The sequence below is a fragment of the Sphingopyxis granuli NBRC 100800 genome, assembly GCF_001591045.1.
Classification (GTDB): Bacteria; Pseudomonadota; Alphaproteobacteria; order Sphingomonadales; family Sphingomonadaceae; genus Sphingopyxis; species Sphingopyxis granuli.
In genome coordinates this window covers 1-57,229 of the sequence record NZ_BCUA01000014.1, presented here as the reverse complement: position 1 = coordinate 57,229, position 57,229 = coordinate 1, and the positions used below count along the sequence as shown (strand labels likewise).

At 67.3% G+C, this 57,229-nt stretch carries 49 protein-coding genes (1 of these 49 cut by a window edge); 28 read left to right on the top strand and 21 right to left on the bottom strand.

Annotated features, from left to right (window positions below):
• On the top strand, positions 1 to 530 hold the 3' portion of the coding sequence (gene tatC / locus SGR02S_RS05565; protein WP_067106496.1) for a twin-arginine translocase subunit TatC. The gene continues 280 nt to the left of window position 1, outside the view; 530 of the gene's 810 nt are visible here — the last part of the coding sequence; the start codon falls outside the window, past its left edge; it ends in the stop codon at positions 528 to 530.
• A 19-nt stretch (positions 531 to 549) separates the two neighbouring features.
• On the opposite strand, the gene SGR02S_RS05560 is transcribed toward tatC, so the two are convergent.
• Entirely contained in the window at positions 550 to 681 is a 132-nt protein-coding gene (locus tag SGR02S_RS05560; protein WP_067106494.1) for an entericidin A/B family lipoprotein, read from the bottom strand.
• Between the two features lie 275 nt (positions 682 to 956).
• Positions 957 to 2,420 carry a magnesium transporter gene (mgtE, locus tag SGR02S_RS05555; protein WP_082796976.1) on the bottom strand — a complete coding sequence of 488 codons (1,464 nt, stop codon included), beginning with the start codon at positions 2,418 to 2,420 and terminating at the stop codon, positions 957 to 959.
• A gap of 180 nt (positions 2,421 to 2,600) precedes the next feature.
• Here mgtE and SGR02S_RS05550 point away from each other — a divergent pair, with 180 nt between their 5' ends.
• The 4 genes from SGR02S_RS05550 to SGR02S_RS05535 all read left to right on the top strand — a co-directional run bounded on the left by SGR02S_RS05550 (position 2,601) and on the right by SGR02S_RS05535 (position 5,021).
• Entirely contained in the window at positions 2,601 to 3,050 is a 450-nt protein-coding gene (locus SGR02S_RS05550) for a peptidylprolyl isomerase (protein ID WP_067106493.1), read from the top strand.
• Positions 3,051 to 3,146: 96 nt separating this feature from the next.
• The gene (nadC, locus tag SGR02S_RS05545; RefSeq protein ID WP_067106492.1) at positions 3,147 to 3,995 is read left to right on the top strand and encodes a carboxylating nicotinate-nucleotide diphosphorylase; all 849 of its coding nucleotides are present in this window, start codon (positions 3,147 to 3,149) and stop codon (positions 3,993 to 3,995) included.
• Positions 3,982 to 4,698 carry a ribonuclease T2 family protein gene (locus SGR02S_RS05540; RefSeq protein ID WP_067106491.1) on the top strand — a complete coding sequence of 239 codons (717 nt, stop codon included), beginning with the start codon at positions 3,982 to 3,984 and terminating at the stop codon, positions 4,696 to 4,698. The genes nadC and SGR02S_RS05540 overlap by 14 nt, the downstream gene beginning before the upstream one ends.
• 86 nt (positions 4,699 to 4,784) lie before the next feature.
• A complete protein-coding gene (locus tag SGR02S_RS05535) occupies positions 4,785 to 5,021 on the top strand; it encodes a hypothetical protein (RefSeq protein WP_067106490.1) in 237 nt (78 codons plus the stop codon).
• Here SGR02S_RS05535 and SGR02S_RS05530 read toward each other — a convergent pair.
• Entirely contained in the window at positions 5,018 to 6,289 is a 1,272-nt protein-coding gene (locus SGR02S_RS05530; protein ID WP_067106488.1) for an MFS transporter, read from the bottom strand. The genes SGR02S_RS05535 and SGR02S_RS05530 overlap by 4 nt on opposite strands.
• A 147-nt stretch (positions 6,290 to 6,436) precedes the next feature.
• Between SGR02S_RS05530 and pgsA the strand changes: the two genes are divergently transcribed.
• Entirely contained in the window at positions 6,437 to 7,012 is a 576-nt protein-coding gene (pgsA, locus tag SGR02S_RS05525; RefSeq protein ID WP_067106486.1) for a CDP-diacylglycerol--glycerol-3-phosphate 3-phosphatidyltransferase, read from the top strand.
• A 17-nt stretch (positions 7,013 to 7,029) separates the two neighbouring features.
• Here the strand turns inward: pgsA and SGR02S_RS05520 are convergent, their stop codons facing one another.
• Positions 7,030 to 7,935, bottom strand: coding sequence for a hydrogen peroxide-inducible genes activator (locus SGR02S_RS05520; protein WP_067106484.1), 906 nt, complete (start codon positions 7,933 to 7,935; stop codon positions 7,030 to 7,032).
• 277 nt (positions 7,936 to 8,212) lie between these two features.
• Between SGR02S_RS05520 and SGR02S_RS05515 the strand changes: the two genes are divergently transcribed.
• On the top strand, positions 8,213 to 8,674 hold the full coding sequence (locus SGR02S_RS05515; RefSeq protein WP_067106531.1) for an EF-hand domain-containing protein: 462 nt from the start codon (positions 8,213 to 8,215) through the stop codon (positions 8,672 to 8,674).
• 344 nt (positions 8,675 to 9,018) lie between these two features.
• On the opposite strand, the gene trmFO is transcribed toward SGR02S_RS05515, so the two are convergent.
• Positions 9,019 to 10,371, bottom strand: a complete 1,353-nt coding sequence (gene trmFO, locus SGR02S_RS05510; protein WP_067106482.1) for a methylenetetrahydrofolate--tRNA-(uracil(54)-C(5))-methyltransferase (FADH(2)-oxidizing) TrmFO — start codon at positions 10,369 to 10,371, stop codon at positions 9,019 to 9,021.
• A 109-nt stretch (positions 10,372 to 10,480) separates the two neighbouring features.
• Here trmFO and SGR02S_RS05505 point away from each other — a divergent pair, with 109 nt between their 5' ends.
• Positions 10,481 to 11,155, top strand: coding sequence for a lysoplasmalogenase family protein (locus SGR02S_RS05505; protein WP_067106480.1), 675 nt, complete (start codon positions 10,481 to 10,483; stop codon positions 11,153 to 11,155).
• A 47-nt stretch (positions 11,156 to 11,202) separates the two neighbouring features.
• Here the strand turns inward: SGR02S_RS05505 and SGR02S_RS05500 are convergent, their stop codons facing one another.
• The 4 genes from SGR02S_RS05500 to gyrA form a co-directional block, all read right to left on the bottom strand.
• Positions 11,203 to 11,664, bottom strand: coding sequence for a host attachment family protein (locus tag SGR02S_RS05500; RefSeq protein ID WP_067106478.1), 462 nt, complete (start codon positions 11,662 to 11,664; stop codon positions 11,203 to 11,205).
• A 50-nt stretch (positions 11,665 to 11,714) separates the two neighbouring features.
• Positions 11,715 to 12,557: a TauD/TfdA dioxygenase family protein gene (locus SGR02S_RS05495; RefSeq protein WP_067106530.1), complete on the bottom strand. Its 843-nt coding sequence runs from the start codon at positions 12,555 to 12,557 to the stop codon at positions 11,715 to 11,717.
• A 125-nt stretch (positions 12,558 to 12,682) separates the two neighbouring features.
• Complete coding sequence (locus tag SGR02S_RS05490; RefSeq protein WP_067106476.1) at positions 12,683 to 12,991, bottom strand: DUF952 domain-containing protein; 309 nt, start codon at positions 12,989 to 12,991, stop codon at positions 12,683 to 12,685.
• Positions 12,988 to 15,732 (bottom strand): DNA gyrase subunit A, encoded by a 2,745-nt coding sequence (gene gyrA / locus SGR02S_RS05485; RefSeq protein ID WP_067106475.1) that lies wholly within the window; start codon positions 15,730 to 15,732, stop codon positions 12,988 to 12,990. Before gyrA ends, SGR02S_RS05490 begins: the two co-directional genes overlap by 4 nt.
• A gap of 538 nt (positions 15,733 to 16,270) precedes the next feature.
• Here gyrA and SGR02S_RS05480 point away from each other — a divergent pair.
• From SGR02S_RS05480 to SGR02S_RS05470, 3 genes are read left to right on the top strand one after another with little or no spacing between them, the layout of a single operon-like run.
• Positions 16,271 to 17,485, top strand: coding sequence for a hypothetical protein (locus SGR02S_RS05480; RefSeq protein WP_067106474.1), 1,215 nt, complete (start codon positions 16,271 to 16,273; stop codon positions 17,483 to 17,485).
• 58 nt (positions 17,486 to 17,543) lie between these two features.
• The gene (locus SGR02S_RS05475; RefSeq protein ID WP_067106473.1) at positions 17,544 to 18,458 is read left to right on the top strand and encodes a hypothetical protein; all 915 of its coding nucleotides are present in this window, start codon (positions 17,544 to 17,546) and stop codon (positions 18,456 to 18,458) included.
• A complete protein-coding gene (locus SGR02S_RS05470) occupies positions 18,455 to 19,822 on the top strand; it encodes a sensor histidine kinase (protein WP_067106472.1) in 1,368 nt (455 codons plus the stop codon). Before SGR02S_RS05475 ends, SGR02S_RS05470 begins: the two co-directional genes overlap by 4 nt.
• A gap of 81 nt (positions 19,823 to 19,903) precedes the next feature.
• On the opposite strand, the gene SGR02S_RS05465 is transcribed toward SGR02S_RS05470, so the two are convergent.
• Both SGR02S_RS05465 and gltX read right to left on the bottom strand, forming a co-directional pair.
• Positions 19,904 to 21,187 (bottom strand): citrate synthase, encoded by a 1,284-nt coding sequence (locus SGR02S_RS05465; RefSeq protein WP_067106471.1) that lies wholly within the window; start codon positions 21,185 to 21,187, stop codon positions 19,904 to 19,906.
• A gap of 39 nt (positions 21,188 to 21,226) precedes the next feature.
• Positions 21,227 to 22,696 carry a glutamate--tRNA ligase gene (gene gltX / locus SGR02S_RS05460; RefSeq protein WP_067106470.1) on the bottom strand — a complete coding sequence of 490 codons (1,470 nt, stop codon included), beginning with the start codon at positions 22,694 to 22,696 and terminating at the stop codon, positions 21,227 to 21,229.
• 119 nt (positions 22,697 to 22,815) lie between these two features.
• On the opposite strand from gltX, the gene SGR02S_RS05455 reads away from it, so the two are divergent.
• Complete coding sequence (locus SGR02S_RS05455) at positions 22,816 to 24,924, top strand: ComEC/Rec2 family competence protein (protein ID WP_255211395.1); 2,109 nt, start codon at positions 22,816 to 22,818, stop codon at positions 24,922 to 24,924.
• Here the strand turns inward: SGR02S_RS05455 and lexA are convergent.
• From lexA to SGR02S_RS05420, 7 genes are all read right to left on the bottom strand, one after another.
• The gene (gene lexA / locus SGR02S_RS05450; RefSeq protein ID WP_067106468.1) at positions 24,878 to 25,552 is read right to left on the bottom strand and encodes a transcriptional repressor LexA; all 675 of its coding nucleotides are present in this window, start codon (positions 25,550 to 25,552) and stop codon (positions 24,878 to 24,880) included. The two genes, SGR02S_RS05455 and lexA, sit on opposite strands and share 47 nt — an antisense overlap.
• Positions 25,553 to 25,651: 99 nt before the next feature.
• The gene (gene trpC / locus SGR02S_RS05445) at positions 25,652 to 26,437 is read right to left on the bottom strand and encodes an indole-3-glycerol phosphate synthase TrpC (protein ID WP_067106467.1); all 786 of its coding nucleotides are present in this window, start codon (positions 26,435 to 26,437) and stop codon (positions 25,652 to 25,654) included.
• 31 nt (positions 26,438 to 26,468) lie between these two features.
• Complete coding sequence (trpD, locus tag SGR02S_RS05440) at positions 26,469 to 27,467, bottom strand: anthranilate phosphoribosyltransferase (RefSeq protein WP_067106466.1); 999 nt, start codon at positions 27,465 to 27,467, stop codon at positions 26,469 to 26,471.
• Positions 27,464 to 28,054 (bottom strand): anthranilate synthase component II, encoded by a 591-nt coding sequence (locus tag SGR02S_RS05435; protein WP_067106465.1) that lies wholly within the window; start codon positions 28,052 to 28,054, stop codon positions 27,464 to 27,466. Before SGR02S_RS05435 ends, trpD begins: the two co-directional genes overlap by 4 nt.
• A gap of 62 nt (positions 28,055 to 28,116) precedes the next feature.
• Positions 28,117 to 29,181 (bottom strand): alpha/beta fold hydrolase, encoded by a 1,065-nt coding sequence (locus tag SGR02S_RS05430; RefSeq protein WP_067106464.1) that lies wholly within the window; start codon positions 29,179 to 29,181, stop codon positions 28,117 to 28,119.
• 57 nt (positions 29,182 to 29,238) lie between these two features.
• Positions 29,239 to 30,756 carry an anthranilate synthase component I gene (trpE, locus tag SGR02S_RS05425; RefSeq protein WP_067106463.1) on the bottom strand — a complete coding sequence of 506 codons (1,518 nt, stop codon included), beginning with the start codon at positions 30,754 to 30,756 and terminating at the stop codon, positions 29,239 to 29,241.
• A gap of 4 nt (positions 30,757 to 30,760) precedes the next feature.
• Positions 30,761 to 32,704 (bottom strand): peptidylprolyl isomerase, encoded by a 1,944-nt coding sequence (locus SGR02S_RS05420; RefSeq protein ID WP_067106461.1) that lies wholly within the window; start codon positions 32,702 to 32,704, stop codon positions 30,761 to 30,763.
• Positions 32,705 to 32,906: 202 nt separating this feature from the next.
• Here SGR02S_RS05420 and tpiA point away from each other — a divergent pair, with 202 nt between their 5' ends.
• From tpiA to SGR02S_RS05375, 9 genes are all read left to right on the top strand, one after another.
• Positions 32,907 to 33,659, top strand: a complete 753-nt coding sequence (tpiA, locus tag SGR02S_RS05415) for a triose-phosphate isomerase (protein ID WP_067106460.1) — start codon at positions 32,907 to 32,909, stop codon at positions 33,657 to 33,659.
• A gap of 120 nt (positions 33,660 to 33,779) precedes the next feature.
• The gene (secG, locus tag SGR02S_RS05410) at positions 33,780 to 34,217 is read left to right on the top strand and encodes a preprotein translocase subunit SecG (protein WP_067106459.1); all 438 of its coding nucleotides are present in this window, start codon (positions 33,780 to 33,782) and stop codon (positions 34,215 to 34,217) included.
• A gap of 102 nt (positions 34,218 to 34,319) precedes the next feature.
• A complete protein-coding gene (pyrG, locus tag SGR02S_RS05405; RefSeq protein WP_067106458.1) occupies positions 34,320 to 35,954 on the top strand; it encodes a CTP synthase in 1,635 nt (544 codons plus the stop codon).
• A 37-nt stretch (positions 35,955 to 35,991) separates the two neighbouring features.
• Entirely contained in the window at positions 35,992 to 36,678 is a 687-nt protein-coding gene (locus tag SGR02S_RS05400) for a Crp/Fnr family transcriptional regulator (RefSeq protein ID WP_067106455.1), read from the top strand.
• 534 nt (positions 36,679 to 37,212) lie between these two features.
• Positions 37,213 to 38,463 carry a lipoprotein-releasing ABC transporter permease subunit gene (locus SGR02S_RS05395; RefSeq protein WP_067106453.1) on the top strand — a complete coding sequence of 417 codons (1,251 nt, stop codon included), beginning with the start codon at positions 37,213 to 37,215 and terminating at the stop codon, positions 38,461 to 38,463.
• Positions 38,456 to 39,133: an ABC transporter ATP-binding protein gene (locus SGR02S_RS05390; protein ID WP_067106451.1), complete on the top strand. Its 678-nt coding sequence runs from the start codon at positions 38,456 to 38,458 to the stop codon at positions 39,131 to 39,133. The genes SGR02S_RS05395 and SGR02S_RS05390 overlap by 8 nt, the downstream gene beginning before the upstream one ends.
• Before the next feature lie 153 nt (positions 39,134 to 39,286).
• Complete coding sequence (locus SGR02S_RS05385; protein ID WP_067106448.1) at positions 39,287 to 39,763, top strand: glutathione peroxidase; 477 nt, start codon at positions 39,287 to 39,289, stop codon at positions 39,761 to 39,763.
• A gap of 766 nt (positions 39,764 to 40,529) precedes the next feature.
• Complete coding sequence (dnaE, locus tag SGR02S_RS05380; RefSeq protein ID WP_067106446.1) at positions 40,530 to 44,018, top strand: DNA polymerase III subunit alpha; 3,489 nt, start codon at positions 40,530 to 40,532, stop codon at positions 44,016 to 44,018.
• A 196-nt stretch (positions 44,019 to 44,214) separates the two neighbouring features.
• Positions 44,215 to 45,819 carry a long-chain fatty acid--CoA ligase gene (locus tag SGR02S_RS05375; RefSeq protein ID WP_067106525.1) on the top strand — a complete coding sequence of 535 codons (1,605 nt, stop codon included), beginning with the start codon at positions 44,215 to 44,217 and terminating at the stop codon, positions 45,817 to 45,819.
• Positions 45,820 to 45,957: 138 nt separating this feature from the next.
• On the opposite strand, the gene SGR02S_RS05370 is transcribed toward SGR02S_RS05375, so the two are convergent.
• The 3 genes from SGR02S_RS05370 to SGR02S_RS05360 all read right to left on the bottom strand — a co-directional run bounded on the left by SGR02S_RS05370 (position 45,958) and on the right by SGR02S_RS05360 (position 49,702).
• A complete protein-coding gene (locus SGR02S_RS05370) occupies positions 45,958 to 47,043 on the bottom strand; it encodes a PA0069 family radical SAM protein (protein ID WP_067106523.1) in 1,086 nt (361 codons plus the stop codon).
• Between the two features lie 94 nt (positions 47,044 to 47,137).
• The gene (locus SGR02S_RS05365; protein ID WP_067106444.1) at positions 47,138 to 48,919 is read right to left on the bottom strand and encodes a lytic transglycosylase domain-containing protein; all 1,782 of its coding nucleotides are present in this window, start codon (positions 48,917 to 48,919) and stop codon (positions 47,138 to 47,140) included.
• A 3-nt stretch (positions 48,920 to 48,922) separates the two neighbouring features.
• The gene (locus SGR02S_RS05360; protein WP_255211394.1) at positions 48,923 to 49,702 is read right to left on the bottom strand and encodes a uracil-DNA glycosylase family protein; all 780 of its coding nucleotides are present in this window, start codon (positions 49,700 to 49,702) and stop codon (positions 48,923 to 48,925) included.
• A gap of 140 nt (positions 49,703 to 49,842) precedes the next feature.
• Between SGR02S_RS05360 and SGR02S_RS05355 the strand changes: the two genes are divergently transcribed.
• The 7 genes from SGR02S_RS05355 to SGR02S_RS20390 form a co-directional block, all read left to right on the top strand.
• Positions 49,843 to 51,498, top strand: a complete 1,656-nt coding sequence (locus SGR02S_RS05355) for an electron transfer flavoprotein-ubiquinone oxidoreductase (RefSeq protein WP_067106520.1) — start codon at positions 49,843 to 49,845, stop codon at positions 51,496 to 51,498.
• A gap of 13 nt (positions 51,499 to 51,511) precedes the next feature.
• The gene (locus SGR02S_RS05350; RefSeq protein ID WP_255211393.1) at positions 51,512 to 53,164 is read left to right on the top strand and encodes a tetratricopeptide repeat protein; all 1,653 of its coding nucleotides are present in this window, start codon (positions 51,512 to 51,514) and stop codon (positions 53,162 to 53,164) included.
• Positions 53,164 to 54,012, top strand: a complete 849-nt coding sequence (locus SGR02S_RS05345; protein ID WP_067106439.1) for a 4-(cytidine 5'-diphospho)-2-C-methyl-D-erythritol kinase — start codon at positions 53,164 to 53,166, stop codon at positions 54,010 to 54,012. Before SGR02S_RS05350 ends, SGR02S_RS05345 begins: the two co-directional genes overlap by 1 nt.
• A complete protein-coding gene (locus SGR02S_RS05340; protein WP_067106437.1) occupies positions 54,009 to 54,779 on the top strand; it encodes an N-formylglutamate amidohydrolase in 771 nt (256 codons plus the stop codon). The genes SGR02S_RS05345 and SGR02S_RS05340 overlap by 4 nt, the downstream gene beginning before the upstream one ends.
• A 20-nt stretch (positions 54,780 to 54,799) precedes the next feature.
• Complete coding sequence (ilvD, locus tag SGR02S_RS05335) at positions 54,800 to 56,656, top strand: dihydroxy-acid dehydratase (RefSeq protein WP_067106433.1); 1,857 nt, start codon at positions 54,800 to 54,802, stop codon at positions 56,654 to 56,656.
• Positions 56,656 to 57,042, top strand: coding sequence for a hypothetical protein (locus SGR02S_RS05330; protein WP_067106430.1), 387 nt, complete (start codon positions 56,656 to 56,658; stop codon positions 57,040 to 57,042). The genes ilvD and SGR02S_RS05330 overlap by 1 nt, the downstream gene beginning before the upstream one ends.
• A 4-nt stretch (positions 57,043 to 57,046) precedes the next feature.
• The coding region (locus SGR02S_RS20390; protein WP_218000108.1) for a hypothetical protein at positions 57,047 to 57,229 on the top strand (183 nt) is incomplete at its 3' end.

Here is a 57,229-nt window from a genome sequence, read left to right as displayed (position 1 = left end):
TCCCGGTGATCGCCAACCAGCTCTGGAAATTCGTCGCGCCCGGCCTCTACCGCAAGGAAAAGCGTGCGCTGCTGCCCTTTCTGTTCGCGACCCCGGTGCTGTTCGCGGTCGGCGCCTGCTTCGCCTATTTCATCACCGTGCCGATCGCGCTCAAATTCCTGCTCGGCTATCAGGGAGAGATCGGCGGCGTGATGCAGGAGGCGCTGCCATCGGTCGGCAATTACCTCAGCTTCATCATGCAGTTCATCATGGCGTTCGGCATCGCTTTCCTGCTGCCGATCCTGCTGATGCTGCTCGAACGGTCGGGGCTGGTGACGCGCGAGCAACTCGTCTCGGCGCGCCGCTACATGATCGTCGCGGCGTTCGCGGTCGCGGCGGTCTTCACGCCGCCCGACATATTGAGCCAGCTGCTGCTCGCGGTACCGCTGGTCTTTCTCTACGAACTGTCGCTGTTCGCGATCTGGTTCACCCAGCGCCGACGCAAGACAGGCGCCGAAACGGCGCCTGTCGAACCTCTCGAAGAGGCATAGGGGGTAAGCTTCCCGCCGATCAGTGGATGGCGTCGCTGCCGGCCTGGCCGACCGACTCGATGTCGCGGCCGACCCCTTTCACCGTATTGCAGGCAGCGACCAGAAAGCTGGCAAGCAGGGCAAGAAGGATAGCACGGTTACGCGTCGTCATTTTCCACCTCTACGGGTCTTGATGCAAAATGGCCCGGCACGCTTCGAGGGGGGGGAGGGAATGCGGGCCGGGCCAATGTTGCTGAGCAGCGCTGCGGGGGGGCGTTGACCGCTGCTCGAAAGGGAAACCCGTGAATGGGGCGGGAGTTCCCGAAAAAAGTGTCGGGATGAAAATTTTTCCGGAAATCCCAGAATCGCGTGGCTTTGCATCGCGCGGCTTCGCATCGCGTGGTTTCGCATCGCGTGGGTTCGCCGCGTGGAGTCCCGATGTCGATGTCAGAGCGTGGTGAGCCCGCTTGCCACCGCGAGCCCCAGGAATGCCAGAAACCCCATCGAATCGGTGGTCATGGTGACGAAGATCGAACTGGCGACCGCCGGGTCCTGATCGAGCCGGTCGAGCAGCAGCGGGATTGCGACCCCGGCGACCCCGGCGACGAAGATGTTGACGATCATCGCCGCGGCGATCACCCCGCCGAGCCCCGGATTGGCGAACCATAATGCCGTGGCGGTCCCGGCGATCAGCGCGATCGTCCCGCCGTTGAGCAGCGCGATCTTGATTTCGCGGAACACCGCGCGCCAGCTGTTCGAATCGGTGAGCTGGTTCATCGCCAGCGCGCGGACGGTGACGGCCAGCGTCTGCGTGCCCGCATTGCCGCCGACCCCGGCGACGATCGGCATCAGCGCCGCGAGCGCGACCATATGTTCGATCGCGCCGCCGAACATCCCGACGATGCTCGATGCGACGAGCGCGGTGCCCAGATTGGCGATCAGCCAGCGCACGCGCGCGCTGTAGGTTTCGCGGATCGGCTCGTTGATGTCGCCGTCGCCGGCGCCTGACAGCCGCAATATGTCCTCGCCCGCTTCTTCCTGGATGATGTGGACGACGTCGTCGACGGTGATCACGCCGACCAGGCGGCCCGCGCGGTCGACGACCGCGGCCGAAATCAGCGCATATTTCTGGAAGCGCAGCGCGACTTCTTCCTGATCCATGTCGACCGGAATCAGCGTCTGCTCGCGCTTCATCACGTCGCCGATCGCGATGTCGCGCGGGGTGCGCATGATCCAGCTGAGCTGACAGGTGCCGACCGGGCGATGCATCGGGTCGACGACGAAGATTTCCCAGAAATCGGTCGGCAGTTCGCGATCCTCGCGCAGCCGGTCGATGACGTCGCCGACGGTGACATGCTCGGCCACCGCGACGAACTCGCGCTGCATCAGGCGCCCGGCGCTCTCCTCGGGATAGGACAGCGCCTCTTCGATCGCGGCCCGGTCCTCGGGCTCCATCGCGTCGAGGACCGCCTGCTGTTCCTCTTCCTCCAGATCCTCGATGATCGCGACCGCGTCGTCGGTGTCGAGTTCGGACGCGATCTCGGCGACCTGTTCGGGCGCGAGCAGGTCGATCAGCCCCTCGCGCACATGCTCGTTCATCTCGGCGAGCACGTCGGGGGACAGCATGTCGCCGAGGACGCGGGCGAGCGACGGCCGATCCTCGTCCGATACTAGCTCGAACAGGTCGGCGATGTCGGCGGGGTGCAGGCGGCCGATGCGCTCGCGCGCCGCCTCATCCTCGCCCGCCTCGACCAGGTCGATGACGTCGCGAACGAATTCGGGCCTCAGCCGGTCGTCCTCGTCGAGCTCGGTCTCGGCTTCGCGCGGCGCGGGATCGCGATCATGCTCGCGGTCGTCGATGGTCGCGGTCGGGGCGTCATGGGGGGGCAGGGATTCTTCGCGTTTGTCCATCGCGGTCCTCCCTGTTGCTTGCGGGCGCTCGTCGCCGGCGGGCCGATCCTCCCCCTAGTCCGCGAACCGGGTAATGGCAACGCCGCGCACGCGCTGCGGCGGGTCCGGACCGCAATTAATGCGTGGCATCGCGGCCGGTGCCCGCTATGGCGCTGGCAAACCACTCACAGGAGCCTCCCTATGTCCGAACAGACCCTTACCCTGTCGCTGTCGACCGGCGATGTCGTCATCCGCCTGCGCCCCGACCTCGCCCCCCAGCATGTCGAGCGCATCACGACGCTCGCGAAAGACGGCTTCTACGACGGCGTCGTCTTTCACCGCGTGATCCCCGGTTTCATGGCGCAGGGCGGCGATCCGACCGGCACCGGCATGGGCGGCAGCACGCTTCCCGACCTGCCGGCCGAATTCAACGCCGAACCGCACGTGCGCGGCGTCTGCTCGATGGCGCGCGCGCAGAATCCGAACAGCGCGAACAGCCAGTTCTTCATCTGTTTCGAGGACGCCCGTTTCCTCGACAACCAGTACACCGTCTGGGGCGAGGTGATCGAGGGCATGGAGAATGTCGACGCCCTGCCCAAGGGTGAACCGCCGCGCGAGCCGGGCAAGATCGTCAAGGCGACGGTGGCCTGAATCGGCGTCCGCTCCCTCCCGCCTGCGGGAGGGAGCTGCGTCCGAAAGATGCAACATCGAGTTGATTTGCCCCGCCCAGCCACTATCGCGGGGGCCATGACCGATTTCACGCTTCCCGGCTTCGACCTCGACGCCTTCGTCCGCGCCACGCTTGCCGAGGATCTCGGCAGCGGCGGCGACATAACTTCGCAGGCGGTGATCCCCGCCGACGCGCGTTTCGATGGCGTGATGAACAGCCGCGACGCGATCGCCGTCGCCGGCCTGCCGATCGCCGAACGCTTCTTCCGCGCACTCGATCCGGCAATGACGATCGAGATACTGGTGGAGGAGGGCGCGCAGGTGGCGCCGGGGACGCCGCTCATGCGCCTGTCGGGCAATGCGCGCGCGATGCTCACCGCAGAGCGTTCGGCGCTGAACAGCGTTCAGCATCTGTCGGGAATCGCGACGATGACCCGCCATTATGTCGATGCGCTCGCCGGGACGGGCGCGGTGCTGCTCGATACGCGCAAGACGATTCCCGGCCTGCGCATCCTCGAAAAATATGCGACGCGCATGGGCGGCGCGACCAATCACCGCATGGGATTGTGGGACGCCGCGATGATCAAGGACAATCATGTCGCGGTCGCCGGGTCGGTCGAGGAAGCGGTGCGCCGTGCCGTCGCGGCCGGGATTGCGACCATCATCGTCGAGGTCGACCGCGTCGATCAGGTCGCCCCCGCGCTCGAAGCGGGCGCGACGCATCTGCTGCTCGACAACATGGCCCCCGGCCAGCTTCGCGAGGCCGTCGCCATCGTCGCGGGGCGCGTCCCGACCGAAGCGTCGGGCGGCGTGACGCTCGACACCATCGGCGCGATCGGCGCGACCGGCGTCACCTATGTCTCGGTCGGCCGGCTGACCCAGTCGGCGCCCGCCGCCGATATCGGGCTCGACTTTGCGCTGGCCTAGCGCCGTCGCGCTGACCCTGGCGCTGTTCCCTGCCGTCGCCCAGGCCCGGGCGCCCGCCTGCACGATTCCCGACCGCATCCCCGTTCCGCGCGTGGAAAAGCCGCCGCGCGGCGAGCCGGTGCGTACGCCGAAGATCGGCGGCTATCTGCTCGCCATGAGCTGGTCGCCGCAGCATTGCGCGCGCGTCCGCGATCCGAAGGGCGCGCGCGACCGCTTCCAATGTTCGGGCGAGGGCGGCCGCTTCGGCTGGGTGCTGCACGGCCTGTGGCCCGAAGCCGACGGGCCCGCCTATCCGCAATGGTGCCGTCCGGCGAAGGTCGTGCCCGCGCCGGTGCTGCGCCGCCATCTGTGCATGACGCCGTCGGCGCAACTCCTCCAGCACGAATGGGCGAAGCACGGCACCTGCATGAGCCCGCACCCCGCCGCCTATTTCCGCGCCGCCGAGATATTGTTCGGCGCGGTGCGCTTTCCCGACATGGCGGCGCTCGCCGCAACGCCACAAACCGCGCAAACCATCCGCCAATCCTTCGCCACCGCCAACAAGGGCATTGCCGCGCCGATGGTCGCGGTGGCGATCGATCGCGACGGCTGGCTCGACGAGGTGCGCCTGTGCCTTGGGCCGCGCATGCGCCCGCAGCGATGCGAGCCGTTTCAAGCGGGCGCCAGCGACCGCCGCTCGGTCCGAATCCGCCCGCCGCGTTGAGGCGGCGGCGTCCCGTCGCGGGACAGCGCGCGCGTTAACGCTCTTTTAACCTTACCCGGCCGTTAGGGATTTCCTAGCGTTGCGGCATGGATCGACTCGACTCCGACGAACGCATCGACATCCGTGGCCGCGTGCGCGCGCACGGCGTGCGTCAGGTCGCGATCGCCCGGCTGGCCGCGCCGAGCGACTGGCAGGGCGAACTGCGTGCCGCGCTAGCCGCGCAGCGCCGGCCGCACTCGATGTTTGATGGCGGAAGCGACCTGCGGCTGTTCCTCGAAAGCTTCGCGATCTTCTTCACCGCGACGATGATGTTCCTGCTTTAGTCGCAGGCTTTGTGGAGCCGCCAGGCCAGGAAGGCGGAGACGAGGCACATCGCCGCGACCATCAGCAACGTGTCGTCGATGGTGAGGCCGATCCCGATCAGTACGCTTAGCAGCAACGTCGCGGCGACCATGAAGCCGGAGTTTACGATGTTGTTTGCGGCGATCGTCCTAGCGGTCTGCGACTTGGCGACCGTCGTGGTCAGGAAGGCATAGAGCGGCACGACGAACATCCCGCCCGCGATCGCGATGCCCAGCAGGTCGAAAATGATGCGGTCGCCCGCCGACAGCGACAGGAACTCGCGCCAGTCCATCAGGCTGCCGTCGCGGTGCGGCCAGCCCTTCACCGACCACCAGAGGTCGAGCACGAACAGCCCCATCACGATCACCGACCCCGGCGAATAGCGGGCCGACACGCGCCCCTTGAGCAGGCGGTTGACGACGATCGAGCCGATCGCGACCCCGACCGAGAAGATGGCGGTGAACATCGTCGCGACGGTCTTGTCGGCCGCCAGCGCATTCTTGACCAGCGGCGGGAACTGCGCGGCGAGAATCGCGCCAATGGCCCAGAAGAAGCTGATCGACACGATGGCGAGAAACAGCCGCGGGATATGCATCGTCGTACTGACAATCTGCCACGACGACCGCAGGACATTGTGATCAATCACCAAATCCCGCGCTTCGGCCTCGGGCGGGGCCGACGGCACGAAGCTGGCGGTGATGCGGCCGATCACCGCGACCGCGACGATGCCGGGAATGGCGATGTGCGGCGGCGTCAGCCCGCCCACGATGGTGCCGCCGAGGATGGCGATATAGGTGCCCGCCTCGACCCACCCGGTACCCGCGAGCACCTCGTCCGCCTCCAGATGCTGGGGCAGGATCGCATATTTGATCGGACCGAAGAAGGTCGAGTGCATCCCCATCGAGAAGAGCGCGAGCAGCATCAGCGGGACATTGTGCAGCCAGATGCCGCACGCGCCGATGACCATGATCAGGATTTCCGCGCTCTTGATGATGCGGATCATCCGGGTCTTGTCGGTGCTGTCGGCAAGCTGTCCGGCGAGCGCCGAAAAGAGGAAGAAGGGCAGGATAAACAACCCGCCCGCCAGCGCGTTGAACCACGCCTCGGTCTCCGGGTCCTTGTAGATGGTGAAGGTGACGAGGATCACCATCGCCATCTTGTAGAAATTGTCGTTGAAGGCGTTCAGGAACTGGGTGGCGAACAGGGGCAGGAACCGGCGTTGCTTCATCAGCGCAAGGGAACCGGTCATGCGAAGCCCACTCTTGTTATCCGAACGCGCGACGAACGCTGCCGCCGCAGGCAATTCGGTTGTCGCTCGGGGGACTTATCGGCTAGGGCAGATCGGGTCAAAGCCCATTTTGGAACAGTCGCGCTTTGCGGGCGGGAATCAGGAACCATGCTCAGCCTTCCGAACCTTCTGACATTGTCGCGGATCCTTGCGGTACCGATCCTCTTGTTCCTGCTGTGGCCCGGCGCGCACGAGGCCGCGCGCCACCAGCCGCTGCCGATCGACTATGCCTTCGCCTTCGGCCTCTACTGCCTGATGGGCATCACCGATTATTTTGACGGTTATGTGGCGCGGGCGCGCGGCACCGTGTCGCGGCTCGGCATCTTCCTCGATCCGATCGCCGACAAGATCATGATCGCGGCGGTGATTCTGCTGCTCGTCTTCACCCGCGACATACAAGGGTGGCACGTCATCGCGGCGCTGGTCATCCTGCTGCGCGAGATCATCGTGTCGGGACTGCGCGAATTCCTCGCGACCCTGCAGGTGTCGATGCCGGTGACGCGGCTCGCCAAATGGAAGACGGCCTTTCAGCTGATCGCTTTCGGTGCGCTGATCCTCGCGGGCGCGCTGCCCGCGATGGCGTGGATCAAGACGGTCGGGCTCGTCTCGCTATGGGGCGCCGCGGTGCTGACGCTGGTCACCGGCTGGGATTATCTGCGCGTCGGCCTCAAGCACATGGATTGACCAAAGCTGCGCAGCGATCAGTTCGCGCGGTGCTTGCGAAAAATGTCGGCGAGCATGCGGAATTCGTCGGCGCGCGGGCTGCCCTTGCGCCAGACGAGCGCGATCGTGCGCCAGTCGTGATCCGACGCGAGCGGGCGGGTATCGATCCCGGTATGGTCGAGGATACCCGCTTCGATCGCCATCTGCGGCAGCATGGTGATGCCGAGGCCGTTGTCGACCATCTGCACCAGCGTGTGGAGCGAGGTGCCCATCATCCGCGCGCCGGCGCGCAGTTCGGGCCGGTTGCACGCGGCAAGCGCGTGATCCTTCAGGCAATGCCCGTCCTCGAGCATCAGCATCTGCGCGGGGTCGAGTTGATCGGCGGTGACGACCGCAGGCAGGTCCTCGGCCTGGTCGCCAGGGAAGGCGACGAACAGCGCGTCGTCGAACAGTGCCTCGCTCTCGACGTCGCCGCAGGCGTATGGCAGCGCCAGCAGCACGCAATCGACCTGTCCGTGATGCAGCGACTCGCAGGCCTGCGCGCTCGGCTCCTCGCGCAGAAAGAGTTTGAGGGCCGGGCGTTCCTTGCGCAACCGGGGCAGCAGGCCGGGCAGCAGGAAGGGCGCGATCGTCGGGATGACGCTCATGCGAAGCTCGCCGACCAGCGGCGCGGCCGCCGCCGCCGCCATGTCGGCCAGTTCCTCGGCCTCGCGCAGCACGCGGTGCGCCTTGTCGACGATGCGGTCGCCGAGCGAGGTGAAGCGGACGACGCGGCGCGTCCGTTCGACGAGCGTCTGGCCGAGCAGCGTTTCCAACTCGCGAACGCCCGCCGACAGTGTCGACTGGGTGACGTTGCAGGCGTCGGCGGCGCGGCCGAAATGCCCATGCTGGTGAAGCGCGACCAGATATTGCATCTGCTTCAGGGACGGGAGGTAGTTCTGCATTGATCGGATATAGCAATGATGCAGTCGATTTTGAACAATTCGCCCGATTGATATTTGCCGCCGACAGGATTGATCATGGTCCCCTTTCGGACAGGTCATCGTTCCCCGGCGAAAGCCGGGGTCCAACCGGCATGGCGCTGCCCCGCGTGGACCCCGGCTTTCGCCGGGGAACGGGTCCTGCCATGTTTCAAGGATATATAGGCCGATAGGACCGCGTTTGTTGCCGCTGCTTGCCGCGCCATGTTAGCACGCGACGGTGAGGAGGGAGGCCATGGCGATGTCCAGATTTCTGATCGGCGGCGTGGCGAGCGCGCTGCTGCTGACCGGCGGATTGTTCGTGTGGAAGGGGTATAGCCAGATCGCCGAGGAAGAGGTGCTGCCGGCGCCCCCGCCGACCTTGCCGGCCATTCCCGTTGCGGGCGCGGGAGCACCGAAGCGCGGCCCGGCGCCGCCGGCATTGCCCGCCGCGAAGGCGGAGTCGCGCGAGGAGCGGCGCTTCAATCGCTACGATCGCGACCGCAACGAACGGATCAGTCGGATCGAGATGATGGCGACGCGCACCGCCGCTTTCCGCAAGCTCGACAAGAATGGCGATAATCTGCTGACCTTCGAGGAATGGGCGGCGGCGACGAGCGACCGTTTCTCCAAGGCCGATGCCGACAAGTCGGGCGACCTGACCCGCGCCGAGTTCGCTACGACGGCGCCGAAGCCGGCGGCCAAGCCCAAATGCAGTTGCTGAGCGGCGCGATGAGATTGAGTGTCTGGTTTCGACCGATAAGCGACGCCAGCAGGATCGTCATTCCGGACTTGATCCGGAATCCATTCTCTCAGCGCTGCGCGAATGGACCCCGGATCAAGTCCGGGGTGACGAAGATAGGAGATGTCTGTTTTCGACCGGAAGCTGCCGTCCATCTCCCCTCCCGCAGGCGGGAGGGGTTGGGGGTGGGCAGCGACGGTGCAAAGGCCCACCCCGCTGCGACTAACGAACAAGTTCGTAAGTCTCGCTGCCCCTCCCGCCTGCGGGAGGGGAAACCAGGGCATGTCTAACGACCGCTTCCCACCCCGAAACCGCCGCAACGATCCCTAGGCGACGACCACGCCGTCTGCCAGCTTCATCCATCCTGCCAGGGCCTGCCCCGCGCGCTGCGTATAGCCGAGTTTGCGGTCCTTTTTGCGCACTTCGTCGGCGAGCGGCGGGAAGAGACCGAAATTGACGTTCATCGGCTGATAGCTCGCGGCGTCTGCGCCGCCGGTGATATGGCTGAGCAGCGCGCCGAGCGCGGTTTCGGGCGGCGGTGGGGGCAGGTGGCGGCACGCCAGTTCGGCAGCGGCGAAACGTGCGGCGATCAGGCCGATCGCTGCGCTTTCGACATAGCCTTCGCAACCGGTAATCTGTCCCGCGAACCGGATATGCGGCGCCGACTTGAGGCGAAGCTGCGGGTCGAGCAGTTCGGGCGAGCGGATGAAGCTGTTGCGGTGCAGGCCGCCGAGCCGCGCGAACTCGGCCTTTTCGAGCCCGGGGATGGTACGGAACAGTTCGACCTGCGCGCCATGCTTGAGCTTGGTCTGAAAGCCGACCATGTTCCACAGCGTGCCGAGCGCATTGTCCTGGCGAAGCTGGACGACCGCATAGGGCCAGCGCCCGGTGCGCGGATTGTCGAGCCCGACCCCCTTCATCGGGCCGAAGCGCAGCGTGTCGGGGCCGCGTTCCGCCATCACCTCGATCGGCATGCAGCCTTCGAAATAGGGGGTGTCGGTCTCCCAATCCTTGAACTCGGTCTTTTCGCCGTCGATCAGACCCTGGACGAAGGCGTAATATTGGTCCCGGTCCATCGGGCAGTTGATATAGTCCTTGCCGTCGCCGATCGGCCCGACCTTGTCCCAGCGGCTCGCCATCCACGCGACATCCATGTCGACGCTGTCGCGATAGACGATCGGCGCGATCGCGTCGAAGAAGGCGAGCGAATCCCTGCCGGTCGCGGCCCCGATGCTTTCTGCGAGACCCGCGGCGGTGAGCGGGCCGGTGGCGACGATCGTCAGGCCCTCGGCGGGCAGCGCGTCGATGCGTTCGCGCACGACGGTTATGTTGGGATGTTCGGCGAGCGCGCGGGTGACGCCGCCCGAAAACAGGTCGCGGTCGACCGCGAGCGCCGAGCCCGCGGGAACTTTCGTCGCGTCGGCCTCGCGCATGATGAGTGAGCCGAGAGCGCGCATCTCGCGGTGCAGCAGGCCGACGGCGTTGCTGTCGCCGTCGTCGCTGCGGAAACTGTTCGAACAGACCATCTCGGCGAGTGCGTCGCCTTGATGCGCGGGTGTCGTGTCGCCGCCCCCGCGCATTTCGGACAGGCGGACGCGGAACCCCGCCTCGGCGAGTTGCCAGGCGGCTTCGGAGCCCGCGAGACCGCCGCCGATGATGTGAATGTCGTGGGTCGCCATATTCTATCCGTTGACTTGAGCGGGGTCTGCCGCGCAGGAGATCGGGGATGGAGCCGATCAATGACGCGATGCTCTAGGCGGTAGACAACGATATGCAAAGGGGCGGACGATGAGCGGAGAACAGAGCTGGGATCGCGCGCGCTGGCTGTGGATCCTCGCGCTGATCGGCGGGATCAGCTTTTTCATCGCGGTGTATCAGCGCTGGGACGGTCCGCCGATCTGGGCGTGGAAGGCGACCGGGGTCGGTTTCCTCGCGCTGTGGGCGGCCGCCAATGCGCGCGGCACGAACGGCTGGCTGATCGCGGCCGCGCTCGGTTTCGGGGCGCTCGGCGACTGGATGCTCGATGCGATCGGCATGCTCGTCGGCGCGGCGGCCTTTGCGGCGGGGCATGGAATAGCGATCGTGCTTTATCTTCGCAATCGGCGGCAGGGCCCGTCGCGGTCGCAGACGCTGCTGGCCGTGCTGGTGGTGCCGCTGGCGCTGCTCATCGCCTGGGGCCTGACGCGCGCCGCGCCCGCGGATCTGATGGGGGCGGCGCTTGCCTATACCGCGATCGTCGCGGCGATGGCGGCCTGCGCGTGGATCAGCCGCTTCCCGCGCTATCGCACGGGGATCGGCGCGATGCTGTTCCTGGTGAGCGACCTGTTCATCTTCGCGGGCGAGGGCGGCGCGCTGCCGAAGGGGGTCACGCTGTGGCTCGTCTGGCCGTTCTATTTCGCCGGACAGGCGTTAATCGCGTGGGGAGTCGTGAAGACGCTGTCGAGCGAAGCGCGGGCGGGGTGACGGCCAACGGATAAGGCCCGTATCCCTCCTTCCGCGCCCTTTGACCGTCAGGCGGGTGGGGCGGGATCGTTCATTAGCAGCGCCTCGATATCGGGGGTCGGGCGGTCGGTCATCTCCTTGACATGCTCGCCGACGATGCGCGCGGCGACCTCCTTGTGCCAGAGCGGCCGCAGCACCCCCATGGTGCGCGCCTGGGCCACGACGACGAGCGCGTCCAATTCGCCCGCCAGCGCCATCGCGTTGATCCTTTCGGTAAGATCGCGCGCGAAGCGGTCCTCTTCCTGCTGGTGGAAATCGGGTTCCTCCATCGTGCCGCCGGGCAGGCCGGTTCCGGCCGGGGCGGGCGACTGGCCGGCGGGCGCGGTCTTGATGTCGCTGTCCTTGCGATCCTCGCGCTCGCGGTGCGTTTCGGTGCGCAGGTCGATCCGCTGCTCGTCGCCATGGTTGCGCAGGATCAGCGCCTTGCGGCCGTCGGCAACGAGAACGAGGGTGTTATGGGCAATCGTCATGATGGCTTCCTTCCTGCCCGACCAACGCCTCGCCTGTCGATCTGGTTTCCCTATCCGTCCCACGCCGCGATCGTCGTGCGGTGAAGCAGCCGGTCGTGACCGTCATAACCGCCGGTCGCGCGGTGGAGGACCGAGCGGTTGTCCCACATCAGCAGCATGTCGGGTTCCCAGGCGTGGCTGTAGCGGAACTCCTCGCGCCCCTGCCATTGCAGCAATTCGTAGAGCAGGGGCTGCGCCTCGGCATCGTCCATCCCCTCGACGCCGATGATATAGCCCGCGCAGCCGAACAGGCCTTCGCGGCCGGTTTCGGGGTGCGCGCGGATGAAGGGGTGACGCTGCGTCGCCATCGCTTCCTCGCCCGAGCGGATGTCCATGCTGCGCCCGGCGTCGCGCGCGCCATACATGCCCGAGGGGGCATAGCCGCCGCGCGCGCTGTGGATCGCATTGCGGCCCTTGATGCGCCGGCGCAGGCCGTCGGGCATGGCGTCGAGCGCGGCATGCTGGTTGGAAAATTCGGTGTTGCCGCCGACCGGTGGGATGGCGATGCCGAACAGGCAGGTGCCCGCGGGCGGCTGCGCCTGGAAACTCCAGTCGCTGTGCCAGTTTTCGGCGAACAGCGGCGCGGTCTCGTCGGCGCGCCGTTTCACCGCGATGATGTGCGCACGGCCGGGGATCGGCTTGATGAAGGGATCGTCGCCGAAGCCGCCGAAAGACGCGGTGAAGCGTTCGAGATCGTCGTCGCTCATCCGCTGGTCGGGGAAGGCGAGGACGTGATGGTCGAGCCATGCGGCGCGGATTTCGGCGACGGTGGCGGGCGCGAGCGGCTGCGTCAGTTCCACGCCCGTCACGCGCGCGCCGCACGCCTGACCGCTGGGGGTGATGGTGAGCGTCATGGCGGGATGCTGCGCCAATCGGGGCGTGGGGTCAATCGAGTGCATCCGGCCCGAGACGGATATTCCAGCCGTCGTCAACCTGAAGCTGTTTCAGGGTCCATTCTCCATCCCGAAGGGATCGCCCGTCAATCGCGCGTCCGTACTCCCACCACCGCGTGCATCGGCAGTTCGGCATAGAGGTGCGGGAAGAGCGCGCCGCCGCGCGATTCCTCCCATCGCACCGCATCGCCGAACCGGGTCAGGTCGATTTCGGCGATGCGCAGGTCGGTCTGGCCGGCGAAATGCTTCGCCAGCGTTTCGTCGAGCTGTTCGGCGGTCGACAGGTGGATATAGCCGTCGGCGATATCGACCGGCGCCCCCCGGAATACATGCTCGCGCTCGAAATCGGCCCATTGCTGTGCGGTCAGCACCTTGAAGGCCGTCGCGGCGCTCATTCCGAGGGCGCCTCCGTCGCGGTTTCGGCTTCGGCGGTTTCGACCGCCTCCTCCTCGTCGCTGTCCTCGATCAGCGCGGCCGAGACGACCTGTTCGCCCTCGGCCACGTCGAACAGGCGCACGCCGGCCGAGCCGCGGCCGATGACGCGCAGGCTGTCGAGGCCCATGCGGATCAGCTTCGCCTGATCGGTGACGAGCATCAGCTGATGCGCCTGCGTCGCGGGGAAGCTCGCGACGACCAGCCCGTTGCGGCGGATGTTGTCGATGTTGGTGATGCCCTGGCCGCCGCGGCCGGTGCGGCGATATTCATAGGCCGACGACAGCTTGCCATAGCCGCCCGCGCAGACGGTCAGGATGAACTGCTCGCGTCCTGCCAGTTCGGCGAAGCGCTCCTCGCTCATCTGGGGCGACCCTTCCTTTTCGGCCTTCCACGGGGCGAAGCGCAGATAATCCTCGCGCTCGTCCTGATCGCGCATTCCGCCGCGATGGAGGATCGACAGCGAGATGACCTCGTCGTCCTTGCCCAGCTTCATGCCGCGCACGCCGGTCGAATTGCGGCTCTGGAAGGCGCGGACCTCGTCGCCGGCGAAGCGGATCGCCTTGCCCTGCCGCGTCGCGAGCAGCACGTCGTCGTTATCGCCCAGCAGCGCGACGCCGATCAGCCGGTCGTCCTCGTCCTCGCCCTCGAACTTCATCGCGATCTTGCCGTTCGACGGCACGTTGGTGAAGGCGTCCATGCTGTTGCGGCGCACGCTGCCCTTCGCGGTCGCGAACATGACGTGCAGCGCGCCCCATTCGGCCTCGTCCTCGGGCAGCGGCAGGACGGTCGAGATCGTCTCGCCCTGCGCCAGCGGCAGCAGGTTGATCATCGGCCGCCCGCGCGTCGCCGGCCCGCCCTCGGGCAGGCGCCACACCTTGAGCCGATAGACCTTGCCGAGTGTCGAGAAGAAGAGCACCGGCGTGTGCGTCGAGGTGACGAACAATTCGGTGACGACATCCTCGTCCTTCGTCGCCATGCCGGCGCGGCCCTTGCCGCCGCGACGCTGGGCGCGGAAGGTGTCGAGCGGGGTGCGCTTGATATAGCCGTCGAGGGTGACGGTGACGACCATCTCCTCGCGCTCGATCAGATCCTCGTCGTCGATACCGTCGGCCGCGGGGGCCATCAGCGTCCGGCGCGGCGTCGCAAACTCCGCGCGCACCTGCACCAGCTCCTCGCGCATCACGCCATAGAGCTTGACGCGGTCGGCGAGGATCGAAAGCAGTTCCTCAATCTCGCTCGCCAGCTCCTTGAGTTCGTTGCCGATCTCGTCGCGGCCGAGCGCGGTCAGCCGGTGCAGGCGCAGGTCGAGGATCGCTTTCACCTGGATTTCCGACAGGCGATAGGTGGCGGTGGCCTCCATCTCGCCCTCGATCGCCTCGACAAGGCGGATATAGGGCGCGATCTCGCCGATCGGCCATTCGCGCAGCAGCAGCGCCTCGCGCGCCGCGGCGGGCGACGGCGAGCCGCGGATGATGCGGACGACCTCGTCGAGATTCGACACCGCGACGACGAGCCCGAGCAAGATGTGCGCCCGGTCGCGCGCTTTGGCGAGCTCGAACTTGCAGCGGCGGGTGATGACCTCTTCGCGGAAGGCGATGAAGGAGGTCAATATGTCCTTCAGCCCCAGCATCTCCGGGCGGCCGCCGCGGATCGCGAGCATGTTGGCGGGGAAGCTCGATTGCGCCGGGGTATGCCGCCAGAGCTGGTTGAGCACCACGTCGGGGGTCGCGTCGCGTTTCAGGTCGATGACGACACGCACGCCGTCGCGGTTCGATTCGTCGCGGATATCGGCGACGCCCTCGATCCGCTTGTCGCGCGCCGCCTCTGCGATCTTCTCGACCAGCCCCGACTTGCCGACCTGAAAGGGGATCGAGGTCAGGACGATCGACCGGCGCCCTTCGCCGCGCCCGCGGCTTTCCTCGATCTCGTGCGTCGCGCGCATCATGATCGAGCCGCGCCCGGTCGCATAGGCGTTGCGCGCGCCGCCCTGACCCAGGATCATCGCGCCGGTCGGGAAATCGGGACCGGGGACGATCTGCATCAGTTCCTCGGTCGACAGCGGCGTCCTGCCCTCAAGCTGGCGGTCGATCATCGCCAGGCAGGCATCGACCACTTCGCCCAGATTGTGCGGCGGGATGTTGGTCGCCATGCCGACCGCGATGCCGCCCGCGCCGTTGACGAGCAGGTTGGGGAAGCGCGCCGGCAGAACCTGCGGCTCCTCGCGGCTCGCGTCATAGTTGGGCTGGAAGTCAACCGTGTCCTTGTCGAGGTCGCCCAGCAGCGACATCGCCGCCTTGGCAAGGCGCGCCTCGGTATAACGCATCGACGCCGGCGGATCGGGGTCCATCGACCCGAAATTGCCCTGGCCGTCGATGAGCGGCACGCGCATCGACCAGTCCTGCGTCATCCGCGCGAGCGCGTCATAGATCGCGCTGTCGCCGTGCGGGTGGTAATTGCCCATCACGTCGCCAACGATCTTCGCCGATTTCTTGTAAGGGCGGCCGGGAATGAAGCCGCCTTCCTGCGCCGCGTAGAGGATGCGGCGATGCACCGGCTTCAGCCCGTCGCGCACGTCGGGCAGCGCGCGGCTGACGATCACGCTCATCGCGTAATCGAGATAGCTGGTCTTCATTTCGTCGACGATATTGATCGGCGAAATGCCGTCCTCGGACGGCGGAACAGGCGTATTTTCTTCGGTCAAGACCCGGCCTTTTTTCTTCTTTCGGGAGGTGGTTCCGGCCTAGCCTATGGAGCCAGAGAATGCCAGCGATTCGGCCCGATTCTGGCTGATTTTTTGGCGAGTATCCGGTTTGCGATCATGCGGGCGATTTCGGGCAAAACGCCACTTCTCCGGCTTCGTCATGCTGAACTCGTTTCAGCATCCATGGCGGAGCCGCTCCTTCTGCGTTGCGCCTGTTTCGAGAGCAGGCCGTGGCCCCTGAACCAAGTTGGCAATTATCCCTTTCGGACAGGTAACCGTTCCCCGGCGAAAGCCGGGGGCCACGCGGGGCAGCGCCATCTGGACCCCGGCTTTCGCCGGGGAACACGCCTTACGTGTCTGAAGGGCGCATATGCCGATCAAGTTCAGGGTGAGAGGCGGAGAGGATCGAAATCGCCCGAAGCCGGCGCCCTTCCGCACCTTTTCGTGGCGTCATGGCGGCGGACAAGCTGCTTGCCAATCGTCTGTCGGCCCCTAAAGGTTCGCGAACGATGGTCTTTTGCCAGCCTGGGGGGTGCCGGTGGCCCTGATCGCGCTCGTCGGCGCCAGCGAAATGCTGCCCGACGGGGGGCTGCGCGCGCTTGTCGCGATCGCGGGCGAGACGCTGATCGAGCGGCAGGCGGCGCGGCTCGCCGATGCCGGGGTCACCCATATCGCGGTGGCGGTGGGCGCGGTGCCCGCCGAACTGCTCGCGACCTGCGACCGCATCCGCCGCCGCGGACTCAAGGTCACACCGGTCCGCGCGGCCGGCGACCTGATGGCGCTCGTCCAGCCCGACGACCGCATCATCCTGGTCGCCGACGGATTGCGCGCGGGCGGGACCCATTATGCCGCGATCGCGCGTCCGGGCGCGCCCGCGATTCTCGTCACCGGCGACACGATGCTGACGCAGGGATTCGAGCGGATCGATGCGACCCGGCGCTGGGGCGGGCTCGCTTGCATCTCGGACGCGATGGTCGCCGATCTCGCCTCAATGCCGGGCGAGTGGGACATGATGCTGACGCTGCTGCGCCTCGCGGTGCAGTCGGGTGCGCGCCGCCTCTATTGCGAACCCGCGCTGTTCGAACAGGGGGAGATCGCGATCGTCGCCGACCGGCCCACCGCGGCGCTGATCGAGCAATCGAGCCTGCAACAGGTCGAATATGGCGGCATGGGGCTCGGGCGCTCGGCGATCATGATGCCGCTGGTGCGGCTGGCCGGGCCGCTGCTGGTGCGTTCGCCTCGCACCGCGCGCTATCTGCCCTATGCAACCGCGCTGCTGTGGGTCGCCGTCGCGCTGCTTGCCGCCGGCGGGCTGGCGGCGGCGGGGGCGCTGGTGGCGATTCTCGGCGGGCTCGGCCTGGCGGCGATGCGTTTCCTTGCCGCCTTTCGCGCCGAAAGCGCGGCGCAGAACCGGGTGCGCGGCGTGATCCGCACCTTCGGCTGGCTGCTGCTGGGCGCCTATCCGTGGCTGGTGTCGCTCGGCGGACCCGATCGTCTGATGCCGCGCTTCGCGGAGGCGGCGCTTGCGCCCTGTCTCGCCGCGACGATCCTGCTCGCGCGCTGGCTCTATGAAGATTCGGGAAAGACGCGCCGCTTCCACTGGCTGCTTCCCGACACCGACGAGGCGTGGATATTGCTGGCGCCCGCACTGATCCTTGGCATCGCGCCGCTGATGTTCGCGATCCTGCCGTTGCTGGCGCTGTTCCAGATCCTGTTGTGGCTGCGCCTCGCGCGCCGGCCGGAACCCCGCTAAACCAAAGCGCTGGAAGGTTTAGGGCGCATTAACGCCATGCTGCTATGGCGACAGGCGCATGAGTGACTCTTCCGCCTTTTCCGGCATCGCCCTGCCGTCGCCGACGCTGTCGGCGCGTCTCGGCGATGTTGCCGCGCATCTGGCGGCGCCGCTGACCGACCGGCTGACCGAGGAACAGCGCGCGCTGACCCTCGGAATCGCGCGCCGGCTCGTCGGTGAGGCGGCCGCAGCGCTCGGTGTGCGAATCGATCCGGCAGCGCTGTGGCATGACTGGCTGGTACAAGGGCTGCCCGGCGCCGAACGGCTCGCCGCGCCCTGTTTCGCGCGCGCGGAAGAGCATCGCTGGCGTGCGCTGCCGGCGCTGCATCGCGACACATCCTCACCGGCCGACGGCGTGAGCGACACGGACGCGGCGGATGCGCCCCCGGCCGCTCCGCAGGCACCGCTTGCGCCGGTTGACAAGGCCTATCTCGACCTGACGATCGCCGACCGGCGCCGCTTCGATGCCTTGGGCAATCCCTGCATCGCGGTTGCGGACCTCGACCCCGAAATCTATCGCGCGCTGTTGGACGACGTCGTGGAGTGGCAGGCACACGCCGGAGTGGATACGAACGCAGTCGCCGAACTCGATGACGCGGCCTGCGCCGCCGCGGCGCGTCAGGCATCCGAAAGCGGGATCGACGCCGCCGCCGCCGCCTATCACACGGCGCTTGTCGCGGAGGGGGCGCTGTCCGATGCCGCCGCCGCCGCGGCGATGCGCCATGACTGGCCCGCGCTGATCGGCCTTGCCGCCGCTGCGCATCGCCGTCCCTATGGAGAGATGGCGCTGGCGCTGGTGAGCGCGGAAGCCGCCGCCCTGCCACCACTGCTCGCGCCGCTGCGTATCGACCGCGGGGCGATCGCCCCGATCGAGGCATCGCTGGCGCGCGTGCCCGCCCGGGCGCTTGCCGGGGCGCCGGAGGGGGAAGGATGAGCGAGCGGATCGTCCGGGGCCGGGTCGACCGGTCGGGCGCGCTGGTCGGCGGCGACGCGCCGCTGCTGCGCCTTCAGCAGCGCGCGGGCGGCGGACTGAACCGGCCGCTGGCGCTGCCGCATCTGGCGCGGCTGGTCGCGCTCGCGCAACGGCTGCAGCGCGACGTCAGCCGCCCGCTCCACGCCGCCGACGATCACAGCGACATTTTTGCGCTCGTCCGCATCCTGCCCGATGCCGACGGTGCGAGCCTCGAAATCAGCGACTGGCGAGCGCGTCCGACCGCCGAACCGCAGGGGCCGGCGATCGCCGATGCGGTCGAGCCGCAAGGGTGGGCGTGGGAGTGCGATCAGCATCTGCGCATGGTCGCCCTGCGTGCAGGTGTCGAAGCCCCGGCGATCCCCGGCGGCTGGGCCGGTCATTCGCTGTCCGAACTGTTCGAGTTGCAGCCCGACGGCGATGGTCGCTTTCCGGTGCTGCGCGCGCTGGCACGGCAGGCGCCGTTCGCCGACCAGCGGGTGCGCGTCGAGGGGGAGGACGGTCCGCTGGCGATGCACTTGTCGGGCGAAGCGCTGTTCGATGCGACCGGGCGTTTCACCGGCTTTCGCGGTATCGCGACGCCTGATGAAGGGGCGGCGGCGGATGCGGCCGCGCCGGCGCGCGTCGATCCTGCCTTCGGATCGCTGCCGCTGTCCGACCCGCAGTTCGGCCGCCGCATCGACGGCGCGCTGCGCGGGCCGCTGAGCCGGATCATCGCGACGGCCGAGACGATTTCGGGGCAGTTCGACGGTCCGATCCGCGCCGATTATGCCCGCTATGCCGGCGATATCGCGCATGCGGGGCGCCACCTGCTCGGACTCGTCGACGACCTTGCCGACCTCCAGAATATCGAGCGGCCGGGCTTTCGCGCGGCGCGCGACGAGATCGACCTCGGCGATCTCGCGCGCCGTGCGGTCGGGCTGCTCGGCATGAAGGCGGAAGAGAAGGGGATTCGCATCGACGCGCCGCGCCTCGACGACAAGGCGCCCGCGTGGGGCGAGTTCCGCCGCGTGCTGCAGGTGCTCCTCAACCTGCTCGGCAACGCCATCCGCTATTCGCCTGAAAATTCGCAGATATGGATTCGCGTCGATCGCGAGGGCGACCGCGCGACCGTGACCGTTGCCGATCAGGGGCAGGGGATTGCGACGGATCAACAGGATATGGTGTTTGAGAAGTTCGAGCGGCTCGGCCGCACCGACAGCGGCGGATCGGGGCTCGGCCTCTACATCGCGCGCCGTCTCGCGCGCGCGATGGGCGGCGACCTGACCATCGACAGCGCGCCGGGGCAGGGTGCGCGCTTCACGCTGAGCCTGCCGGCGCGGGATTAGGACCAGAGCGGGGGCCGATGGCTTGCGCCCCCGCCTTCGCGGGGACGCGGAACCCAGCGGTAGCTTGAGCGCCGAATGGGCTCAGCGCTGCTCCACCGACACATAGGGACGCTGCGTCGCGCCGGTGTAGAGCTGGCGCGGGCGGCCGATCTTCTGCGCGGGGTCGGAGATCATCTCGTTCCACTGCGCGACCCAGCCGACGGTGCGGGCGAGCGCGAACAGCACGGTGAACATCGTCGTCGGGAAACCGATCGCCGACAGGATCACGCCCGAATAGAAATCGACGTTGGGGAACAGCTTCTTCTCGACGAAATAATCGTCGCTAAGCGCCATTTCCTCGAGCTGCAACGCAACGTCGAATACCGGATCGCTGACGTTCAGTGCCGCGAACACCTCGCGCACCGTCTTCTGCATCACGGTCGCGCGCGGGTCGTAGTTCTTGTAGACGCGGTGGCCGAAGCCCATCAGGCGGAACGGATCGTCCTTGTCCTTCGCGCGCGCGATATATTCGGGGATGCGCTCGGGCCGGCCGATCTCGCGCAGCATGTTGAGCGCGGCCTCGTTGGCGCCGCCATGCGCGGGGCCCCACAGGCAGGCGATGCCCGCCGCGATGCAGGCAAAGGGATTTGCGCCCGACGAGCCGGCGAGGCGCACGGTCGAGGTCGAAGCATTCTGTTCGTGGTCGGCATGAAGAATGAAGATGCGGTCGAGCGCGCGCACCACAGCCGGATCGACCTCATAATCCTCGGCCGGGACGCCGAAGGTCATGCGCAGGAAATTGTGGGTGTAGCCGAGGTCGTTGCGCGGATAGACGAAGGGCTGGCCGACCGCATATTTATAGGCCATCGCCGCGATCGTCGGCATCTTCGCGATCAGCCGGTGGCTGGCGACCATGCGCTGGTGCGGATCGTGGATCTCGGTCGAATCGTGATAGAAGGCCGACAGCGCGCCGACGACGCCGCACATGATCGCCATCGGGTGGGCGTCGCGCCGGAACCCGCGATAGAAGGTCGCGAGCTGTTCGTGCAGCATCGTGTGGCGGGTGATGGTGTTGTCGAACTTTTCCAGTTCGCCGGCGGTCGGCAGTTCGCCGTTGAGCAGCAGGTAGGCGACCTCCATGAAGCTCGAATGCTCGGCGAGCTCGCCGATCGCATAGCCGCGGTGCAGCAGCACGCCCTCGTCGCCGTCGATATAGGTGATCTTCGATTCGCAGCTCGCGGTCGAGGTGAAGCCCGGATCATAGGTGAAGGCGCCGGTCTGGGCATAGAATTTGCGGATGTCGACGACATCGGGACCCACCGTGCCCTTCAGCACCGGATCTTCGACGGTCTTGTCGCCCAGGGTGATTTTTGCGATGTCGGTCATTGTTCTTCCCCTGATCTGTAAGGGCGGGAGCCGTTGCGGCTACGCCCCTGCCGGAAAATTGTGCGCTGCGTCAAGTCGTGCCAGGCTCGCATCGCGTCCCAGCAGCAGCAGGACGTCGAAAATTCCCGGCGATACCGACCGTCCGGTCAGCGCGGCACGCAGCGGCTGGGCCAGCTTGCCGAGCCCGACTCCGGCCGACTCGCTCGTCTCGCGGACCGCCGCCTCGATATCTTCGGCGTTCCAGCCGGTCAGGGCGCGCAGCCTTTCGGTGGCATCGGCGAGCAGGCCTTCGGGCGCATCTCTTAGCAGCCCCGCGGCCTTCTCGTCCACTTGCAGCGGCAGCGTCTCGAACAGGAAGAGCGCGCCTTCGGCGATCTCGTCCAGTGTTTTGGCGCGCGGCTTGAGCGCATCCATCGCCCGCACCAGCACCGCGTGCTCGGCATCGTCCAGCGGTCGCCCGATGCGCCGCTCGACGCGCGGCGCGACAAGGCCGGCGAGCCGCGCGTCGTCGGCCTCGCGGATATAATGGCCGTTCAGATTCTCGAGCTTCTTGAAATCGAAGCGCGACGGCGAGCGGCCGACATGCGCGAGATCGAACCACTCGATCGCCTGTTCGCGGCTGATGATCTCCGCATCGCCGTGTCCCCAGCCGAGACGGAGCAGATAATTGTTCACCGCTTCGGGCAGGTAGCCGAGTTCGTCGCGATAGGCATCGACGCCCAGCGCGCCGTGCCGTTTCGACAGCTTGGCGCCGTCGGCGCCGTGGATCAGCGGCACATGCGCATAGACCGGCTCGCGCCAATTCTCGTGAGATTCGGCCATCGCGTGGATCAGCGCCCGCTGGCGGAAGGCATTGTTGAGATGGTCGTCGCCGCGGATGACGTGGGTGACGCCCATGTCGTTGTCGTCGACGACGACGCTCAGCATATAGGTCGGCGTGCCGTCGCTGCGCAGCAGGATGAAATCGTCGAGCTCGGCATTCTGGACGGTGACCTCGCCCTGGACGCGGTCGCGGATCGTCGCCGCGCCGTCCTGCGGCGCGCGGAGGCGGATGACGTGCGGCGCGGCGGGATCGCCGTCGTCGCGGTCGCGCCACGGGCTGCGGACGCGGAAGGGGACGCGCTTCTCCTGCGCCTCGGCGCGCATCGCGGCCAGCTCGTCCTGCGTCAGATAGCAGCGATAGGCCGCGCCCTTCGCGAGCAGCTCCTGTGCGACATCGGCATGGCGATCGGCGCGCGCGAACTGGAAAACGGCGTCGCCGTCCCAGTCGAGGTCGAGCCAGCGCATCCCGTCGAGGATCGCGTCGATCGCGGCCTCGGTCGACCGCGCGCGGTCGGTGTCCTCGATGCGGAGCAGGAACTTGCCGCCATGGTGCCGCGCGAACAGCCAGTTGAACAGCGCGGTGCGCGCGCCGCCGATATGGAGGAAGCCGGTCGGGGAGGGCGCGAAGCGCGTCACCACGTCGGCGCCGGTCGCTTCGGCGGGATCGGTCTTGTTTTCGGTTGCCACTCTGGCCTCTTTCACTCACCTTGCGGCCCCGGGCGGGGACCGGGGACGATGTCGGGGCAGCCCCTAGCATGGCGACAAGGAGGCTTCAAACGCCCATTGGGGAAAGCGCGGCCGCCGCGTTGCGGCGCGCCTTCGCGTGGCTGGAGGACCGGCTCGACCGCGAGCGCGAGCGGCTGGGACTGTGGCTGCCGGTCGCGCTGTCGGCGGGGATCGGCTTGTGGTTCGCGGCGCCGGCGCGCGCGCATTGGATCGGGGCGCTGTTCCTTCTTTGCGGCGGCGTCTGCGGCGGCTTGCTGATCGGCTGGCAGCGGCGGACCGGGCGCAGCCTTGCGATCGCCTGCGCCACGATGGCTGCGGGGCTGCTGCTGATCTGGGCGCGTGCCGCGTGGGTCGCGGCGCCGGTCCTCGCCTATCCGGCGACGACCGAATTTTCGGCAGTGGTCGAAAGCGTCGAGCCGCTGCCGGCGCGCGGCACGGTGCGGCTGATCGTGCGGCCGCACGGGCGCGCCGACCTGCCGCCGCGGGTCCGGCTGACGCTGAGCGGCGAGCGCGCGGCGGGGATCGCGCCCGGCGAGTCGATCGGCCTGCGCGCGCGGCTGATGCCGCCGCCGGCGGCCAACCTGCCCGGCGGCTACGACTTCGCCCAGCGCGCCTGGTTCGACGGCATCGGTGCGGTCGGGACGGTGCTGGGAGAGGTCGCGCGCGCGCCCGGAGCGGGCGAGCGACGCCAGCCGCTGCGCGCGCGGCTCAGCGCACATATCCACACCGCGGTGCCGGGATCGCCCGGCGGTGTCGCCGCGGCGCTCGTCACCGGCGACCGTGGCGCGATCGCCGAGACGGATGACGAGGCGATGCGCCGCAGCGGGCTTGCGCACCTGCTGTCGATCAGCGGCCTGCACGTGACCGCGGTGATCGGTTTCGTGATGCTGCTCGCGATGCGGCTGCTCGGGCTGAGCCGGCGCCTCGCGCTGGCGGGGCATGTGTTGCCGCTGGCCGCCGCCGCGGCGGCGCTGGCCGGGGCGGGCTATACCTGGCTTGCCGGAGCGGAAGTGCCGACGCTGCGTTCGTTGATCGCGGCGCTGCTCGTGCTCGCCGCCTTCCTGATGGGGCGCGAGGCGATCACGCTGCGCCTCGTCGCGGCGGGTGCGCTGCTCGTGCTGCTGTGGCGCCCCGAAGCACTCGCCGGACCCAGCTTCCAGCTCAGCTTCGCCGCGGTGACGGCGATCATCGCATTGCACGAAAGCCGCTGGATGCGCACGTTCCTGGCGCGGCGCGACGAAGGCACGGCGCTTCGTCTGCTGCGCGCCGCGGCGGGATTGCTACTGACGGGGCTGGTCGTCGAGGTCGCGCTGGCGCCGATCGCGCTGTTCCATTTCCACAAGGCGGGGCTTTACGGCGCGCTCGCCAATATCGTCGCGATCCCGCTGACGACCTTCGTCATCATGCCGATGGAGGCGCTGGCGCTGCTGTTCGACGGCGTCGGGCTCGGCGCGCCCTTCTGGTGGGTCGCCGAACAGGCGCTGCGGTTGCTGATCGCGCTCGCCCACCGGGTCGCTTCGGCGCCGGGAGCCGTCGCGACGCTGCCCAGCTTTCCGCCGGGCGGTTTCGCGCTTGCGCTGTTCGGCGGCCTGTGGCTGCTGCTGTGGCAGACGCGCTGGCGGCTCGCCGGGGTGGCGCCGCTGCTGGCGGGGGCCGCCATCCTGCTCGCGCAGCCGCGTCCCGACCTGCTGATCTCCGGCGACGGACGCCACATCGCCGCGGCCGTTCCCGGCGGCGGCTATGCGCTGCTACGCGCGCGGGCGGGGGACTATATCCGCGATTCGATGGCCGAAGCGGCAGGGATCGACGTCCCCTTCACCGCGCTCGCCGATCTCGACCATGTCGAATGCAACGCCGATTTCTGCCGCTGGCGGCAGGGGCAGGGCGCGACACGGCGCATCATCCTCGCCGCGCGTGGCCGCGACCGCATCGATGGCCGCGCCATGGCCGCCGCCTGCGCCGCGGCCGACGTGGTGATCAGCGACCGCTGGCTGCCACGCGAATGCATCGGGCGCTGGCTGACGATCGACCGCGACAGTCTGGAAGCGAGCGGCGGTCTTGCGCTCTATCTGGGCGAGCGACCGCATGTCGCCACCGCGCTGCGCGCCGGCGACGCGCATCCGTGGCGGCGACCGCAACAGGTCAGTGGTAACGACGAAGCAATCCCGACAGGCGGCCCTGCACGATGACGCGCTCGGCCTCGTAGCGCTGCGGTTCATAGGCGCTGTTCGCGGGATCGAGCCGGATCATCGGCCCTTCGCGGCGGAAATATTTGAGCGTCGCATCCTGTCCGTCGACGAGCGCGACGACGATATCGCCCTCGCGCGCGGTGTTCGCTTTCTGGATCAGCGCATAGTCGCCGTCGAGAATCCCCGCTTCGACCATCGAATCGCCCGACACTTCGAGCGCATAATGCTCGCCCGCACCGAGCAGCGCAGCGGGAACCGAAAGCTGGTTGTGATCCTCGAACGCCTCGATCGGCACGCCGGCGGCGATGCGGCCGTGCAGCGGAACCTCGATGATGTCGTTGGCGGCGATCGGCTTCAACGCCGGCGCCGGCTTGCGCAGCGGCACGACGGTGTCGCGCGCCGGCGCCTTCGCCGCCTCGGGCAGCTTGAGCACTTCCAGCGCGCGGGCGCGATTGGGCAGGCGGCGCAGGAAACCCCGCTCCTCAAGCGCGCTGATCAGCCGGTGGATGCCCGATTTCGACTTGAGCCCGAGCGCATCCTTCATCTCCTCGAACGAGGGTGAAATTCCGCTCGCGTCGAGGCGCTGCTGGATGAAGTGGAGCAGTTCGTGCTGCTTCGCGGTCAACATCTCTCGGTCTCCATGCTGTCAATGGACATATGGAGAACGATAGTGGAACAGAGCGGAACTTGTCAAGCGATGACAGAACGGCCTGAGCCTAGGACGTCCTCAGCCCTCCAGTAACGTTCGGGTCGCCGCAGTCACGTCCGCCTGCCGCATCAGGCTTTCGCCGACCAGAAAGGCATGGACGCCGCTCCGGGCGAGGCGCTGGCAGTCGGCATGGGCGGCGATGCCGCTTTCGCCGACGAGCAACGTGCCCGGTGGAACGCGCTTCGCAAGCCGTTCGGTGACGGCAAGGTCGGTCTCGAAGGTACGAAGATCGCGGTTGTTGACGCCGATCAGGCGCGATCGGAGGTGGGTGAGTGCGCGGTCGAGCTCGGCCTCGTCGTGCACTTCGACCAGCACGTCCATGCCGCGTTCGAGGGCGGCCGCCTCGACCTCGCGCATCGGCCCGTCGTCGAGGGCGGCGACGATGATCAGGATCGCGTCGGCGCCGATCGAGCGCGCTTCGGCGACCTGCCACGGGTCGATCATGAAATCCTTGCGCAGCACCGGCAGGTTGCAGGCGGTGCGCGCGGCGATCAGAAATTCCTCATGCCCCTGGAACCACGGCGCGTCGGTGAGCACCGACAGGCACGCCGCGCCGCCGGCTTCATAAGCGCGCGCATGGTCCGCCGGATTGAAATCCTTGCGGATCAGGCCCTTGGAAGGCGAAGCTTTTTTGATTTCGGCGATCAGGCCGAAGCCGCCCGCCGCGATCTTCGCCTCGAGAGCCGCCGCGAAGCCACGCACCGCGCCCGCGTCGATCGCATCAAGCTGCGTCACCGATCGGCTCTTGCGGCGCTCGGCGACCTCTTCGGCCTTGGTGGCGAGGATTTCGGTCAATTTGTTCATATGGAATGCTTTTCCGGGCGCTGGGCGTCATTCATCGGTAGGCGATCCAGCAATCGAGCAGCGCGTTGGCAAGCCCCTTGTCGATCGCTTCGGCGGCTTCCTCGACCCCGTCGACGAGACGGTCGACCGCGCCCGCGACGACAAGCGCCTCGGCGGCATTGTAGAGCACCGCGTCGCGATAGGGGCCGTGCTCGCCCCGCAGCAGGTCGCGCAGGGCCCTCGCATTATAGCTGGCGTCGCCGCCGCGGATCGCAGCGATCGGATGCGAGGGCAGACCGGCATCGGCCGCAATGCTGCGCTGCATCTGCACGCCGTCGGGCGTCACCACCGCCACCTCGTTACCGCCCGCTAGCGACAGCTCGTCGAGCCCCTCGTCGCCCGAAATGACGCGCGAATGGTCGGTGCCGAGACGGTGCAGCGCTTCGGCATAGACCGGAACATAGGCGGGGCGCGCGATGCCGATGAGCTGGCGCGTCACGCGCGCCGGATTGGCGAGCGGCCCCATCAGGTTGAAGATAGTGCGCCGCGCCAGCGCCTGGCGGATCGGCTGGATGCGCTTCATCGCCGGATGATGGTTGGCGGCGAAGAGGAAGCAGATGCCGAGGTCGGCGAGCTGCGCCTCCGCCATCCGCCCGGCGCGCTCCATGTCGAGGCCGAGCGCCTCGAGCGTGTCGGCCGCGCCGGATTTCGAGGAAGCGGCGCGATTCCCGTGCTTTGCGACGGGAACCTCGCACGCCGCGACGACGATCGACACCGCAGTCGAGACGTTGAGCGTGTGGTGGCCGTCGCCGCCGGTGCCGCAGACGTCGATCGCGCCCGCGGGCGCCCGGATCGGGATCAGCCGTTCGCGCATCGCCTGCGCCGCGGCGGCGATCTCGATCATCGTCTCGCCGCGATCCGAAAGCGCGGAGAGGAAATCCGCGACGTCCTCGTCGCGGCCGCCGCCGTCGAGCATCGTTGCGAAGGCATGCGCCGCCTCGTCGGGTTCGAGGAAGCGGGCGGGGTCGGGAAAGGGGCCGAAGCGGCTCATGCCGCCTGCCGCTCGGCGACCGGCAGCCCCGCCAGCCGCATGAAATTGGCGAGCATCGCGTGGCCGTGCTCGGTGGCGATGCTCTCGGGGTGGAACTGCACGCCGTGGATCGGCAGTTCGACATGGCGAAAGCCCATCACCGCGCCGTCGTCGCTCGTCGCATTGATCGCGAGCGCGGCGGGAATGTCGACTACCTCGAGGCTGTGATAGCGCGTCGCGGTGAGCGGCGAGGGCAGGCCGGCGAACAGCCCGGTGCCGTCGTGGCACACCGGCGAGGTCTTGCCGTGCATCAGGTGACCGCGCTGCACCGTGCCGCCGAAATGCTGGCCGATCGCCTGATGACCGAGGCACACGCCGAGCAGCGGTCGCGTCGCATCGGCGCAGGCAGCGACGAGATCGAGGCTGATCCCGGCTTCGTTCGGGGTACAGGGGCCGGGGGAAATGAGGATCGCCTCGGCGCCGCTCGCCAGTGCCTCGGCGGCAGTGAGCGCATCGTTGCGTTCGACGCGCACCTCTGCCCCCAGTTCGATCAGATAATGAACGAGGTTGAAGGTGAAGCTGTCGTAATTGTCGATGACCAGGATCATGGCGGCGGGCCGTATCGCTTTTGAGAGGCGAGGGGAAGGGATAGAAGCTTTCCGGCGGCCGATCACTCCGCCATCAGCTTCACGAGGTCGTCTTTCCAGAATTTCGCCCAGCTGTGCGTGCTGTGACCCTTCGTTTCGGGGCTGGCCGGGATCAGGACGAATGTCGCGCCGGGCATGCGTGCCGCCGCCTTTCCGGTGATCCCGTAGCCGGGTTGGTTGATGAAATCGTCGGCGGAGTTGATCCACAGCATAGGCACGGTGATCTTTTCGAGGTTCGACCACGGATTGTAATTGCGCGACGAATCAAGCTGATAGATCGTGTCATTCGCATCGCCGCGAGCGAAGGTGCGCGCGAACGCCTGATCCTTGTAAGCCTCCGCCGCGGCGCGCGTCGGATATTGAGCCTGCAAGGCATAGGGATTGGAGCCCGCGATCAGCATGAGCGAGGCCACGGTGCGCAGGCCCGCGAGCGGCGGATCGGTGTAGTTGCCGTCCTTCCACAGCGGATCGGCCTTGATCGCGTCGATCGACAGCGCGCGCCACATCCGGTTCACGCCGGCAATCTCGACAGGCAGGCACGCGAAGGGTGCCAGCCTTTCGGCGAAACCCGGATGCGTCTCGCCCCAGACGAAGGCGTGCATGCAGCCCATCGAGGTGCCGAGGATCAGCTTCAGCTTCGTCACGCCGAGCTTTTCGGTGAGCATGCGGTGCTGCGCGGCGACCATGTCGTCATAGTCGTAGCGGGGAAATTTCATCCGCAGGCCGTCGCTGGGCTTCGACGAACCGCCATGGCCGATATTGTCGGGCAGGATGATATAATATCTGCTCGTATCGAGCGGCTGGCCGGGGCCGAAAAGCTCGTCGGCGAACTGGGGCTGAAAGAACTGCTTCCCGGTCCCGCCGGTGCCGTGGAGGATCATCACGGCATTGGTGACATGACCCCGTTCGTCGCGCTGCGGCTTGCCGAGCGTCGTATAGTGAAGCCGAAGCTCGGACAGCTTTTCGCCCGTGCCGAAGGTGAAATCCTTGAGGATCGCATCGCCTTCGACGGCACCTTCGACCGTCTGGGCGTGGGTCGGGGCGATGCCGCTGAGCAGCAGGGCGAGCGGAGCGAGATATTTCAGCATGACGACGACGCTAGCGCGTTTGCGTGCCGGATTTAAGCCCTCTTCGAGAAGCGGCGATCATTGCCCGTAACCCGGCGTTCCCGCGATCCGCACCGCCTCGCGCGCCGCAGCGAACAGCGCGCCCGCCTTGGCCTCGCACTCGCGCTGTTCGTAGGCGGGGTCGCTGTCGGCGACGATTCCCGCGCCCGCCTGCGCGTGCATGACGCCGTCCTTTACGATCGCGGTGCGCAGCACGATGCAGCTGTCCATATTGCCGTCGGGCGCGAAATAGCCGACGCCGCCCGCATAGGGTCCGCGCGCCTGGGTTTCGAGTTCGGCGATGATCTGGCAGGCGCGGACCTTCGGCGCGCCGCTGACCGTGCCCGCCGGAAAGCCCGCGAACAGCGCGTCGATCGCGTCCTTGCCGGGCGCGAGGCGGCCGATGACGTTCGACACGATGTGCATGACGTGGCTGTAATATTCGACCGTATAGCTGTCGGTGACGGTCACGCTGCCCCCGGTCGCGGCGCGGCCGACGTCGTTGCGGCCGAGGTCGAGCAGCATCAGATGCTCGGCGCGCTCCTTGGGATCGGCGAGCAGCGATTCGCGATTCTCGGCATCCTCGGCGCTGGTGCGGCCGCGCGGGCGGGTGCCGGCGATCGGCCGGATCGTGACCTCTCCGTCGCGCACGCGGACGAGAATCTCGGGCGAAGAGCCGATCAGCGCGAAACCCGGCAGGTCGAGGAAATAGAGGAAGGGGGAGGGGTTCACCCGCCGCAGCGCGCGATAGAGGTCGAAGGGCGGCAGGTCGAACGGCGCCGAAAAGCTCTGCGACAGCACGACCTGAAAGATGTCGCCGGCGCCGATATACGCCTTTGCGGCGCGCACCATGCGCGCATAATCGTCTGGCGCGGTCGCGGGGGTGGCGACGATCGTGGCCGGGTCGATGCGGGTTTCGGCGCGCGCGCCGTGCGCGCTGGCACTGGCGAGGCGCGCGGCGATCGTCTCGATCCGCTCCTGTGCCTCGTCGATCATCCGGTCGATGGCGCCGTCCGCGTCGGGCCAGATCGGCGCGATCAGGAACAGTTCGTCGGCGAGCCGGTCGAAGACGAGGATCGTCGTCGGGCGCACGAAGATCATGTCGGGCAGGCCGAGCCCCGGTCCGGCGGCGCGCGGAATCCGCTCGACGAGGCCGATCGTCTCATAGGCGAAGAAGCCGACGAGCGTCGCCAGCGCCTTGGGCAGTCCCTCCGGCACCGCGAAGCGGCATTCGGCGACGAGGTCGCGCAATGCCTGGAGCGCCCCGCCCGCGACGGGGCGAAAGGCGGTGCGGTCATGGCGCCATTCGCGGTTGATCCGCGCGGCGTCGCCCGTCACCTCGAACATCAGGTCGGGGTCGAGGCCGATCAGGCTGTAGCGGCCGCGCGTCTCGCCGCTTTCGACCGATTCGAGAACCCAGTCGCCGCGGCCCGGCTCGATCAGCTTGAGCGCCGCCGAAACCGGCGTTTCGACGTCGGCGATCTGGCGCTGCCAGACCACCGCGCCGCGTCCCTGCGCCAGCGCTTCGAGCGCTGCGGATCGGCCTTCGAGCGTCATGGCGCTATTCGACGGCGGCTGCCGTGCCGCTCAACTCCTGACGAAGCTGTTCGAGCAGGTCCTTGTCGATCTTCACCCGGACGCGGCGCTTGGCCTCGGCGGCAAGCTGCTCGACCAGTTCGCTGCCGAAGGCCGGGCCGAGCGGCTGAGCGATGGCGGCGACGCGCGCGGGGTCGATCTGCTTGGGATCGGGACGGTCGACATGGCCGAGCGAAATCACCATCCAGCCGCGGTTGCCGGGAATTTCGAGCGTCTTCACGCTGCCCTGCGCCATCGAAAAGAGCAGCGCGAGTTCGGGCGGGACGCCCTGACCGTCGCGGCCCAGTTCGGCGCGGCGGCCGCCGATCGTCTGGACGCTGCCGATATTGGGGCCGGCGGCGCGTACCGCCTCGGCCAGGCTCTTGCCGCCTTCGACCGCCTTGGCGATCGCGCGTGCCTTGTCGCGCGCGACCTTCTGCCCCTCGGCAAAGCGCCAGTCGGTCAGCAGGTCGCCGCGAATCTGCGCAAAGGGCGGCGGTGCGGCGGCGACGACCGACTTGACGGCGAACACCGCGAACTTCTCGTTCTCGACGAGCGTCGCGATCTGGCCCTCGCCCTCGTTCCCCTGAAAGGCCTGCGCGACCATCGGCGCCAGTTCGGGCGGCAGAGCGAAATCGGACGGTCCGGCCGGACGCCCGCTCGGCAGCAGCGGCGGGGTCTCGACGAGCTTGAGCTTGCGGTCGCTGGCGACCTCCTCGATCGCGGCGCCGCCGTTCACGGCGTCCTGGATGGCGTTGTAATAATCGACGATTGCCTCGTTCGCCTTGTTCTTTTCGAGCTCGGTGCGAATCTCCGGCGTCGCTTCGGCCAGCGTGCGTGCCGGCTGGGCGATGATGTCCTCAACGCGCGTGACGGCCCAGCCGAGGCCGGTCTGCGTCGGGCCGAGCAGGTCGCCGCGCTTGGCGGCGAAGGCGGCCTTGGCCATCGCGTCGCTCGTCATGGCGGTATAGGCCGAACGGGTGAGCGCGCCGGTGGTCGAGGCCGAAAGCCCGGCGGCCTGCGCCGCGGCCTGGATGGTCGCGCCGCCGCGCACCTTCGTGGCGATGCCGTTCGCCGTCGCCTGGTCGGGCGCGATCACCTGCGCGAAGCGACGGGTCTCGCTCGCGGAGAAGCGCGCCGCATTCGCCTTGTAATAGGCGGCGACCTCGTCGGCCGCGACCTCCGGAACCGGCGCGGACGCGCGATCGAACAGCGCATATTGCAGCACGCGGCGTTCGGGCACCGTGAACTTGGTCTTGTTCTGCGCCAGATATTTGCGCAGCGCGTCGTCGCCCGGATCGGTCTTCGGCGCAAAGGCGCTCGACGGGATGAAGGTCGCGTCGCCGCGGCGCGCCTCTAGCAACAGCGCCGCATAGGGCTGCGCCATGCCCGGCGCGAGGCGGGTGACGGTGCCGATCGGCGCGGCGAGCTGTTCGACGAAGAGCTGCTGGCGCAGGTCGCGGCGAAGCTGTGCCTCGCTGATGCCGTTTTCGCGCAGGAAGGCCTGGAAACGCGTCTGGTCGAACTTGCCCGACACGCCCGCGAAGACGGGCAGGTCGGCGATGCGTCCGTCGACCAGCCGCTTGCTGGTGCCGAACCCCAGCTTGACCGCGAACTGTTCGAAGGCGGCGCCCTCGATCAGCTGGTTCAGCACCTGGTCGAGTCCGCCCGATTCGACGAAGGACGCCATCGTCATCCCCGGCTGATCCTGCCGCGCCTGATTATAGGCGAGGCGGACGCGGTCGCGTAGCTCGCCGACGCCGATCTCGGTGTCGCCGACCTGCGCGACGTTGGCGCCGCCGATGCCGCCGAAGGTGCCGCTGCCGGTCACGTCGCTGAGCGCAAAGGCGAGACCGACGACGACGACGAAGGCGAGCGCGAGGAACTTGCCGATGGCGGAGCTGAAGAGATTGCGGATGGCGGTGATCATGAAGCGGGCATTCTTTCGGCGAAGCGCGGCATCGCGCGGCTTGGCGCTGCTTTAGGCGGGAGGCGGGGCGGCATCAAGGCGGGAAAGGGCCTTTTCGTCTGCCGGTTCATCCGCCGACGTCCTTCGCATGCGCACGGCTTCCTTTCCCCGGCGCGCACCGCTAGGGCAGGCCCATTCACAGGTTCAACAAGGGAAAGAGGCAATGGCGCGGCGCAAATATGTGGTCGGCAACTGGAAGATGAACGGGCTGAAGGCGGCGCTGGACGAGGCGCGGGCGATCTTTGCCGGCGCGGCGGATCATGCCGCGGTCGACGTCGCGCTGTGTCCGCCCTTCACCCTGATCGGCGCGATGGCGGACGCGGCGCCGGGGGCGGCGGTCGGCGGGCAGGACTGCCATGCCGCCGCAGCGGGCGCCTATACGGGGTCGGTCGCGGCGCCGATGCTGGCCGATGCCGGTGCCCGGCTCGTCATCGTCGGGCACAGCGAGCGGCGCGAGGGGGTCGGCGAAAGCGACGCCGATGTGAAGACGAAGGCCGAAGCGGCGCTCGCCGCCGGCCTGTCGGTGATCCTGTGCGTCGGCGAACCGCGCGACGTGCGCGAATCGGGGCGCGCCATCGCCTATGTGCTGGCGCAGGTCGCGGGCTCGCTGCCCGCCGCCTTCGATCCCGCGCGCCTTGCCATCGCCTATGAACCGATCTGGGCGATCGGCACCGGGCTGGTGCCGACCGTCGCCGATGTCGCGGCAATGCACGGCGCGATTCGCGCCAGGCTGGGCGAACTGTCCGGTCCGGCGGCGGCGGAGGCGATGCGTCTTCTCTATGGCGGGTCGGTGAACGGCGACAACGCCGCCGAACTGCTGGATGCGGGCGACGTCGACGGCGCGCTGGTCGGCGGGGCGAGCCTGACCGCCGCCAAGTTCCTGCCGATCGTCGCGGCGGCGGCGCAGTTGGGGTGATCGCGATCGCCGCTGCGGCCCCGCGGCGGCGACGTATGGCTTGAAGCGGCGCGGCTTCGTCTCTATGTGCGCCGCGGGCGCGGTCCGTTTGGGGGCCGCGCGAGCTTTCGGGAATCGTCGATGTCGAGCCTCTTTACCTTCCTGCTGGTCGTTCAGGCCGTGATCGCGGCCGTGATGATCGGCGTCATCCTGATGCAGAAGTCGGAAGGTGGCGGATTGGGCGTCGGCGGCAGTCCGGCGGGTCTGCTCTCGGCGCGCGGCGCGGCGGATTTCCTGACCCGGCTGACGACGATCCTCGCGACGCTGTTCGTCGGTCTGTCGATCCTGCTTGCGGCGATGGCCTCGGTCGGTCGCGACGGCTCGACGATCGATACCTCGCTGTCGAAGACCGCGCAGCCATCGAGCGGCACGGCGGCGCCGTCGATGACCGGCCCGGCACCCGAAGCCCCCGCCCAAGCGGCTCCGGCCGCCCCGGCGAGCGACGATCCGCTGGCGGCGGCCGCTGCCGCGGCAAGCCAGGACGCCGCCCCGGCGCAGACGCCGCCCGCCAAGAAATAAGCGGCTTCGGCCCTGTCCACCCCGCGTCGCGGAAAATATTTCCGCGGCGACCGATTCGGCGGCTTGCGCCGTCCCCCTCCTGTTGAGTAAGTCTTTCCTCCCATGGCGCGGTTCATTTTCATCACCGGCGGCGTGGTCTCCTCCCTTGGCAAAGGTTTGATGGCGGCTAGTCTCGCGGCTTTGTTGCAGGCGCGGGGCTATCGCGTCCGCATTCGCAAGTTCGATCCCTATCTGAACGTCGATCCGGGCACGATGTCGCCCTATCAGCACGGCGAGGTCTATGTGACCGACGACGGGGCGGAGACCGACCTCGACCTCGGCCATTACGAGCGCTTCACCGGCGTCGCGGCGCGGCAGAGCGACAATGTCACCTCCGGCCGCATCTATCAGGACATCATCGCCAAGGAACGGCGCGGCGACTATCTGGGCGCCACGGTGCAGGTGATCCCGCACGTCACCGACGCGATCAAGGCCTTTGCCCGCGCCGAGACCGACGACCTCGATTTCGTGCTGTGCGAGATCGGCGGCACCGTCGGCGACATCGAATCGCTGCCGTTCATCGAAGCGATCCGCCAGCTTCGCAACGACGTCGGGCGCGAGAATACGGTTTCGGTCCACGTTACGCTGGTCCCCTATATCGCCGCGGCGGGCGAGCTGAAGACCAAGCCGACGCAGCACAGCGTGCGCGAACTCGCCTCGCTGGGGGTGCAGCCCGACATCCTGCTGTGCCGCTGCGAAAAGCCGCTGCCCGACAGCGAGCGCGCCAAGATCGCGCAATTCTGCAACGTACGGAAGGAAGCGGTGATCCCGGCGCTCGACGCCGACTCCATCTATTCGGTGCCGGTGCAATATCATGGCGAGGGGCTCGACAGCGAGGTGCTGCGCGCCTTCGGCATCGCCGATGCGCGCGACCCCGACCTGACCCGCTGGTACGACATCATGGACCGCAAGCGGAACCCCGAGGGCGAGGTGACGATCGGCGTCGTCGGCAAATATGTCTCGCTGCCCGATGCCTACAAGTCGCTCAACGAGGCGCTGACCCACGGCGGCCTCGCCAACCGGGTCAAGGTCAATATCCGCTGGCTCGACGCCGAGATGTTCGAGGACGGCGAGGCCGATCTTGCCGCCAAGCTGGAGCCGATGCACGGCATCCTCGTTCCCGGCGGCTTCGGCGAGCGTGGGTCGGAGGGCAAGATCGCGAGCGTGCGTTTTGCGCGTGAACGCGGCGTGCCCTTCTTCGGCATCTGCCTGGGCATGCAGATGGCTTGCATCGAGGGGGCGCGGAACACCAGCGGCATCGCCAGGGCGTCGAGCACCGAGTTCGGCCCGACCGACGAACCCGTCGTCGGCTTGATCACCGAATGGATGGGCGCTGAGGGGCTTCAGAAGCGCGGTGCCGATACCGACATGGGCGGCACGATGCGCCTCGGCGCCTATGAGGCGAAGCTGTCGCCGAACAGCCATGTCGCCAGCATCTATGGTGCCGACACGATCAGCGAACGGCACCGCCATCGCTACGAGGTGAACGGCGCCTATCGCGAGCCGCTCGAAAAGGGCGGGCTGGTCTTTTCAGGGCTGTCGCCCGATGGCATGCTGCCCGAGATCGTCGAGCGGCCGGACCATCCGTGGTTCATCGGGGTGCAGTTCCATCCGGAGCTCAAGTCGAAGCCCTTCGATCCGCACCCGCTGTTCAAGGGCTTCATCGAAGCGGCGGTGAAGCAGAGCCGACTGGTCTGACGCGCCGGAGTGGGGCAACAGGAAGGACGTACAGGCCATGGATCACGCGAAACTTGCCGAACTCCAAGGCCCCGACTCCATTTTTTCCGGCCTGACGCTTCAGGATTGGGCCGACATCGCCGGCCGCGCGGTCCACATGCATTTCGCAAAGGGCAAGGAATTGCTGGCGCAGGGCGAGGCGGGCGACAGCCTGCTGATCCTGACCGAGGGCAGCGCGCGCGTATCGATGCTGACCCCGAACGGACGCGAGATCGTGCTGGCCTATGCCGAACCGGGCGCGGTGCTGGGCGAGATCGCGCTGCTCGACGGCGGCGAACGGACCGCGTCGGTGACGGCGACGAGCGCCGGCAGCGCGCTCCAGCTCGGGCGCAACGCGATGCGCGATTTCGTGACCAGCCACCCCGATTTCGCATGGTCGCTGATGCACCAGCTGGCGCGGCGGCTACGCACTGCCGACCAGACGATCGAAAGCGACCGTGCCTATGCCTCGGGACCGCGGCTCGCGCGCTACCTGAAGCGCCTGATCCGCAAGGACGCGGGCGACGCCGCGCAGCGCCTCGAGCTGTCGCAGACCGAACTCGGCAATTTCGCGGGGATGAGCCGCGAACATATCAACCGCCAGCTGAGAAGCTGGGAGGAATCGGGGATCATTTCGCTTGAGCAGGGCCGCGTGCGCGTGCTCGACCCCGACATGCTGGAGGATATCAGCGAGAGCGAGGGGTAGGAGCGGCGCGCGGCAGCGGAACCTATCTCCCCTCCCGCAGGCGGGAGGGGCAGCGAGACTTGCGAACTTGTTCGTTAGTCGCAGCGGGGTGGGCCGTTACGGCGTGGCTACCCACCCCCAGCCCCTCCCGCAAGCGGGAGGGGAGATGCCTGCTTGCCCTGCTTCCATTCCTGTCCAGACTTCGCTTGTCCGCGACCCGAAGCACAACGCCCGGGCCTCTATCGAGACCCGGGCGCCAGTGACGAACGTCGCCATCCCCCTTGTGCGCAGACCGGCGAAGGATCTGCACTCCCTGGAGCCGGGCCTTTGGCCGCGTTGAACCAGAAGTCATCGGGCTAGGGCGACGATGACGCTTTGTCACCCTCTGGCACGCCCGGATCGCCGCTTTTGCCTGCCGCTGTGGCGGATGGGCAACAGATTATGCGAATGATTCGCAAATGGACGGCGGTCACCGCCCATTGCCAGCGGGCGGAGGCGCCCGTAAAGCAGCGGCATGCATGACCTTCCCTTGCGCTCCAGAAGGCCGGTTTTCCGATGATCCTGCGTCCTTACGAGCGTGCCATCTTCAAGCGCTACATGCTCCCGCAACGCGGCGAAGGCTTCATCTTCGTCGCCGCGGCGTTCAGCTTCGTCGCGGTGACGCTGGGCGTCGCGGCGCTCGTCATCGTGATGAGCGTGATGAACGGCGTGCGCGCCGACCTGTTCGACAAGATCGTCGGGCTCAACGGCCATGCGGTGGTACAAGGATTCGGCGGGCGGCTCGACGACTGGCAGGGCGTGCTCAAGCAGGCGAAAGCCACGCCCGGCGTCGTTTCCGCGACGCCGCTGATCGAGCAGCCCTTGCTTACCACCTTCGGCGGCCGCGTCGAAGGCGTGCTGGTGCGCGGGATGACTGTCCCCGACATCCGCCGCAACGAGACGCTGGGCGGCAAGGTGCTGCAGGGCAGCCTCGACACGCTGACGCCGGGGGCGGGCAATGTCGCGATCGGCAGCGAACTGGCGAAGAATCTCGGCGCCACCGTGGGGTCGAACATCACGATCATCAACCCGGCCGGCCGTTCGACGCCCTTCGGCACCGTCCCGCGCGAAATCGGCTATCGCGTCTCCGCCATCTTCGAGATCGGCGTCTATGATTTCGACAAGGCCTATGTCGTGATGCCGATGGAGGATGCGCAGTTGCTGCTCCTCACCGGCGACCAGGTCGGGATGATCGAGGTCAAGGTGACCGATCCCGACAAGGTCGGCCCGATCCTTCAGCCGCTTGCCGAGAAGGTGGCGGCGAAGGCGGTCATTTCCGACTGGCGGTCGATGAACAGCGCGTTGTTCGAGGCGCTGTCGGTCGAGCGCGTCGCGATGTTCGTCATCCTGTCGCTGATCGTGCTGGTCGCGGCGTTCAACATCGTCTCCTCGCTGATCATGCTGGTCCGCGCCAAGACGCGCGACATGGCGATATTGCGCACGATGGGGGCGCCGCGCGACGCGGTGCTGCGCATCTTCATGGCGATCGGCCTGTCGATCGGCATCGCCGGGACCCTGTTCGGCATGGCGCTGGGGTTCAGCCTGCTCTATTTCCGCCAGGGCGTCCTGCGCGGCGCCGAATTCGTCACCGGCCAGCCGCTGTGGGACCCGTCGATTCGCTTCCTCGCCGAACTGCCGTCGAAGCCCGATCCGTTCGAAATTGCCGGCATCGCGGTGATGGCGATCCTGTTCAGCTTCCTCGCGACGCTCTATCCGGCGTTCAAGGCGGCGAACACCGACCCCGTGCAGGTGCTGCGCTATGAATGATCTGGCGCTGGAACTGATCGGCCTGCGGCGCAGCTTCACGCAAGGCGAGGTGACGATCGACGTGCTGCGCGGGGTCGACGCCAGCCTGCGCCGCGGCGAGATCGTCGCGCTGCTCGGCCCTTCGGGATCGGGCAAGTCGACGATGCTGCAGGCCGTGGGCCTGCTCGAAGGCGGCTTCGAGGGAACGATCCGCATCGACGGCGAGGACGTCACGCGCTTCGATCAGGGGCAGCGGACAAAGACGCGGCGCGAGAAGATCGGCTTCGTCTATCAATTCCACCATCTGCTGCCCGATTTCACCGCACTCGAGAATGTCGTGCTGCCGCAGTTGATCCGCGGCGCCGACCAGGCCGAAGCGGAGGGCCGGGCCGCCGACCTCCTCGCCCGGCTCGGGCTCGCCGAGCGGCTGCATCATAAGCCGAGCAAGCTGTCTGGCGGCGAGCAGCAGCGCGTCGCCGTGGCGCGCGCGCTGGCGAACCGGCCGCTGCTGGTGCTTGCTGACGAGCCGACGGGCAACCTCGACGAGGCGACCGCCGACCGGGTGTTCGAGCAGTTCGTGGGGCTGGTGCGCGACCATGGCTCTGCGGCGCTGGTCGCGACGCACAACGAGCGGCTGGCGGCGAAGATGGACCGCGTGCTGCGCTTGCACGAAGGGCATATCGAGGCGTAGGCAGACACCTCCCCTTCCGCTTGCGGGAGGGGCAGCGAGACTTGGCAGCTTGCTGCCTAGTCGTAGCGGGGTGGGCCGCGACCTAGCGTAAGGCCGCCGGCCCCTGCCCCAACCCTTCCCCTGACGGGGAGGGGCTTAAGAGGGAGAAGGCGAATGACGCTCTACGATCTTTCGGCGCCGCTGCCGGGCGGCGGGAAGCAGTCGATGGCCGATTATCGCGGCAAGGTGCTGCTGATCGTCAACACCGCGTCGAAATGCGGCTTTACCCCGCAATATAAGGAGTTGGAGGCGCTTTACCGCGATTACAAGGATCGCGGGTTCGAGGTGCTGGCCTTTCCCTGCAACCAGTTCGGCGCGCAGGAGCCGGGCGACGCCGACGAAATCGCCAATTTCTGTTTGCTCACCTATGACGTGAGCTTTCCGGTGATGGCGAAGATCGACGTCAACGGGTCGGGCGCCGACCCGATCTTCAAGCATCTGAAGGACGAGAAGACCGGCCTGCTCGGTAGCGGAATCAAGTGGAATTTCACCAAGTTCCTGGTGGACCGTGAGGGCAATGTGGTGTCGCGCCACGCCCCGGCGACGAAGCCCGAGCAGTTGAGGAAAGAGATTGAAGAACTGCTGGGATAGGAGTTGGGCTGAATTATTTTTTAAGTTTGATACTTATGATCTTTTTTCTCCTTCCGGATATGAAGGATATTATATAGCTATCTCCTAGATCGGCTAAGATAAATGCCGGAGATTCTCTTATATCACTGATATTTATATCATATTTTTCTAAAGATATTCTTGGGAATTCCATGTGTTTTGATGAATAGGGGTATTGCGTTTCTTTTATATGGAGAAATATTTTGTTCTGATCTTCGGTGATTTTGGACGCCTTGTATATTTTAAGTGAATCTCCTCGCCTATTTATAAGCGGTTTCCCTAGAGAGGGTATTCGAGGTTTCACCTTTGATCTCTGAGATTTTGGATTGTCGGTGCATGGATGCTTTGGCCATGGCCAGCCTAGATCATCAAAAAAGACACGACCCCCATGCGGACTTTGGTAGAAAAAAACGAGCACGCCACAAATGGGGCAGTAGGCATTTGGGTCCGTGTAAGATTCGCGGGACTGAAATGCGATGTTGGGTTTCGGTTCAGATGAGCTACCCGCACTGGAGCAATAACCGCCATGAAGGTGTATTGGCGTCCGCTTGCCATCAATATATCTAAACTCGATCTCTTCGCCGCAGTTATAGCAATGCTGCATGGCCGGTCCTTTTGTGTATGTGCGTAGGGTCGATCGTTACTTATTTGGCGTTCAAAACCGGTTAAGATATTTACCGGTTATATGAGGGGAAGAGACGAGAGTTGCCCCTTCCCCGAATCGTCCGGTCCGCCTAGCGTCGCTCGCATGGCCTACAGCCCCTTCGCCCCTCTGCGCGTCTTTTCCAGTTTTACCATGCTGGAGGGGGCGATCGACCCGAAAGCCATTGCGAAGGCCGCGCGCGAGCGCGGGTTCCCGGCGATCGCGATCGCCGACCGCAACGGGCTTTATGGTGTCATGGCGTTCGGCGACGCGTGCAAGGCGGCGGGGGTGCAACCGATCGTCGGCACCTTCCTGTCAGTCGCGCGGCCGGGGCAGCGCCTGCCGAACGGCGCGCCGCTGATCGACTGGCTCGCGCTCTATGTGCAGGACGATATCGGCTACGACAATCTCTGCGCGCTCGTTTCGGCGGCGCATCTCGACCGGCCGATCGAGCAGGATCCGCACGTTGCGCTGTCGGCACTCGCGGGAAAGACCGACGGGCTGATCTGCCTGACCGGCGGCGGTGAGGGGGCGCTCGCACGCCTGCTCGCCGATGAACAGGCGAGCGCGGCGGAGGCCTATGTCGAACAGCTCGAAGCGTTGTTCGGCGGGCGCCTCTATATCGAACTGTCGCGCCGGGGGGAGGCAGCCGAGATCGCGGCCGAAAATGCGCTGATCGACATGGCCTATGCGCGCGCGCTGCCTCTCGTCGCGACCAACCCCGCCAATTTCGTCGAGCCGCAATTCCACGCGGCGCACGACGCGATGCTGTGCATCGCGCAATCGGCCTATGTCGAAAGCGAAGACCGCCGGGTGTCGAGCCCCGAGGCGTGGCTGAAGCCCGCCGAAGCGATGGAGGATGCCTTCTCCGATCTGCCCGAGGCGATCCGCAACACACTCGTCGTCGCGCAGCGCTGCGCCTTCATGGCGCCGAAACGCAAGCCGATCCTGCCCAGCCTCGCCGGTGACCGCGAGGGCGAGGCGGCGCAACTGGCGCGCGATGCGCATGCCGGGCTTGAGGCGCGGCTGGCGCTCTATCCTGACCTCAGCGAGGAAGAACGCAATGCCTATGTCGCGCGGCTCGATTTCGAGGTCGGCGTCATCACCCAGATGGGATTCCCCGGTTACTTCCTGATCGTCGCCGACTTCATCAAATGGGCGAAGGCGCACGATATCCCGGTCGGGCCGGGTCGCGGTTCGGGGGCGGGCAGCCTCGTCGCCTGGTCGCTGACCATCACCGACCTCGACCCGCTCAAACTCGGGCTGCTGTTCGAACGCTTCCTCAATCCCGAGCGCGTGTCGATGCCCGACTTCGACATCGACTTCTGCGAAACGCGGCGCGGCGAGGTGATCCGCTATGTGCAGGAGAAATACGGCCGTGACACGGTCGCGCAGATTATCACCTTCGGAAAGCTGAAGGCGCGCGCGGTGCTCAAGGATACCGGCCGCGTCCTCCAGATGAGCTATGGCCAGGTCGACCGGCTGGCGAAGCTGGTTCCCAACCATCCGACCGATCCTTGGACGCTCGAACGCGCGCTGAACGGCGTGTCCGAGTTGATGACCGAATATAAGCAGGACGATGGTGTCCGCCGCCTGTTCGACATGGCGCGCCAATTGGAAGGCCTGCCGCGTCACAGCTCGACTCATGCCGCGGGCGTGGTGATCGGCGACCGGCCGCTCGACCAGCTCGTCCCGCTCTATCGCGATCCGCGCTCGGACATGCCGGTGACGCAGTTCGACATGAAATATGTCGAGACCGCGGGGCTGGTGAAGTTCGACTTCCTCGGCCTCAAGACGCTGTCGGTGCTGAAGGAGGCGCGGCGGCTGCTTGCGCTGCGCGGGGTCGACGTCGATCTCGATCAGCTCGCGTGGGACGATCCGGGCGTCTACGAACTGCTCCAGCGCGGCGACACGGTCGGGGTGTTCCAGCTCGAATCCGAAGGGATGCGGCGCACGCTGTCGGCGGTGAAGCCGACCAATTTCGGCGACATCATCGCGCTCGTCGCGCTCTATCGGCCGGGGCCGATGGACAATATTCCGCTGTTCGGTGCGCGCAAGAACGGGCGCGAGGCGATCGCCTATCCGCACCCGCTGCTCGAGGGCATCCTCGCCGAAACCTATGGCATCTTCGTCTATCAGGAACAGGTGATGCAGGCGGCGCAGATATTGGCCGGCTACAGCCTCGGCGGCGCCGACCTGCTGCGCCGCGCGATGGGCAAGAAGATCAAGGCCGAGATGGACGCGCAGCGCGAGACCTTCGTCAAGGGCTGCGGCGAGCATAACGGCATCGATGCCAAGACCGCGAACGAGTTGTTCGACTTGATCGACAAGTTCGCCGGTTATGGTTTCAACAAGAGCCACGCCGCGGCCTATGCGCTGCTGTCCTATCAGACGGCCTGGCTGAAGGCGCATCACCCGCACGAATTCTTTGCCGCCTCGATGTCGTTCGACAGCCACCAGACCGACAAATTGTCGGTGTTCATCGACGACATGCGCCGGCTCGACATTGCGATCGCGCCGCCGTCGATCAACGAGAGCGAGGCGGATTTTTCGGTGGGCCGCACGGGGGACGGGCTCGCGGTGCGCTATGCGCTCGGCGCACTCAAGGGCGTCGGCGAAAAGGCGATGGAGGCGCTGGTCGCCGAACGCCGCGCCAAGGGCGATTTCGCCAGCCTCGACGATTTTGCGGGGCGTATCGATCCCAAGCAACTCAACCGGCGCCAGATCGAGGCGCTGGCGGGGGCGGGCGCGTTCGACTGCGTCGAGCCCGACCGCCCGCGCGCCTATGCCGGGGCCGAAGCGCTGCTCGGCTGCGCGAACAGTTCGGCGCATGAGCGATCGACGGGGCAGGGCGGACTGTTCGGCGGCGATGTCGATCTTGCGCCCGTGCTGCAGCTTCCCGCGGCCGAGCCATGGACGCTCGGGGAACGCATGACGCGCGAGAAGGAGGCGTTCGGCTTCTATTTCTCGGCCCATCCGGTCGAGCAATATGAGGCGATCCTCGCCGCGCGCGGCGTGCGCACCTATGGCGACATCTGCGACAATGTCGAAATGACGCCGGGCACGCGAATCCCGATGACGATGGCGGCGATGGTCGAAAACGCGCGCGCGCGCGTGTCGCAGCGCGGCAACCGCTTCCTCAACCTGACACTCTCCGACCGCAGCGGCCAGTTCCAGTCGAGTTGCTTCGACGAGGGCGCGGGCAAGGTACTGGAAGCGCTCGCGGCGGAAGGGGGCTGCGCGCTGCTGTCGGTCGAACTCGACCTGCTGGAGGGCGAGGAGACGCCGCGCGTGACGGTGCGCGGGGCGCAGTCGCTCACCGACATCGCGGCGACGGCCGCCTTGCAGCTGACCTGCCGCGTCGAACTGGCCGAGGCGGTGACCGAGATGGCGGCACTGCTCGAACGCCGCGACGATGCGCGCGGCCGGGTCGTCATCGATACCCACGATCCGTTGACCGAACGCGATGTTCGCGTCGAACTCGGCCGCGGGTTCGCGCTGGGACCCGACGTCGTCTCGCGGCTCGAAATGATCGCGGGCGTAAGCGACGCGGCATTGTCGCTCGTCGCGCCGCGCGAGTTCCGGGTGCGGTAGCGTAGGGGCTGCGCCGCTAAGTTGGAAGCGAACAGCAGGCGGGCGGTTTTGTAATAAAATTGCGACTAACGCCCCAATTGCGCCTTTTGCAGTAGCTGATTCCCGTCGAACGCGCGCCCCGTCGGTGCGTGAGGCCTTGCATCAAGTGCGCGTCACGCCCTATCGCTGGGGCAAATAATCTGGAGGGATGCCGAAGATGGGAATGCAGGGCCAGCCGTTACTCGTCACGAGCCTGATCGATCACGCCGCGCGCGAACATGCGACGCGGGAGATCGTCACGCGCTGGGCCGATGGCAGCATGACGCGATCGACATGGGGAGAAGTGGGACGCGACGCGCGCCGCTTTGCCGCCGCGCTGACCCGGCTCGGCATGAAAAAAGGCGACCGCATCGCGACGCTGGCGATGAACCATGGTCACCATCTGGTGAGCTGGTACGGCACCGCGGGAATGGGCGGGGTGCTCCACACGGTCAATCCGCGGCTTTTCGACGAGCAGCTCATCTATATCGTCAACCACGCCGAGGATCGCGTGCTGTTCTTCGACGCGGCCTTCCTGCCGATCGTCGAGCGGCTGCGGCCGCAACTCCGGACGGTCGAACATTTCGTGCTGTTCGACGCGCCGGCGCGGGACGGCTATCTGTCCTATCGCGATCTGGTGGAGGCCGAGGATGCCGATTTCGAATGGGTCGCCCTCGACGAGCGCGATCCGGTCGGGCTTTGTTACACCAGCGGGACGACGGGCAATCCCAAGGGCGTGCTTTACGAACACCGCTCGAACGTCATCCACGCGATCACTGAAATTCAGCCCGACGCTTTCAACCTGTCGAACCGCAGCGTCATCCTGCCGATCGTGCCGATGTTCCACGCAAACAGCTGGGGCGTGCCCTTCGCCGCCGCGACGGTGGGGGCGAAAATGGTCTTTTCGGCGACCAACGATGCGCAGGTGCTGTGCGACCTGATGCACGCCGAGGGTGTCACGCACAGCGCGGGTGTTCCGACCGTGTGGCTCGCGATGTTCGCGCACATGGACGCGACCGGCATCGGTTACGGGGCGCTTCAGCATGTCACGATCGGCGGCTCGGCGGCGCCGCGCGCGATGATCGAACGCTTCATGAAGGCGGGCGTCTATGTCGGGCATGCCTGGGGCATGACCGAAACCAGCCCGATCGGGACGATGGGCCGGCGCCCGTGGAACTGGGATAGCATGAGCTTCGACGAACAGGTCGACGTCATCTGCCGCCAGGGCTGCCCGCCGTTCGGCGTCGAACTGCGCATCGTCGACGACGAAGGCCATGTCCTGCCGCGCGACGGCAAGACGAGCGGCCGGTTGCAGTGCCGCGGACCGTGGATCATCCAGCGCTATTTCAAGGCGGAAGAAGACGCCGCCGATGCGGACGGCTGGTTCGACACCGGCGATGTGTCGGTGCTGCACCCCGACGGGGTCATGCAGATCACCGATCGCGCAAAGGACGTCATCAAGTCGGGCGGCGAGTGGATCAGTTCGATCGAGCTCGAAAACGCGGCGGTGGGCGCGCCGGGCGTGCAGGAAGCTGCGGCGGTCGGCGTCTTCCATCCCAAGTGGGACGAGCGGCCGATCCTGCTGATCGTGAAGAAGCCCGGCGCCGAGGTGAGCGAGGCGAGCATCATCGACCATCTGCAGGACAAGGTCGCCAAATGGTGGCTGCCCGACGAGATCGTCTTCGTCGAAGAACTGCCGCACACCGCGACGGGCAAGCTGTTGAAGCGCCAGCTCCGCGACGATTACAAGGATTACAAGCTGAAGTCGCTGGCGGAAGCGTAGGTCGGGCCAGACTGGAACAGGATGATCGTCATTGCGAGCGGCGAAGCCGCGCGGCAATCCAGAACAGGCACAAAACCGCCCTGGATTGCTTCGCTCCGCTCGCAATGACGAAACGCATCGATCCAAGGTTACTAGAATCTAGAAAAGCTCCATCTGACCGCCCCTTTCCGGCGGTCTGAACAGATCGCAGCGGATCGGCGGGAAACCCCCATCCAGTCCGTGTGCGCGGGCGGCGCGCCGGACGCGGGTGCGGATGAGCTGCGCCCAGACGCCGCGTCCCTTCATCCGGCTGAAGAAATCGGGATCATTGTCGCGCCCGCCCCGGATGTCCTGCACGATATGCATGACCTTGTCGGCGCGGTCGGGGTAATGGGCGGCCAGCCAGGCGCGGAACAGCGGCGCGACTTCGAACGGCAGGCGGAGCAGGATGTAGGAGGCGCGGATCGCACCCGCGTCGGCCGCCGCGGCCATGATCGCCTCGATCTCCGGGTCGGTGATCGCCGGGATGATCGGCGAGATGTTGACCTGCGTCGGCACGCCGGCATCGATCAGCGCCCGGATCGCGGCCAGCCTGCGCCGCGGGTGCGGCGCGCGCGGTTCCAGCGTGCGCGCGAGGGCGGGATCGAGCGTCGTCACCGACACCGCGACCCCGACCAGATCGTCGCGCGCCATCCGCGCGAGCAGGTCGATATCGCGTAGCAGCCGATCGGACTTGGTGGTGATCAGCAGCGGGTGCCTGGTCTCTGCCAGCACCTCGATCACCTGTCGCGTGATGCGCCATTCGCGTTCGATCGGTTGATAGCCGTCGGTGTTGGTCCCGATCGCCAGCGGCGCCGGCTTGTAGCCGCGCTTCGCCAGTTCGCGCCGTAGCAGCGCCGCGGCGCCGGGCTTGGCGAACAGGCGGCTTTCGAAGTCGAGGCCCGGCGACAGGTCGTGAAAGGCGTGCGTCGGTCGCGCGAAGCAATAGATGCAGCCATGTTCGCAGCCGCGATACGGATTGATCGAGCGGTCGAAACCGATGTCGGGCGAGCTATTGCGCGCGATGATCGTCTTTGGATGTTCGACCGTCACCGTCGTGCGCAGCGGCGGCGCGCCGCCGTCGATCTCCGCCGCCGCGTCGAGCCAGTCGCCGTCGGCATCGCGATCCGGCGACCCGGTGCGTGTCGGGCGCGGATTCGCCGGTGCGCCGCGACCGGCGATCGGGGGCAGGGGCTTGGCGACCATCGGCGCAGGATAGAGCGCCGATGAGAACAAAGAAAGAACATTCTTGCTGTCTCAAGGCGACAGCCGGGACGGGTCGAAGAGATTCAGGGCGCGGTCAATTGGCGCTGGCGAGGCCGGTCGGGGCCGCATGGGTCAGGCGCACCCGGTCCTTGCCGTCCGGAAAGCGCGGCCACTGGCCCTGCGCGAGCGCGGCGCGGCTGACCGACGGCTTGCCTTGCTGCGCCTCGTACATCCAGTAATTGCGCAGCACGATGCCGACATAGCCGCGCGTCTCCCAATAGGGGATCGATTCCATGAACAATAGCGGATCGCCATTGTCGCGCACTTCGGTCGCCCAGCGCGCGACCGGCGCCGGACCGGCGTTGTAGGCGGCGATCACCTTGGGCAGCAAGCCGCCGGTCGATGCGTCGCGGCTCAGATATTGCAGATAGCTCTGGCCGAAATCCATGTTCACCGCGGGGATGCGCAGATCGGTCGTCGCCACCGCCTCGCCGCGCCACCGCGCGACATCGCGCGCGGTGCCGGGCAGCACCTGCATCAGGCCATAGGCGCCCGCCGGGCTCACCACCGCACGCTGGAACCGCGATTCCTGGAGGGTGTGCGCAAAGACGAGAGCCGGATCGACCTTCCAGCCGCCGTTGGGCTCCCATTTGGGCTGCGGATAGCGCGACGCGGCGGCGAGCTTGCGGCCACCGGGAGTGTTGTGCGCGAGATAGAGCTGGGTTTCGGGCAGGCTGAGCGCCTGCGCCATGCCGATGAGTTGGCCGTGCTGACCGGGGTTGCCGATGCGCGCCTGGTGTTTCAGCGCGTCGCCGGCATATTGATCTTCGTCGATCTCGGCAAAGGCCATCGCGATGCGGACGTTGGGCAGATCTTCCAGCGCGCGCCACGCGCTGCGGTCTGCGCGGACATTCTCGCGCTGGCTTCCTGTTTCGATACCCAGTGTTTCGGCGGCGAGCAGACCGTAGAGCGTTTCCTCGTTGGCTGCGGCGGCGCGCAGGCGTTGCTGCACCGACGCAGGCTCGCCGCTGGCGATCGCCGCGCGCGCGGCCCAGTAATAGCCGGCGGCGCGCAATTCGCTGTCGGGCGCTTCGCGTCCGACCCGATCGAAGGCGACGAGCGCGGTGCGATAGTCGCGCAGCCGCCATGCCGCGAGACCCTGCACCCAGGCGCCCTGCGTCGCCCAGCCATTGTGGCCCGAGGCGCAGGACAGGGCGAGGCGCAGCGCGTTCGCGTCGTCATTCTCGATATAATAGGACCAGGCGACCTTTTGCGTCCATTCGGCGCGCGCGTCGGGAGAGAGTTGGTCGATCACAGCGTTGAGCAACGCCTCGGCTCCCGCCGGGTCGTCATTCTTAATCCGGTCGGGGATCGTGCGCGCGAGGCTGGCGGCCACCGGATCGTTGACCGAATCGGCGCCGACGCGTCGTGGCGCGCTGCCTGCCCAGGCGAGACGCGTCTGCGGCGGCAGTGTCGGCAGGTCGGTGGCGCCGCGCTTGGCCGCCAGACGGCCGAGCCGGTCGGCTTGCGGGAGCCATGGCGCTCGTGCGAGCAGCGGCATGATGTCGGCAACCTCGGCGCGCGGACTGCCCGCCGCGAGCAGCAATTCGGCGCGCAGGAAATCGCTGAGCGGAGCGCCCTTCGCGTCCTGGTCGGCCCCGTCGAGCAGCGTCTTCGTCTCCGCCCAGCGCTGGCCGCGGATCGCGGCGAGAACCTGCTTGTAGAAGGCCTTTTGCTTCGACGAGAGAATATCGGGCACGGTCTGCGGCGGCGCCGTCATCTCGGGCGCACCGGCGTCCGCGGCGAGTGCGGGCGCACCGCCCGCGGCGATCGAAAACAGGAGAGCGGCGGTCACCGCCGTGATCGTTCTGGTCATCTGTCAACGTCCCCGGTTGAACAGTTTCAGGCTATCCCAGGCGGCCGCCTTCTGGACCGGCCGGGCAAGCAGAGTCGCGGGATGTGCGACTGCCACCGCCTCCACCTTGCCGCCATCTTGGTTAATATCGAGTAACCTTCCGCGCGCGTCGGGAAGGGCGATGCCCGCCGCCATTCGCACGATGTCGCCGCCGATCAGCAACAGCCGCTGCGGCCTCGCGAGCCGCAGATGGTGCCAGAGCAGCCGGTCGAGTTCCGCCGCGTCGCGGGCGTCACAGCGTCCGCCGGGCGGCCGCGTGACGGCGAGGCTCGCGACATAGCAGTCGGCGCGCGAAAGGCCGATTGCGCGCAGCATCGCGTCGAGCAGCTTGCCCGCCGCATCGGCAAAGAGAATGCCCTCGCGCTGATCGTCGATCTCCGGCCACGCGGTAAGCAGCATCAGCGGCGCCTCGGCCGTGCCGGCAGGCAGCAAGCGACGCGCGTCCCATTGGCTGCCGGGAACGTCTTCGCCTTCGCAAAGCCAGGTCTGGAATGCCTGCCAGTCACCGGGAAACACCGCGGGCATTTTCGCCTGCGGCACGGCGGGGGCCTCCTGGCGCTGAAGGGCGGCGTGCAGGACGACGCGCTCGGGTTCGGCCGTCGGTGCCGGGCCGGACCTTGCCGTGCCCGTCCGGCCTGCGACGTCGTTCGCCACCGGCACGTCGAGCCAGCCGGCCGGAACCTCGCCGACGAGCGAGTCCACACCGGCCAGTGACCACCAGTCGCAATAGCTTTCGGCCAGCAAGGCTGAATATCGCCCACCCATGAAAATGTTTGAAACAGGAGGTTGACGGGCGCGTCAATTGGAAGGCATCGCAATTCGTGACAGAATGAGCGCGGGACGCGATGAATGATCCGCGCAGGGACGGCAGAAAGGTGATTGCGGTGAGCGAACGGGAATCGATGCCCTATGACGTCGTGATCGTCGGCGCGGGGCCTGCGGGGCTTTCGGCGGCGATCCGTCTCAAGCAGCTGGCGAACGAGGCCGGCGGCGAATTGTCGGTGTGCGTCCTCGAAAAGGGGTCGGAAGTCGGCGCGCATATCCTGTCGGGTGCGGTGATCGATCCGAAATCACTCGACGAGCTATTGCCCGATTGGCGCGACCAGGGCTGTCCGCTCGCCGAAGTGCCGGTGAACGACAATCAGCACTGGATGCTGACGAAGAAGAAGAAGTTCGGCATTCCGCACATCATCACGCCGCCCTTCATGCACAACAAGGGCACCTATACCGGCAGCCTCGGCAATTTGTGCCGCTGGCTCGCCGAACAGGCCGAAGGGCTGGGCGTCGAGATTTTCCCCGGCTTCCCCGCCGCCGAAATCCTTTATAACGAGGATGGGTCGGTCAAGGGCGTGGCGACCGGCGACATGGGCATCGCCCGCGACGGCAGCCACAAGCCCGACTATGCCCCCGGCCTTGAACTCCATGCGAAATATACGTTTTTCGCAGAAGGCGTGCGCGGGCACCTGACCAAGATATTGAAGCCGCAGTTCGCGCTCGACGCCGAATGCGAGCCGCAGGTCTACGGCATCGGGGTCAAGGAACTGTGGGACATCGAACCCGCCAAGCACGCGCCGGGACGCGTCATCCACACGCAGGGCTGGCCGCTCGACGAGAACGCCAACGGCGGCGGGTTCCTCTATCATCAGGCGAACGGACAGGTCGCGCTGGGCTTCGTGACCTGGCTCAACTATCGCAATCCGCACATCTCCCCCTTTCAGGAGATGCAGAAGTGGAAGACGCACCCTGCGATCGCGAAGATACTGAAGGGGGGCAAGCGTGTTTCCTATGGCGCGCGCGCGATCAGCGACGGGGGGTGGCAGTCGGTGCCGAAACTCGCCTTCCCTGGCGGCGCGCTGATCGGCGACACGGCGGGCTTCCTGAACGTACCGCGCATCAAGGGCACGCACACGGCGATGAAGTCGGGCATGATGGCGGCGGAAGCGGCTTTTGCAGCCGTCGCGGCCGGGCGTGAGGGCGATGTCCTCACCGCCTATCAGGACGCCTATGACGAAAGCTGGGTGAAGAAGGAACTCGGCATCGTCCGCAACGTGCTGCCGCTGGTCGAGAAGTTCGGCGACCTCGCGGGCACGATGCTGGCGGGCATGACGATGTGGCTGGAGAATTTCGGTATCCGCGTACCCTTCACCATGAAGCATCATCCCGACAACACGACGCTCTACCGCGCCGACCAGATGCCGAAACCCGATTATCCGAAGCCCGATGGAGTGCTGACCTTCGACCGGCTGTCGTCGGTGTTCCTGTCGAACACCAATCATGAGGAGGATCAGCCGATCCACCTCCAGCTCAAGGACCCGTCGATCCCGATCGAATATAATCTGCCGCTGTATGACGAGCCGGCGCAGCGTTATTGCCCTGCCGGCGTCTATGAGGTGGTGGGACAGGACGAAGGCGACCCGAAGTTCGTGATCAACGCGCAGAATTGCGTCCATTGCAAGACATGCGACATCAAGGACCCGACCCAGAACATCAATTGGGTCACTCCCGAAGGTGGCGGAGGCCCCAATTACCCGAATATGTAAGTCTGTCGGCCTGATGACGGGGGCCGCGCTGCTCGCGGCCTTCACGGCGGCTGCGCCCGCGCAGGCGGCCGAGAGCGGACGCGAGGTGCTGAATGCGCTGGCGCGCGCGCGCCTTGCGGAAGAGGCCGGCGATCCACGCGCCGCGCTGACGGCGCTGACCGATGTGGCGAGCCGGGCGCCCGGCCTGCCCGGGCTGCGCGGGCGGATACTCGAACAGGCGATGCAGGGCGGCGACCTGGCGGCGGCGCGCAGTGCGGCGATGCAGCTCTGGACCAGCGGCGAGCGGCGTTTCGATGCGCGTCTGGTGTTGACGGTCGACGCGGTGCGGCGATCCGACTGGCGCACGGCGCGCACCTTCGCCGGGGTGGACGGCGACAAGACCGGCGGCGACCCGATGACGCGGCTGCTGTTGCCCGTGATCGGCGCCTGGATCGAGGTCGGTGCGCGCGGCAAGCTGCCCGAGCGGCCTTTGCTCGCGGCGGGCGCCCGGGGGCGACCCGAGCCCGCCTTCATCCTCGAGGCGGCGCTGGTGCAACTTGCGGCAAAGCGGCCCGCCGACGCCGTAGCGCTGGCCGATGCGACGATGCTGACCGATCGCACCAGCCAGCTTGTCGCGCTGCGGCTTGCCGCGACGCTCGACGCGGCGGGCGAGGATGAAGCGGCGAAGCGGTTGCGCGGCCGGATCGCGCTGGCGACCGGCGGGCGCGAGGACCCGCTGCTGCTGCTCTCGGACCGGCCGGTATCGACGGCGCGCGGCGGGATCGCGCATTGGCTGGCCCTGCTCGCCGATGGATTCGCGCGCGCACCGGTGGGCAACTCGCGCCTTCCGCTGATGATCGCGCGCAGCGCGTGGTGGCTCGACGACAGCGATCCGACCGTGCGTTCGGCGCTGGTCGAGGCGCTCGACCGCGATGGTCAGCGGGAGGCGGCGCTCGCGCTGCTTGCGGACGACCGCGGCGCGCCGCTTCCGGCGCTTGCGATGCGCAAGGCCGAACTGCTCGCCGACGCCGGCGATCTGGACGCCGCGACAACGCTTGCCGAGGCGGCGGCCGCGCAGGCGCCGGCGTCGCGCAGCCTGCTCGTGCGCTTTGCCGACATCGCGCGGCGGTCCGACGATGGGGCTGCGGCCGAGCGTGCCTATGCGCGGCTCGAGGCCGATCTCGGTGACAGCGAGCAGGATCGCGCGCTGCATGCCACCATCCTGATCGCGCGTGCCGATCTGTTGTTGCAGAAGGGAGAGTGGGACGAGGCGCAACCGATGCTCGACCGGGCGGTCGCACTGCGTCCCGGCGATCCGACCATCCTCAACTTCGCTGGCTATTCGGCGCTCGAACGGCGGCGGAACATCGATGCGTCGCTCGCGCAGATCGAGGCGGCGTGGAAGGCGGAGCCGCAGAATCCGAGCATCACCGATTCGCTCGGCTGGGCCTATGTGCTGACCGGCCGGATCGCCGAGGCGGTGCCGCTGCTCGAAGCGGCGCAGCGCGGCGAACCCGAAAATCCGGTGATCGTCGAGCATCTGGGCGATGCCTATTGGCAGGCGGGGCAGCGCTTCTCCGCGCGCTATGTCTGGCGCGCCGCGGCACTGATCGCCGACGCCGACATGGCGACGCGACTGGAGGCAAAGCTGCGCGACGGATTGACGCCGGCGACAATGGCGCCCTGATGGCGGAAATGCGCGAAACCGGCTGGGCAAAGATCAATCTGGCGCTGCATGTCCGCGCCCGCCGTGCCGACGGCTATCACGCCATCGAGACATTGTTCGCCTTTGTCGATGCCGGGGACGCGCTGGTCGCGGAAGCGGCGGACAGCGATTCGCTGGACCTCGACGGCGAGTTCGCCGAGGGGCTGAGCGCGGGCGAGGACAATCTGGTCCGGCGCGCGCTGGCGCTGCTGCGCGCGCGTCACGGCGCGGGGCGGGTGCCGCCACTGGCGCTGCGGCTGACCAAGGCGCTGCCCGTCGCGGCGGGAATCGGCGGCGGTTCGGCCGACGCCGCGGCGCTCGCCCGGCTGGTGCGGCGCCATTTCCTGCCCGAGGTCGGCAATGCCGCACTGGAAAGGCTGGTGAGACCGCTCGGCGCCGATGTCGCCGCCTGCGTCGCGAGCGAGACCTGCCTTGGCGTCGGGACGGGCAGCGAGCTGAGCCCGGCGCCCGAACTGGCGCTGTCGGGCACGCCGGTGCTGCTCGTCAATCCGCGCCAGCCGGTGGCGACCGGACCGGTCTTCGCGGCGTGGGACGGGGTCGATCGCGGGCCGCTGTTCACCGGCGCCGACCTGCGCGCGCAGCTTTTCGCGGCGCGCAACGATCTGCAGCGCCCGGCGATCGCGCAATGCCCGGCGGTCGCCGACGTGCTCACCGAACTTGGCGGCCTGCGTCCGTGGCTGGCGCGGATGTCGGGGTCTGGCGCGACCTGCTTTGCCTTGTTCGATGCGCCCGCCGAACGCGATGCCGCCGCGCGCCACATGAAGCAGCGCCGCCCCGGCTGGTGGCAGATGGCTGGAGCTTTGCGGTGATCGAGGCGTGGCGCGACCTGGGCCGCCCGCGTGCCGGCGGCGTGCTGCTGATCGGCGATCATGCCTCCGCGCACGTGCCCGCGGACATCGACCTCGGCATCGATCCCGCGCTGCTCGGCAATCATATCGCGATCGACATCGGCGTCGCCGAGGTGGCCAGGCGCCTGGTCGCCGGCGGCGCGGTCGATGCCGCGATCCTGGGCGGCGTGTCGCGGCTGGTGATCGACTGCAACCGCGGCGAGCGCGCGCCGGGCCTGATCCCGATCGCCAGCGACGGCCATGCGATTCCGGGCAACGCGCTGGGCGAGGCGGACCGCGCGGCGCGGATCGCGCGCTTCTTTCGCCCCTATCACGACCATATCGCCACGACGATCGCGGCGGCGCGCCCGGCAATGATCGTTTCGCTGCACAGCTTCACCCCCGAACTGGCGAGCGACCCGGCGCAGCGGCGGCCGTGGCACGTCGGCGTGCTCTACAATGACGACGACCGGCTGGCGCCGCTGGCGATCGCGGCGCTGCGCAAGGAAGGGCTGACCGTCGGCGACCAGCTTCCCTATTCGGGCAAGCTGCTCAACGCGACGATGAACCGCCATGCCGAAGCGAACGGCATCCCCTATATCGGCATCGAGATGCGGCAGGATCTGGTCGCCGATGCCGCCGGACAGGCGCTGTTCGCCGACCGGCTTGCGCGCATGATCGGGAAAGCGACATTGAAACTGGCCGAAGAGGCGTGTAGAGGCGCTTCTATCCGCTCATTCGCGAAATAATATTATCAGGAATCCTCTCCATGCCTTCTTATCGTTCACGAACCACCACTCACGGGCGCAACATGGCGGGCGCGCGCGGCCTGTGGCGTGCGACCGGTATGAAGGACAGCGATTTCGGCAAGCCGATCATCGCGGTCGTCAACAGCTTCACCCAGTTCGTGCCGGGCCATGTCCACCTGAAGGACCTGGGCCAGATGGTCGCTCGCGAGATCGAGGCGGCGGGCGGCGTCGCCAAGGAATTCAACACCATCGCGGTCGATGACGGCATCGCGATGGGGCACGACGGCATGCTCTATTCGCTGCCGAGCCGCGACCTGATCGCCGACAGCGTCGAATATATGGTCAATGCCCATTGCGCCGATGCGATGGTGTGCATTTCGAACTGCGACAAGATCACCCCCGGCATGCTGATGGCGGCGCTGCGCATCAACATCCCCGTGGTTTTCGTCTCGGGCGGGCCGATGGAGGCGGGCAAGGTCGTCCTCAAGGGCAAGGAGGTCGCGCTCGATCTGGTCGATGCGATCGTCGCCGCCACCGACGAGCAGTATAGCGACGCCGAAGTCACGGCGATCGAGCAGTCGGCGTGCCCGACGTGCGGAAGCTGTTCGGGCATGTTCACCGCCAATTCGATGAACTGCCTGACCGAGGCGCTGGGCCTGTCGCTGCCGGGCAATGGATCGACGCTGGCGACGCATGCCGACCGCAAGGCGCTGTTTCTGCGCGCGGGACGCATTGCGGTCGAAATGTGCCGCCGCTATTATGAGCAGGATGACGCCAGCGTGCTGCCGCGCAATATCGCGACCTTCGAGGCGTTCGAGAATGCGATGAGCCTTGACATCGCGATGGGCGGTTCGACCAACACGGTGCTCCACCTGCTCGCCGCCGCGCACGAGGCAGAGGTCGATTTCACCATGGCCGACATCGACCGGCTGTCGCGCCGCGTTCCCTGCCTGTCGAAGGTCGCCCCGGCGAAGGCCGACGTCCATATGGAGGACGTCCACCGCGCCGGCGGGATCATGGCGATCCTGGGCGAGCTGGAGCGCGCGGGGCTGCTCCATGCGCATCTGCCGACGGTGCACAGCGCGACGCTGGGCGATGCGCTCAGCCAGTGGGACATCGGGCGGACGAACGACCCGGCGGTGCGGACCTTCTTCATGGCCGCCCCCGGCGGGGTGCCGACGCAGACGGCGTTCAGTCAGGACCGGCGCTGGGAATCGCTCGATCTCGACCGCGAAAACGGCGTGATCCGTTCGGCCGAGCATGCCTTCAGCGAGGACGGCGGGCTGGCGGTGCTGTCGGGCAATGTCGCGCGCGACGGCTGCATCGTTAAGACCGCTGGGGTCGACGATTCGATCCTGAAATTCGCGGGGCCCGCCAAGGTCTATGAAAGCCAGGATGCGGCGGTCGCAGGCATCCTGACCGGGCAGGTCGAGGCGGGCGACGTCGTCGTCATCCGCTACGAAGGCCCGAAAGGCGGGCCGGGGATGCAGGAAATGCTCTATCCGACCAGCTACCTCAAATCGAAGGGGCTCGGCGCCGCCTGCGCGCTGATCACCGACGGGCGCTTCTCGGGCGGCACGTCGGGCCTGTCGATCGGTCATGTTTCGCCCGAGGCGGCCGAGGGCGGGGCGATCGGCCTCGTCGAGGACGGCGACCGGATCGAGATCGACATTCCGGGCCGCACGATCACCCTCGCGATCCCCGAATCCGAACTGGTGGCGCGCCGCGCGGCGATGGAGGCGAAGGGCGACGCGGCCTGGCAACCTGCCAAGCCGCGTCCGCGCAAGGTGTCGGTCGCGCTGCAAGCCTATGCGGCGATGGCGACGAGCGCGGCGCGGGGCGCGGTGCGCGACCTGTCGCAGCTCAAGGGGCGGTGATGAGACGGCTGGGGGCCATCGGCGCGGTGCTGCTGCTCGCGGGCTGCAACGGCGCCCCCGACAATAGCACGCTGGCGCAGGCCGAGGCGCGGGGGGCAAAGAGCGCCGCCGCCGATGGCCGCATCGAGTGCGCGCTCGAGGGCGCGAAGCTGTTCGACCGCACCTGCACCGTGACCGAGATGAGCGGCGCCGATGGCGCGATCCTCGTCGTCGGGAAACAGGATGTCGGTTATCGGCGGCTCCAGATCACGACCGACGGGCGCGGCGTCGTATCGGCCGACGGCGCCGAGCCCGCGAAGGTGGCGATCGTCGGCGACGGAATGATCGAGGTGACGGTCGGCGGCGACCGCTATCGCCTGCCGGCCAATACGAGCGGGGCGCCATAGGCGCATGATCGCCTTTGAATTTCCACGCGGTTCCGCGTGGAAATCGGTGCTTCTCTGTTTGTGTCGGGCGAAGTCGAAGAGCATTGGTGCGGCTGACGGTGAGCTTGTGATTATATCCGCTCTCATCACCCCGGACTCGATCGGCAATTATCCCTTTTCGACAAGTCGCTGTTCCCCGGCGAAAGCC

Coding starts and splice junctions, on each gene's coding strand:
- SGR02S_RS05560 (WP_067106494.1), bottom strand. CDS start 681: ATGACGACGCGTAACCGTGCTATCCTTCTTGCCCTGCTTGCCAGCTTT.
- mgtE (WP_082796976.1), bottom strand. CDS start 2,420: ATGGACAAACGCGAAGAATCCCTGCCCCCCCATGACGCCCCGACCGCG.
- SGR02S_RS05550 (WP_067106493.1), top strand. CDS start 2,601: ATGTCCGAACAGACCCTTACCCTGTCGCTGTCGACCGGCGATGTCGTC.
- nadC (WP_067106492.1), top strand. CDS start 3,147: ATGACCGATTTCACGCTTCCCGGCTTCGACCTCGACGCCTTCGTCCGC.
- SGR02S_RS05535 (WP_067106490.1), top strand. CDS start 4,785: ATGGATCGACTCGACTCCGACGAACGCATCGACATCCGTGGCCGCGTG.
- SGR02S_RS05530 (WP_067106488.1), bottom strand. CDS start 6,289: ATGACCGGTTCCCTTGCGCTGATGAAGCAACGCCGGTTCCTGCCCCTG.
- pgsA (WP_067106486.1), top strand. CDS start 6,437: ATGCTCAGCCTTCCGAACCTTCTGACATTGTCGCGGATCCTTGCGGTA.
- SGR02S_RS05520 (WP_067106484.1), bottom strand. CDS start 7,935: ATGCAGAACTACCTCCCGTCCCTGAAGCAGATGCAATATCTGGTCGCG.
- SGR02S_RS05515 (WP_067106531.1), top strand. CDS start 8,213: ATGTCCAGATTTCTGATCGGCGGCGTGGCGAGCGCGCTGCTGCTGACC.
- trmFO (WP_067106482.1), bottom strand. CDS start 10,371: ATGGCGACCCACGACATTCACATCATCGGCGGCGGTCTCGCGGGCTCC.
- SGR02S_RS05505 (WP_067106480.1), top strand. CDS start 10,481: ATGAGCGGAGAACAGAGCTGGGATCGCGCGCGCTGGCTGTGGATCCTC.
- SGR02S_RS05500 (WP_067106478.1), bottom strand. CDS start 11,664: ATGACGATTGCCCATAACACCCTCGTTCTCGTTGCCGACGGCCGCAAG.
- SGR02S_RS05495 (WP_067106530.1), bottom strand. CDS start 12,557: ATGACGCTCACCATCACCCCCAGCGGTCAGGCGTGCGGCGCGCGCGTG.
- SGR02S_RS05490 (WP_067106476.1), bottom strand. CDS start 12,991: ATGAGCGCCGCGACGGCCTTCAAGGTGCTGACCGCACAGCAATGGGCC.
- SGR02S_RS05475 (WP_067106473.1), top strand. CDS start 17,544: ATGAGTGACTCTTCCGCCTTTTCCGGCATCGCCCTGCCGTCGCCGACG.
- SGR02S_RS05470 (WP_067106472.1), top strand. CDS start 18,455: ATGAGCGAGCGGATCGTCCGGGGCCGGGTCGACCGGTCGGGCGCGCTG.
- SGR02S_RS05465 (WP_067106471.1), bottom strand. CDS start 21,187: ATGACCGACATCGCAAAAATCACCCTGGGCGACAAGACCGTCGAAGAT.
- lexA (WP_067106468.1), bottom strand. CDS start 25,552: ATGTTGACCGCGAAGCAGCACGAACTGCTCCACTTCATCCAGCAGCGC.
- trpC (WP_067106467.1), bottom strand. CDS start 26,437: ATGAACAAATTGACCGAAATCCTCGCCACCAAGGCCGAAGAGGTCGCC.
- trpD (WP_067106466.1), bottom strand. CDS start 27,467: ATGAGCCGCTTCGGCCCCTTTCCCGACCCCGCCCGCTTCCTCGAACCC.
- SGR02S_RS05435 (WP_067106465.1), bottom strand. CDS start 28,054: ATGATCCTGGTCATCGACAATTACGACAGCTTCACCTTCAACCTCGTT.
- SGR02S_RS05430 (WP_067106464.1), bottom strand. CDS start 29,181: ATGCTGAAATATCTCGCTCCGCTCGCCCTGCTGCTCAGCGGCATCGCC.
- trpE (WP_067106463.1), bottom strand. CDS start 30,756: ATGACGCTCGAAGGCCGATCCGCAGCGCTCGAAGCGCTGGCGCAGGGA.
- SGR02S_RS05420 (WP_067106461.1), bottom strand. CDS start 32,704: ATGATCACCGCCATCCGCAATCTCTTCAGCTCCGCCATCGGCAAGTTC.
- tpiA (WP_067106460.1), top strand. CDS start 32,907: ATGGCGCGGCGCAAATATGTGGTCGGCAACTGGAAGATGAACGGGCTG.
- secG (WP_067106459.1), top strand. CDS start 33,780: ATGTCGAGCCTCTTTACCTTCCTGCTGGTCGTTCAGGCCGTGATCGCG.
- pyrG (WP_067106458.1), top strand. CDS start 34,320: ATGGCGCGGTTCATTTTCATCACCGGCGGCGTGGTCTCCTCCCTTGGC.
- SGR02S_RS05400 (WP_067106455.1), top strand. CDS start 35,992: ATGGATCACGCGAAACTTGCCGAACTCCAAGGCCCCGACTCCATTTTT.
- SGR02S_RS05395 (WP_067106453.1), top strand. CDS start 37,213: ATGATCCTGCGTCCTTACGAGCGTGCCATCTTCAAGCGCTACATGCTC.
- SGR02S_RS05390 (WP_067106451.1), top strand. CDS start 38,456: ATGAATGATCTGGCGCTGGAACTGATCGGCCTGCGGCGCAGCTTCACG.
- SGR02S_RS05385 (WP_067106448.1), top strand. CDS start 39,287: ATGACGCTCTACGATCTTTCGGCGCCGCTGCCGGGCGGCGGGAAGCAG.
- dnaE (WP_067106446.1), top strand. CDS start 40,530: ATGGCCTACAGCCCCTTCGCCCCTCTGCGCGTCTTTTCCAGTTTTACC.
- SGR02S_RS05375 (WP_067106525.1), top strand. CDS start 44,215: ATGGGAATGCAGGGCCAGCCGTTACTCGTCACGAGCCTGATCGATCAC.
- SGR02S_RS05370 (WP_067106523.1), bottom strand. CDS start 47,043: ATGGTCGCCAAGCCCCTGCCCCCGATCGCCGGTCGCGGCGCACCGGCG.
- SGR02S_RS05365 (WP_067106444.1), bottom strand. CDS start 48,919: ATGACCAGAACGATCACGGCGGTGACCGCCGCTCTCCTGTTTTCGATC.
- SGR02S_RS05350 (WP_255211393.1), top strand. CDS start 51,512: ATGACGGGGGCCGCGCTGCTCGCGGCCTTCACGGCGGCTGCGCCCGCG.
- SGR02S_RS05345 (WP_067106439.1), top strand. CDS start 53,164: ATGGCGGAAATGCGCGAAACCGGCTGGGCAAAGATCAATCTGGCGCTG.
- ilvD (WP_067106433.1), top strand. CDS start 54,800: ATGCCTTCTTATCGTTCACGAACCACCACTCACGGGCGCAACATGGCG.
- SGR02S_RS05330 (WP_067106430.1), top strand. CDS start 56,656: ATGAGACGGCTGGGGGCCATCGGCGCGGTGCTGCTGCTCGCGGGCTGC.